This window comes from Ruminococcus sp. AF17-22AC (assembly GCF_003460065.1).
In the GTDB taxonomy this organism is placed as follows: domain Bacteria; phylum Bacillota; class Clostridia; order Lachnospirales; family Lachnospiraceae; genus Blautia_A.
Window position 1 is genome coordinate 1 of sequence record NZ_QRXT01000016.1, and the last position, 57,671, is coordinate 57,671.

Annotated in this window: 50 protein-coding genes and 1 riboswitch (1 of these 51 running past the window's edge); of the genes, 33 read left to right on the top strand and 17 right to left on the bottom strand. The window is 41.4% G+C overall.

Going from position 1 to position 57,671, the window contains the following annotated elements; genetic code table 11:
• Positions 1-617 precede the first annotated feature (617 nt).
• Together DWW86_RS15765 and DWW86_RS15770 are read right to left on the bottom strand one after the other, a co-directional pair.
• The gene (locus DWW86_RS15765) at positions 618-1,238 is read right to left on the bottom strand and encodes a response regulator (protein ID WP_117944000.1); all 621 of its coding nucleotides are present in this window, start codon (positions 1,236-1,238) and stop codon (positions 618-620) included.
• A 14-nt stretch (positions 1,239-1,252) separates the two neighbouring features.
• Positions 1,253-2,335: a sensor histidine kinase gene (locus DWW86_RS15770; RefSeq protein WP_117944001.1), complete on the bottom strand. Its 1,083-nt coding sequence runs from the start codon at positions 2,333-2,335 to the stop codon at positions 1,253-1,255.
• A 213-nt stretch (positions 2,336-2,548) separates the two neighbouring features.
• On the opposite strand from DWW86_RS15770, the gene DWW86_RS15775 reads away from it, so the two are divergent.
• From DWW86_RS15775 to DWW86_RS15785, 3 genes are all read left to right on the top strand, one after another.
• The gene (locus DWW86_RS15775) at positions 2,549-3,478 is read left to right on the top strand and encodes an ABC transporter ATP-binding protein (RefSeq protein ID WP_072522509.1); all 930 of its coding nucleotides are present in this window, start codon (positions 2,549-2,551) and stop codon (positions 3,476-3,478) included.
• Positions 3,479-3,563: 85 nt separating this feature from the next.
• Positions 3,564-4,688 (top strand): ABC transporter permease, encoded by a 1,125-nt coding sequence (locus tag DWW86_RS15780; RefSeq protein ID WP_117944003.1) that lies wholly within the window; start codon positions 3,564-3,566, stop codon positions 4,686-4,688.
• The gene (locus DWW86_RS15785; protein ID WP_117944005.1) at positions 4,675-5,823 is read left to right on the top strand and encodes an ABC transporter permease; all 1,149 of its coding nucleotides are present in this window, start codon (positions 4,675-4,677) and stop codon (positions 5,821-5,823) included. The genes DWW86_RS15780 and DWW86_RS15785 overlap by 14 nt, the downstream gene beginning before the upstream one ends.
• A 185-nt stretch (positions 5,824-6,008) precedes the next feature.
• Here the strand turns inward: DWW86_RS15785 and DWW86_RS15790 are convergent, their stop codons facing one another.
• From DWW86_RS15790 to rpmH, 14 genes are all read right to left on the bottom strand, one after another.
• Entirely contained in the window at positions 6,009-6,962 is a 954-nt protein-coding gene (locus DWW86_RS15790) for an alpha/beta fold hydrolase (protein ID WP_117944007.1), read from the bottom strand.
• Between the two features lie 64 nt (positions 6,963-7,026).
• Positions 7,027-8,052, bottom strand: coding sequence for a threonine aldolase family protein (locus tag DWW86_RS15795; protein ID WP_117944009.1), 1,026 nt, complete (start codon positions 8,050-8,052; stop codon positions 7,027-7,029).
• Positions 8,053-8,130: 78 nt separating this feature from the next.
• Positions 8,131-9,756, bottom strand: a complete 1,626-nt coding sequence (locus DWW86_RS15800; protein ID WP_117944011.1) for a DUF4340 domain-containing protein — start codon at positions 9,754-9,756, stop codon at positions 8,131-8,133.
• Positions 9,756-11,279, bottom strand: coding sequence for a Gldg family protein (locus DWW86_RS15805; RefSeq protein ID WP_117944013.1), 1,524 nt, complete (start codon positions 11,277-11,279; stop codon positions 9,756-9,758). The genes DWW86_RS15800 and DWW86_RS15805 overlap by 1 nt, the downstream gene beginning before the upstream one ends.
• A 14-nt stretch (positions 11,280-11,293) precedes the next feature.
• The gene (locus DWW86_RS15810; RefSeq protein WP_117944014.1) at positions 11,294-12,157 is read right to left on the bottom strand and encodes an ABC transporter permease; all 864 of its coding nucleotides are present in this window, start codon (positions 12,155-12,157) and stop codon (positions 11,294-11,296) included.
• Entirely contained in the window at positions 12,154-13,122 is a 969-nt protein-coding gene (locus tag DWW86_RS15815; RefSeq protein ID WP_117944016.1) for an ABC transporter ATP-binding protein, read from the bottom strand. The genes DWW86_RS15810 and DWW86_RS15815 overlap by 4 nt, the downstream gene beginning before the upstream one ends.
• Positions 13,123-13,345: 223 nt before the next feature.
• Complete coding sequence (gene rsmG / locus DWW86_RS15820) at positions 13,346-14,068, bottom strand: 16S rRNA (guanine(527)-N(7))-methyltransferase RsmG (protein ID WP_072522521.1); 723 nt, start codon at positions 14,066-14,068, stop codon at positions 13,346-13,348.
• A 19-nt stretch (positions 14,069-14,087) separates the two neighbouring features.
• Positions 14,088-15,977, bottom strand: coding sequence for a tRNA uridine-5-carboxymethylaminomethyl(34) synthesis enzyme MnmG (mnmG, locus tag DWW86_RS15825; RefSeq protein WP_072522522.1), 1,890 nt, complete (start codon positions 15,975-15,977; stop codon positions 14,088-14,090).
• A 15-nt stretch (positions 15,978-15,992) separates the two neighbouring features.
• On the bottom strand, positions 15,993-17,366 hold the full coding sequence (gene mnmE / locus DWW86_RS15830) for a tRNA uridine-5-carboxymethylaminomethyl(34) synthesis GTPase MnmE (RefSeq protein WP_072522523.1): 1,374 nt from the start codon (positions 17,364-17,366) through the stop codon (positions 15,993-15,995).
• A 103-nt stretch (positions 17,367-17,469) separates the two neighbouring features.
• On the bottom strand, positions 17,470-18,414 hold the full coding sequence (jag, locus tag DWW86_RS15835; protein ID WP_072522524.1) for an RNA-binding cell elongation regulator Jag/EloR: 945 nt from the start codon (positions 18,412-18,414) through the stop codon (positions 17,470-17,472).
• Positions 18,415-18,447: 33 nt separating this feature from the next.
• Positions 18,448-19,710 (bottom strand): YidC/Oxa1 family membrane protein insertase, encoded by a 1,263-nt coding sequence (locus DWW86_RS15840; protein ID WP_072523412.1) that lies wholly within the window; start codon positions 19,708-19,710, stop codon positions 18,448-18,450.
• A 59-nt stretch (positions 19,711-19,769) separates the two neighbouring features.
• On the bottom strand, positions 19,770-19,979 hold the full coding sequence (gene yidD, locus DWW86_RS15845; RefSeq protein ID WP_015541427.1) for a membrane protein insertion efficiency factor YidD: 210 nt from the start codon (positions 19,977-19,979) through the stop codon (positions 19,770-19,772).
• Positions 19,960-20,322, bottom strand: a complete 363-nt coding sequence (rnpA, locus tag DWW86_RS15850) for a ribonuclease P protein component (protein ID WP_015541428.1) — start codon at positions 20,320-20,322, stop codon at positions 19,960-19,962. The genes yidD and rnpA overlap by 20 nt, the downstream gene beginning before the upstream one ends.
• Before the next feature lie 56 nt (positions 20,323-20,378).
• The gene (gene rpmH, locus DWW86_RS15855; protein ID WP_005423866.1) at positions 20,379-20,513 is read right to left on the bottom strand and encodes a 50S ribosomal protein L34; all 135 of its coding nucleotides are present in this window, start codon (positions 20,511-20,513) and stop codon (positions 20,379-20,381) included.
• Between the two features lie 567 nt (positions 20,514-21,080).
• Between rpmH and dnaA the strand changes: the two genes are divergently transcribed.
• The 27 genes from dnaA to DWW86_RS15990 all read left to right on the top strand — a co-directional run bounded on the left by dnaA (position 21,081) and on the right by DWW86_RS15990 (position 52,206).
• Positions 21,081-22,460 (top strand): chromosomal replication initiator protein DnaA, encoded by a 1,380-nt coding sequence (dnaA, locus tag DWW86_RS15860; protein ID WP_072522525.1) that lies wholly within the window; start codon positions 21,081-21,083, stop codon positions 22,458-22,460.
• 192 nt (positions 22,461-22,652) lie between these two features.
• Entirely contained in the window at positions 22,653-23,768 is a 1,116-nt protein-coding gene (gene dnaN / locus DWW86_RS15865) for a DNA polymerase III subunit beta (protein ID WP_072522526.1), read from the top strand.
• A 41-nt stretch (positions 23,769-23,809) separates the two neighbouring features.
• Entirely contained in the window at positions 23,810-24,016 is a 207-nt protein-coding gene (locus tag DWW86_RS15870; protein ID WP_502696655.1) for an RNA-binding S4 domain-containing protein, read from the top strand.
• A 1-nt stretch (position 24,017) separates the two neighbouring features.
• Positions 24,018-25,109: a DNA replication/repair protein RecF gene (gene recF / locus DWW86_RS15875; protein WP_072522528.1), complete on the top strand. Its 1,092-nt coding sequence runs from the start codon at positions 24,018-24,020 to the stop codon at positions 25,107-25,109.
• A 57-nt stretch (positions 25,110-25,166) separates the two neighbouring features.
• Positions 25,167-27,548, top strand: a complete 2,382-nt coding sequence (locus tag DWW86_RS15880) for a hypothetical protein (protein ID WP_286187745.1) — start codon at positions 25,167-25,169, stop codon at positions 27,546-27,548.
• 24 nt (positions 27,549-27,572) lie between these two features.
• Positions 27,573-28,445 carry a 16S rRNA (adenine(1518)-N(6)/adenine(1519)-N(6))-dimethyltransferase RsmA gene (gene rsmA, locus DWW86_RS15885; RefSeq protein ID WP_072522529.1) on the top strand — a complete coding sequence of 291 codons (873 nt, stop codon included), beginning with the start codon at positions 27,573-27,575 and terminating at the stop codon, positions 28,443-28,445.
• 366 nt (positions 28,446-28,811) lie between these two features.
• Positions 28,812-29,270, top strand: coding sequence for a DUF1002 domain-containing protein (locus tag DWW86_RS15890; RefSeq protein ID WP_072522530.1), 459 nt, complete (start codon positions 28,812-28,814; stop codon positions 29,268-29,270).
• 351 nt (positions 29,271-29,621) lie between these two features.
• Complete coding sequence (locus tag DWW86_RS15895; protein WP_072522531.1) at positions 29,622-30,527, top strand: S1 RNA-binding domain-containing protein; 906 nt, start codon at positions 29,622-29,624, stop codon at positions 30,525-30,527.
• Between the two features lie 29 nt (positions 30,528-30,556).
• On the top strand, positions 30,557-32,227 hold the full coding sequence (locus DWW86_RS15900) for a putative manganese-dependent inorganic diphosphatase (RefSeq protein ID WP_072522532.1): 1,671 nt from the start codon (positions 30,557-30,559) through the stop codon (positions 32,225-32,227).
• Positions 32,228-32,245: 18 nt separating this feature from the next.
• On the top strand, positions 32,246-32,851 hold the full coding sequence (locus DWW86_RS15905) for a flavin reductase family protein (RefSeq protein ID WP_072522533.1): 606 nt from the start codon (positions 32,246-32,248) through the stop codon (positions 32,849-32,851).
• A gap of 79 nt (positions 32,852-32,930) precedes the next feature.
• On the top strand, positions 32,931-33,437 hold the full coding sequence (locus DWW86_RS15910; protein ID WP_015541438.1) for a shikimate kinase: 507 nt from the start codon (positions 32,931-32,933) through the stop codon (positions 33,435-33,437).
• A 174-nt stretch (positions 33,438-33,611) separates the two neighbouring features.
• Entirely contained in the window at positions 33,612-34,904 is a 1,293-nt protein-coding gene (gene murA / locus DWW86_RS15915; protein ID WP_072522534.1) for a UDP-N-acetylglucosamine 1-carboxyvinyltransferase, read from the top strand.
• Positions 34,905-34,994: 90 nt separating this feature from the next.
• A riboswitch (SAM riboswitch) is annotated at positions 34,995-35,095 on the top strand.
• Positions 35,096-35,351: 256 nt separating this feature from the next.
• Positions 35,352-36,536 carry a methionine adenosyltransferase gene (metK, locus tag DWW86_RS15920; RefSeq protein ID WP_072522535.1) on the top strand — a complete coding sequence of 395 codons (1,185 nt, stop codon included), beginning with the start codon at positions 35,352-35,354 and terminating at the stop codon, positions 36,534-36,536.
• Positions 36,537-36,729: 193 nt separating this feature from the next.
• Complete coding sequence (locus tag DWW86_RS15925) at positions 36,730-37,878, top strand: sensor histidine kinase (protein WP_072522536.1); 1,149 nt, start codon at positions 36,730-36,732, stop codon at positions 37,876-37,878.
• Positions 37,875-38,564, top strand: a complete 690-nt coding sequence (locus tag DWW86_RS15930; RefSeq protein WP_015541442.1) for a response regulator transcription factor — start codon at positions 37,875-37,877, stop codon at positions 38,562-38,564. The genes DWW86_RS15925 and DWW86_RS15930 overlap by 4 nt, the downstream gene beginning before the upstream one ends.
• Positions 38,565-38,569: 5 nt before the next feature.
• Entirely contained in the window at positions 38,570-40,051 is a 1,482-nt protein-coding gene (locus DWW86_RS15935) for an aminotransferase class I/II-fold pyridoxal phosphate-dependent enzyme (RefSeq protein ID WP_072522537.1), read from the top strand.
• Entirely contained in the window at positions 40,044-40,631 is a 588-nt protein-coding gene (locus tag DWW86_RS15940) for a nucleoside/nucleotide kinase family protein (protein ID WP_072522538.1), read from the top strand. The genes DWW86_RS15935 and DWW86_RS15940 overlap by 8 nt, the downstream gene beginning before the upstream one ends.
• A gap of 99 nt (positions 40,632-40,730) precedes the next feature.
• Positions 40,731-41,720 (top strand): DNA polymerase III subunit delta', encoded by a 990-nt coding sequence (gene holB, locus DWW86_RS15945; protein WP_072522539.1) that lies wholly within the window; start codon positions 40,731-40,733, stop codon positions 41,718-41,720.
• 1 nt (position 41,721) lies between these two features.
• Positions 41,722-42,636, top strand: coding sequence for a PSP1 domain-containing protein (locus DWW86_RS15950; protein ID WP_072522540.1), 915 nt, complete (start codon positions 41,722-41,724; stop codon positions 42,634-42,636).
• Positions 42,614-43,366, top strand: a complete 753-nt coding sequence (locus DWW86_RS15955; protein ID WP_072522541.1) for a tRNA1(Val) (adenine(37)-N6)-methyltransferase — start codon at positions 42,614-42,616, stop codon at positions 43,364-43,366. The genes DWW86_RS15950 and DWW86_RS15955 overlap by 23 nt, the downstream gene beginning before the upstream one ends.
• 38 nt (positions 43,367-43,404) lie before the next feature.
• Entirely contained in the window at positions 43,405-44,244 is an 840-nt protein-coding gene (rsmI, locus tag DWW86_RS15960) for a 16S rRNA (cytidine(1402)-2'-O)-methyltransferase (RefSeq protein WP_072522542.1), read from the top strand.
• A gap of 179 nt (positions 44,245-44,423) precedes the next feature.
• Entirely contained in the window at positions 44,424-44,735 is a 312-nt protein-coding gene (locus DWW86_RS15965; protein WP_072522543.1) for a winged helix-turn-helix domain-containing protein, read from the top strand.
• Positions 44,736-44,873: 138 nt separating this feature from the next.
• The gene (locus DWW86_RS15970; RefSeq protein ID WP_286187746.1) at positions 44,874-45,959 is read left to right on the top strand and encodes a hypothetical protein; all 1,086 of its coding nucleotides are present in this window, start codon (positions 44,874-44,876) and stop codon (positions 45,957-45,959) included.
• A gap of 251 nt (positions 45,960-46,210) precedes the next feature.
• Complete coding sequence (gene gyrB / locus DWW86_RS15975; RefSeq protein WP_072522545.1) at positions 46,211-48,136, top strand: DNA topoisomerase (ATP-hydrolyzing) subunit B; 1,926 nt, start codon at positions 46,211-46,213, stop codon at positions 48,134-48,136.
• 11 nt (positions 48,137-48,147) lie between these two features.
• Positions 48,148-50,703, top strand: coding sequence for a DNA gyrase subunit A (gene gyrA / locus DWW86_RS15980; RefSeq protein WP_072522546.1), 2,556 nt, complete (start codon positions 48,148-48,150; stop codon positions 50,701-50,703).
• An 18-nt stretch (positions 50,704-50,721) separates the two neighbouring features.
• Positions 50,722-51,456 (top strand): hypothetical protein, encoded by a 735-nt coding sequence (locus tag DWW86_RS15985; RefSeq protein WP_072522547.1) that lies wholly within the window; start codon positions 50,722-50,724, stop codon positions 51,454-51,456.
• A 27-nt stretch (positions 51,457-51,483) separates the two neighbouring features.
• Positions 51,484-52,206: a lysophospholipid acyltransferase family protein gene (locus DWW86_RS15990; RefSeq protein ID WP_015541454.1), complete on the top strand. Its 723-nt coding sequence runs from the start codon at positions 51,484-51,486 to the stop codon at positions 52,204-52,206.
• A gap of 116 nt (positions 52,207-52,322) precedes the next feature.
• Here the strand turns inward: DWW86_RS15990 and DWW86_RS15995 are convergent, their stop codons facing one another.
• Positions 52,323-52,514 (bottom strand): ubiquinone biosynthesis protein UbiE, encoded by a 192-nt coding sequence (locus tag DWW86_RS15995; protein WP_072522548.1) that lies wholly within the window; start codon positions 52,512-52,514, stop codon positions 52,323-52,325.
• A 241-nt stretch (positions 52,515-52,755) separates the two neighbouring features.
• Here DWW86_RS15995 and DWW86_RS16000 point away from each other — a divergent pair, with 241 nt between their 5' ends.
• The 3 genes from DWW86_RS16000 to DWW86_RS16010 all read left to right on the top strand — a co-directional run.
• Complete coding sequence (locus DWW86_RS16000) at positions 52,756-54,720, top strand: alpha-L-rhamnosidase-related protein (RefSeq protein ID WP_072522549.1); 1,965 nt, start codon at positions 52,756-52,758, stop codon at positions 54,718-54,720.
• Position 54,721: 1 nt separating this feature from the next.
• Entirely contained in the window at positions 54,722-57,115 is a 2,394-nt protein-coding gene (locus tag DWW86_RS16005) for a glycoside hydrolase family 2 TIM barrel-domain containing protein (RefSeq protein ID WP_072522550.1), read from the top strand.
• 236 nt (positions 57,116-57,351) lie between these two features.
• A protein-coding gene (locus tag DWW86_RS16010; RefSeq protein ID WP_072522551.1) for a glycoside hydrolase family 3 C-terminal domain-containing protein crosses the window boundary here: on the top strand, positions 57,352-57,671 show its beginning. 2,746 nt of this gene lie beyond the right edge of the window; the window shows 320 of its 3,066 coding nt (coding positions 1-320); its start codon is at positions 57,352-57,354; the stop codon falls past the right edge of the window.

Sequence of the window (57,671 nt, forward strand, 5' to 3'; positions counted from 1 at the left end):
TTTCATTATTGGCAAATATAAGGCAGCAACAAGACGTATACTTGTAGTTTGTCAGTTCACTTATGTTTCACCTGAAACATTGCTAAAATACAGCAGCCTCTATAACGGGACAGATGCAGGAACCTTGGTCAAATTTCGTTACGAGCTTTGCGCTAGCTGCCGTCACCGAGCGCTCTGTCTGAGCGTAGCGAGTTTGCGCGAATGGCGGCTTATCAGCGCGCGAAGTGAGTAGAAATTGGGGCTTGTTCCTGCATCCGTCCTGTGTATAGAGGCTGCGTGAGTTTGCATTATATTTCGGCGTGTATAAAGTTAGAATTATTATTTCAGCTCACACCAGATAGTCCCATCAACAAGCATTTCATGAATTATGTTAACTAATTTTATGTTTTCTCTGCCAGTCTGTGCATCACGAACATTTGTCTTTCTTCTCTCCCCATTTTATTGCATTTACCCCACCTTTCAGCACTCTTTTTCTTATTTTCCCATCTCCCTTGTTCACTCTGTTTCATCTATACGGATTCTTTCTACTTCTATGCATATCAATTAATAATTATTCATTCAATTTTTACTATTTTATGCATCTGCATTCATCAAATCATCCACTAAATCTGTATTTTCTACTTATGTTGATAATAGAAAATTGCCAGCTGCGTCCGATCTCTCAACTGCAATTTATCCAAAATCGAACTCAGATAATTTCTGATCGTTCCCTCACTCAAATATAACTCCGCCGCAATCTCCTTATTACTGTTTCCATCCGCAATCAATCGAATAATTTTCTTCTCCCGCTCATTGATTCCACGAGCCGCATAATCAAATTCATCCTCCTTTCTTATTAGATCCGGTATTTTTGACACAATTTCCGCCCCAAAAACCGTTTGTCCGGAGCAGACCGCCCGGAGTGCAGACAAAATACTTGCATAATCCTGTTTTAAAAGATATCCCTTCGCCCCTATGCGAAGTGCTTTTACAATATATTCATCATCCAGAAATGTTGTAAGAAGCAGTATATTTGCTTCAGGATATACGTGTAAAATCTCCGTTGCCGCCTCCAGTCCATCCATATTTTTCATACGAATATCCATCAGAAGTACATCTGGTTTGTGCTCTCCGTATAGCAGCACAGCATCCCTTCCATCCAGCCCCGTTGCCACTACATCAACATCCTCATTCACTTCCAGAATCGTCTTTAATGCCCCTGTAACCAGACAATCATCATCTACAATTACTATTTTCATTACAAACTCCTCATTTACTGCATTTCTTTCGGTATCACTACAAAAATCCGAAAACCTTTTTCACTCTCAATCCGTAGCGTTCCATTCAGTGTGGACACCCTTTCCTGCATATTTTTCAAACCAATTCCCGTCGTTTTATTCATATTATCTGCACATCCATGTCCATTATCTTCCACGCACAACTGGTATAATGCCGGGTGTTCTCTTACCGTTATTTTTACATAAGTCGCACCACTGTATTTCATTACATTTGAAAGTGCTTCTTTTACAATTCCAATAAGACAATATTTTACATTACTGGTCACTTTATTGGACATATCGTATTTCAATTCAACTTCGCAATATTTAAAGTCCCGAATAATTCCCTTTATACTTTCCTGCAGATTAACCGCTTCATCATGTAAATCATGCACACTTGAACGAATACTGTCCATTGCAGAATTAAGCGAATCGTCCAGTCCATCGAGTATAGGTTCCAGGTTCTGATCCTTATTTAAAGCCTTCGCAGCCCCTGTCAGAAGTATTGTACGCGAAAGTACATGTCCCACATTATCATGGATTTCCCTTGCAATTCTGTTTCTTTCACGGAGTGTCGCCGCATATATTTCATAATTTTGTTTTTCTATCAGAGCTCTGTTTTTTTCTGCCAGAAGAAGTGTTTTTTCTTCTCCATCATCAATTGTTTTCCGAAATTCTCTATCCAATTTATCGTACTTTTTCGTTTTTCTTTCCAAAAGTACTGCAAGTAGACAGCCAAAGGCAACATTCAGCAGCATCCCATTTTGCAAATATGTATTTTCTGTCAGTATCACACCACCTGTAATCATACTGGTCAATGCTGCTACCCGGCTTTTTTCTTTAAGCAAAGCATATCCCATCACTGGATAAAATACTACAAGTTCAGGGATAAGAATCGAAGTCCCGACAAACGCCACGCAACCCAGAATCTTTGTCATCCTGTGTTCCAGAACATATTCTCCGCACAAAAGGACAAGCGCATAAAGCAGTGCAAATATAAACTTTCTGTCTGCACTTATCCAGAATAATGCAGTCATACAATACAGCAGCAATACTCCCGTATCCTGAAAATATCCCATTTCTCTCCTCCCGTTGTTATAATAATATAACATATTCCATACCTCTCAAAGTGACAAATGTCATGTTTTTCTTGTGACATCTTACACTTGGTATTGAACGCATCTTATTTTATACTGTAGTTATCAGGTATAAAAGCCTTCATATTCTCATAAACGACGTTTATATTCCTGATATTACTATGTGAAAGTAACTATTTAACTGGAGGGATTCTTATGATCCATATAGAAAATCTGGTAAAAAGATACGGTGATCTGGTTGCACTCAACCACCTGAGCCTGGATATTCATGAAGGTGAGATCTTCGGGCTGCTCGGACCGAACGGCTCAGGGAAGACAACTGCTATCAACTGTCTTCTTTCCCTTTTGAAATATGATAAGGGAACCATTGAAATTTTTGGACAGCCTATGACACCTGACAATTATCAGGCAAAACAGCAGATTGGAATCGTACTGCAAAACGTTGCTGTTTTTGACGAACTGACCGTGTATGAAAACATCGATTATTTCTGTGGTCTGTATGTTTCCGATAAAAAGAAACGTAAAAAACTGGTTGATGATGCTGTCCAATTTGCAGGACTTGAAGATTATTGCAAAATGCGCCCGAAAAAGTTGTCCGGCGGTCTTCTTCGCAGGCTGAATATTGCCTGTGGAATTGCCCACAAACCACGTCTTATCATCATGGACGAACCAACTGTGGCCGTCGACCCGCAAAGCCGTAATAAAATCCTCGAAGGTATTCAAAAGCTGAATGCGCAGGGATCAACGATCATCTATACTTCACATTACATGGAAGAAATTGAACAGATCTGCACTCGCATCGCGATTATGGACCATGGTCGGGTCATTGCTTCCGGTACATCCGAAGAATTAAAGAAAATGATCAAGACCGGCGAAACTATCACCGTAGAAGCAATTCTTCTGGAGGAAAAACATCTGCGGGATATCCGCAGTCTTCCTCATGTATTTGATCTGCATTATGAAAATCAGATTCTTGTACTCCGTTGCACCGGTGCACAACATAATCTGATTCGTCTTCTGAATTATCTGCAAAGTCAGGATATCACCTTCGGAAGAGTATTTTCCGAGCTTCCGACGCTGAACGATGTTTTTCTGGAAATCACCGGAAAACAGCTTCGCGATTAATGGTTTTTCAGGCATATAAAGAGAAATACATGATGTATATTTATGCATTATTTTGTATAATTAATGATTACAGAAAGGATTTCTTATGCTGCATTTAATAAAATATAACATTCTGGTAAAACTCCGGAATTTTAATATGACTTTCTGGCCACTTGTTTTTCCTCTGATACTCGGCACTTTTTTCTTTTTTGCTTTCGGAAATCTCAATGATGCCGATTTTGAGACGGTACAGGTGGCTCTGGTAAGAGAAACAACCAGCAATCCATTATTTGATTTTTATCTTGAACAGGTGCAAAAAAGTGACTCAGATCTGATCAACATACATGAACTGACAGAGCAAAAGGCTCTTGCAGCCCTGAAAAACAAAGAAATCTCCGGAATTTATTATACCGGTATGACGCCTTCCCTGACGATCAACGCACACGGAATCCCGGAAAGCATTCTACAGTCCATTCTGGAAAGTTATAACAACAGTCTGCACACCATACGGACGATTTTGAAAACTCATCCATCCGGGCTTCTGAACGGACTTACACAGATGATAGACACTCGCAATCTGGTTCAGGAGGTTTCTCTGGGCGGAAAAACAATTGACGGGAATTCGCAGTTTTTTTACGCTCTGATTGCAATGGCATGTCTCTATGGATGTTTTATCGGCTTTGGCTCCGCAATCACATTACAGGCCAATTTAACGGCTCTGGCGGCAAGGCGCTGTGTCACTCCTACCCACAAGCTGAAATTGATCTTATCCGAGCAGATTGCATCTTTCCTGATCGGATATGCAGACGTCATTATCCTGCTTATTTATCTGCGAAACATTTTGAAACTTGACTTCCAGGGACAGATAGGAAAAATGCTTCTTATTTCTCTTTTCGGAAGCCTCATCGGTGTCTCCATAGGTCTGTTTGTAGGCAGCCTCAGCAAAATGAGTGAGGGCATCAAAGTATCTGTTATCCTCGCCATTTCCATGGTCTGCAGTTTTCTCTCAGGCCTGATGAACAGTTCGATGAAAGATTCGGTAGAAAAGCATTTTCCAATCATCAACCGCATCAATCCTGCTGCACTTATCTCGGATGCATTTTACTGCATTAATGTATACGATGATCCGACTCGCTACTATCGAAATGTACTGACACTGGCAGTCATGAGTGCTGCACTTGTTTTTGCCTCATTTTTACTGATCAGGAGGAATCGATATGACAGTATTTAAGTGTTATATGAAAATATTAAAAAATAATATTGGTCTGGTCAGCATCTATCTGGTGATTTTCTTTTCGATTGCCATGGCACTTCAGGCATCCGCCAAAAAGGATCATCTGGAAGATTTTGAAAAGACGCGGATCGACCTTGCCATCGCAGATCAGGATGACAGCACACTTTCTCACGCACTCACGGATTATCTTAAAACCATCCATAATGTATATGAGATTTCCGCAGAACCTACAGTGATGCAAGAGGAACTTTTTTACAGAAATGCAGAATATATCGTGCAGATTCCGAAAGATTTTTATGAAACCTGTATTGTAGACGAAAACCCGCTTTCTGTCACAAAAGTACCCGGATCCTATTCTTCTTTTTATGTCGACCAGCAGATAAATGTATGGCTGAATTCCATCCGCACTTATACTGCTGCCGGATTTTCACAGAAAGAAGCCGCCTCTGCTGCGCTTGAACAGTCTGCTTCGGAAGTTACCATGTATCAGGACGATGAAACAACAATCGAAACGCCGGGATATACGTATTATTTCCGTTATATTCCATATCTGTTTCTGGCCGTATTGTGCTACTCCATGGGCTATATCCTTCTGGCATTCCGAAAAGAGGATATACAAAAACGTATGCTGGCATCTGCCATCTCCACCCGCAGACAGAACCTCGAAGGTCTGCTTGCCATGTTTACAATCAGTTTGGTTCTCTGGCTGATAGTAGTCGCCGGTGCCGGTATTATGTATGGGAACGAACTCCTGACTTCCAAAGTTCTGGGGTATTACCTGTTAAATACCTTCCTTATGCTGACAATTGCACTTTCACTGGCATATCTGATTGGCCTTTTTATGAAAAACAACAACATGCTCAATGGAATCACAAACATCGTTTCCCTTGGCATGTGTTTCCTGTCAGGTGTCTTTGTTCCAATAAATATCATGGATAAAAAAGTCCTTAAGATTGCACAGTTTCTGCCTGTTTACTGGTATGAAAGCATCAACGAGACTCTTTCCCGGTATCATGTCGTCTCCGGTAAAATTGCTGTTGATATCTGGAAATCCATGGGAATCGAAATCATGTTTACTCTTGCTTTGCTCGCACTGATCCTTGCTGTTTCCAAATACAAACGGCAGGGATAATCGCTTCTAATAGATTTCTGGCATCGGTACACAGATTACCCCCATTGCCGATGCTTAATGATTATCATTAACCAAGTCTCAATGAATGACTCGCAATTCTGATATATTCTTAATTAGAACAAAGCCCACAGCATCTGCTGTGGGCTATCTATACTCTTGTCTTATGACATTTTACTGTATTGATTTCAGAAGAAAATTCCAACCTGCTCCAGGAACTGTTCCGGAACTTCTACATGTGGGAAATGCTTCGTTTCTTTAAGTGTCGCAACCTCTACAGACGGATTGACATTCTGGTAAGCTTCTACGATCGCTTCACCATTATTTTCCGCTTCACCTTCTACGATATAAAGGCTGTTGTCAATCTCTTTGAGGCCCCGGGTAATATCAATGTTCATATATTTTGAAGCTTTATTTGCATATACATTCTTTGCATAGCATCCGCCTCTGTGAGCAGCTTCATAATATGCATCCTGAAGTTCCCGATCCGGATGGAACGGATCAAATGCATAGTTCTCAATAAAGTCATCATTGACTGCACTTCTTGATACAACCATATGATAAACCAGTGTTCCGAATACCGGAATCTCCAGACATTTGCGCAGAAGCTTTTCTTTCCTGCCAGGCATCTGCTTCAGACTGGCAAGGCTGACCGGATTCACCATCATGATCTTATCAAACAATGTCTTTTCGTTATGGCATGCCATAACTACAAAGGAAGCGGAATATCCATTTACAATGACATCCGTTTTTTCTCCGATTACATTTTTAATAAAGTCACAGATTGCCTGAACATAAACAAAATTTGTATAAGTCATGCCCGGCTTCTCAGAACGTCCGCATCCCGGAAGATCCAGATTGTATACGGTATGCTCCAGCGAAAGTTCATCCTCGATTCTGGTCCATTCATATCCGGAACCACCCGGAAGCATATCATGAATCAGAAGAATCGGGCTTCCTTTACCTTTTTTTGTATAATAAATATCGCCAAAACGCCAATGATAATAGTTTCTGACATCTGTATCCAGCATTTCCTTAAGACAGGCGGATGCTGCAATTACTTTATTTATAATATGGATCGTGGCAGTTGTTGTTGTCGCCAGTGCTACAAGAGTAAGCAGTCGTTTACTGTGCTTGTTCATGTTCTACCTCCCTTTTTATCACCTGAGTAGCTTTATTATACGCTAAAAAAAGTTTTTTTACAATCTATAACAAAGAAAGAAGTTTTTGTACATCTTCCATTCTGGTTGCCCAGCTGGTTGCAAATCTGACCACTGTATGCGAATCGTCAGCTTTTTCCCAGAAACCAAACTGTACGTCTTTTTTTAACTCTTCCATTCTGCTGTTTTCAAGTACGACAAACTGCTGATTTGTAGGTGAATCAATAAAAAACTGATATCCTTTTTTCTTTAAGCCTTCTTTCAGGACTGCTGCCGTCTCGATGGCATTTTTGCCGATTGCCAGATAGAGGTCATCTGTAAAAAGTGCATCAAACTGCACGCCAAGGAGTCTGCCTTTTGCAAGAAGTGCGCCATGCTGTTTTACACGTGTGAGAAAATGTTTTGGCATACATTTTCCGGTAAAGACAACCGCTTCACCACAAAGCAGTCCGGCTTTTGTTCCGCCAATATAAAATACATCGCAAAGCCTGGCAATATCATGCAGTGTCACATCTGTCTCTTTACTGACAAGGCCATAAATCAGTCTTGCTCCGTCGAGAAAAAGCGGCAGCTTATATTTTCTGCACACAGAAGAAAGCTCTTCCAGCTCTTTTTTGCTGTATAAAGTTCCATATTCTGTCGGATATGAAATATAGACCATTCCCGGAAATACCATATGCTCATGGTTATCATCTCCATAAAATGTTTCTACCAGTTCTTTAAGGTCTGATGCACAGATCTTACCGTTTTTTTCCGGAAGCTCCAGTACTTTATGTCCGGTAAATTCGATTGCACCGGCTTCATGTGTGCTGACATGTCCCGTGTGAGCCGCTACAACGCCCTCATACGGTGCCAGCATGGTGTCAATGACAATCTGATTGGTCTGTGTGCCGCCTGTCAGCAAATAGACTTCTGCGTCCTCACAGCCGCATGCTTTCTTTATCTTTTCCTTAGCTGTTTCACAGTAATGGTCCGTGCCATAACCGGAAAGCTGTTTCATATTGGTGTCAATCAGGTGCTGAAGAACTTTTTCATGTGCACCTTCTGAATAGTCATTTACAAAATATAACATTTCTCGTTCCTCACTTGTAGTAAAATCAGATTCATTTTATCAAAAAAATCCCCCGCGGGCAACTCGCGGGGGAAGTATTCACCGATTTATCATATCCTGATAAGCGTCATTCAGTTCTTTTACGTTCATCTTATTTACCAGATAAACCTTATCTCCTACGACTGCTGCATAGAAGTTTGTATCATACTCATAATATTCTGCAGTAGTTTCATTTCCATCTGTATCTTTGAAGAGGAATGTATATGCTGCCTCACCATCCGGAGTATATTCCTCGGTAAGACGCTCCTGTGCAGTCATATTGATGAGTTTGTTGTAGAAGGTCGTAAATGCCGATTCATCGAGTTCTTCTCCGTCCAGCTCATATGAAGTCGTTGTAGTATCTGAAGTGGTTTCGTCAGAGGAATCTACATCAGCAGAACTCTCATCAGATGTCTCTGCACTGCTTTCATCTGTATTTTCTTCATCTGATGTATCTGTATCAGTATCGGACTCTTCTTCATCCTCAGCCTTAGCTGTCTCCCTTACAACGTCAACTGTGTGATCTCCGTCATCACTCTTTATTTCCAGTGAATCCAGATCATTCACGGATACATAATTTACGGTCAGGCTGTAAAAATCAGATATTGTACTGTCAAGGATATCTGTCAGGGAATCTTTGGTGATTGTGTATACTTCTTTGCTGTCATCTACTTTTACATAACGGTCATCACCGGTCTCATCTCCCACATAGATGGTAAGTGTCTTCTCAACCGTCCGGGTCTCCTGCTCATCCTCGGAAGAATCTTCTTCTGATGCATCAGCACTTTCTGCAGTATCAGAATCTGCATCTGTGTTTTCTTCTGAAGATTCTGTGCTCTCTTCGCTGTCAGCATCTTCTTCATCGCTTTCCACTGCTTCTTCTTCAGTGTATTTCACTGTAACTACAGCATACGGATCGTCAAATCCATATTTTGCATCATCCGTGCAGTTGTAATCTACGAATTTGTCATACGCAAGAGAACCAATTGCCGATGTCACATTTCCTGCTTTCGTTGTATCTGCCTTTTCTGTATCTTTTCCATCAGAGACATTCCAGAACAGATTATCTGCATCCTGCGTAAGTTCATATCCGTCTTCTTTGTCAACTTTTACATCTGTGATTGTTGCAGAAGTAACAGATGGGAATGTACCGCTCTCGGCAAAATCATATAATCCTCCCATAAAAGGCTCCAATGATGTACTTGATACCAGATAGACATTCTTATCATCGTCCTCCTTCTTCACGTAATACTGATTATTCGAAGATTCCATGCCAACCTGAAGTGTTGTATCTCCATCTGCTGTTGTCAGTGTGATCGTATTCTGCGGATCATCCAGCTCATACTGACTCAAATCCTCAACATCCGAAATCTCCTGATCTGCAGTAAGGGAAGCAACTCCCTTAACTGCATTATCCACAGTATCCTGATTTACCGGAAAATCTGCATCTGATTTTTCTGTCCAGCTATCATCTTTTTTATCAAATTCTACATCTGCGTCATCTGCTTTAAAAGAAACTGCTGTCACAGCATCTGCTTTAAGGCTTATGAAATCAACACTCTTATCCTCTTTCTCAGCCTCTTTTGCTTCCTGTGAAGAAACATAAGAATTCACACCGACATAAGCACCGCATGCCACACCAAGCACCACAACAGCAGAAACAAGTTTGACTGTTTTTTTCTTCATTATGCTTTTCTCCTTTTCAGCCATACCATAAATCCAATGACAAGGAAAATAACCGGGATGATTCCCATTACCATAATTTTCCAGAAGCTTACATCATAAGCAGTCAGTGTCAGATAGGAAATCTGCAGGTTCTTAGACGGGATGGAAATCGTCTCTGTTTCATCAGAGCTGCACATCCAGTTCAGAGAACTCATGATCATCTGTTCGTTGCCGCCGGATACCATCTGGTTGATCTGGCTGTCCATGAGATTGGAACTTGTGTAATAAACAATCTGAGTTTCTTTATCATCATCCAGAGTTTCGGTAATACTTACACCCAGGTCAAACGGACCATCAATATCATCATCGCTCTTGTCAATTGTGCCGCTGTTGACATCAACCTTGGAATATGCACTGTCAGAAGTAGTCAGAAGACTGTTGACTGTAACGGTGTCACGAAGATTGTCTGTCTGTTTGATTCCCTGTGCATATGGCATCAAAACATAATATCCTTTGGATGCAAAATCAGAGATTGCATCTGTGCTGTTGACCGTCGGTATCAGATAATAAGGCATCTGTGCATAATGCTGTGAATCGCCCTCTATCACGATACCATCTGTTCTTTCCACACCATAATTTGCAAGAACGGCATCAAAATTTTCCATAGATTCTTCTGTATAATCAGAGAAAATCATAGCCTTTCCGCCATTTTCCAGATAATCAATAATTGCATCTTTTTCAGATTCGGAAATATCAGAAGTAGGTGCATTGATCAGCAGACATGCCGTATCATCCGGAACTTTTTCTTCTGTGATCAGATTCAGGGACTTAATGTCAATATTCGCCTTCTGGATATCCTCCTGAAGTGTGGAATCCAGTTCTTTTTCACCATGTCCGTCCAGCGTATAAAGCACCGGAAGGTCTTCTGATGTCACATAGGAAATTGCACTGTCAATCTGGCCTTCTCCATCAAATCCTGTCGTTGTAGACTGATAAGTATTGTAATCTATAGAAGATTCATAAATACTGCTGTAATTTACCACTTTGCTTCTGTCACCACATACAACGATCAGGCTGTTTGCAGCAACATCGTCACTTGTATAGTCGGATGTAAATTTCGGGTTTACTACCGGATCTTTCTGTTCTACTTTAATGTGATCCGATTCTTCCTCATATTTTTCCAGAAGTTTCTTAATGGTCTCATCTTCGGAACCACTCTGAACTACCTGATAAATTGTGATATCTTTGTCCAGTTTTTTAAGGAATTTTTTTGTATCATCACTGATGCTGTACAGTTTTTCGCTGCTGACATCAACCTCCGTATATTTTGTTGGAAGTGAGCCGACGATCATATTGACTACAAGTACGATCACAACAAAAATGGCACTGATGACTACGCTGTAGGAGCCATTTTTGAGATACTTTTTGTTCATGGAATCCTTGATCTTCTGCTTCAGAGGTTTCTTTTCTTTCTTTGAAGCTTCGTTTACCGGATTTTCCTGATTTTCTGTCTTCTTTGCTTTAAATTTATCTGTAAATTTCATTGTCTCCCACCTCCTTAATTCCAGCGTCTCTTGGCAATCGACTGTACGGTCAGGAATAAGCATACTGCGATTACAGACACAAAATACAGAATTCCTTTTACATCGAAAATTGCATTTGCAAAGTTGTCAAAATGGCTGCTCAGGTTAAAAATATCCAGTACTTTCTGGATTCCGCCTGAGAAAAAGCTGGAATTCACGACATAAACGATCACAAGTGCAATTTCTCCTACCACGCAGACAACTGCGGAGATCAGGAAGTTTTTGATCATGGTGTAGATTATGATTGCTGCTGCAAGGATAAGAAGTCCAAATGTAATACATGTAGACATTGCGCCTTCGGAGAAGAAAGAAGAAATGCCATTCATCATATAAAAAGCAAACAGAATGACAAAGGTCAGCACTGCCGCAATGACCTGGCTTTCAGTAAGCGATGAAATAAACACACCGATTGCAAGGTTTGCACAGCCCAGAAGGAAAAATCCGAGGACTGCCGTATAAGCTGCACCCAGAGATACTGTGCCGAATTTTGTCATAAGTAATGGATAAAAGCACATGACCAGCATCGGAATTGCAAAGATTGTAACCAGGGCAAGATATTTGCCGAGAACGATTTTTTCTACCGATACCGGTGCGGTGAGGAGCAGCTGATCTGTCTTCTGTTTACGTTCTTCTGCAAGAACTCTCATAGTAAGGATCGGTACACTGATCAAGAATACAAAAGTCAGTGCACTCAATGTATATTCAAAACGTGGGTATGACGCTCCAAGCTGATATGCGGAAAAATAAATACCAGTCAGAAGCAGGATAAAAAATATGAACAGATAGCCAATCATAGATGTAAGGTAACTTCTCAGCTCTCTTTTATATACTGCGATCATTTATCTTCCCCCTCCTTTTTGTCTGTTTTTTTATCGTCTTCGGTCAGTTCAAGGAAGATTTCCTCCAGAGATACTTTCCTGGACTGCATCTCAAGGATCGGGCACTTCGCATCTGCCATTTTGAAGAATACCTCTTCACGAACATCTCTGTCCTCATTTGTGGAAACATTTACATTCCATGCATGTTCTTCTTTTGCGTCGGCTGCAGTGACATTCTTCACACCCTCAATCTGTCCGAGTGCCGTGCAGATCTTGTCTTTCTCACCTTTTACGATCAGATTCAGGGTATTAGATCCTTCTGCAAGTTTTCCGAGGTTCTCCGGTGTATCACTGGCAACAAGTTTACCATGGGAAATGATCAGTACATAATCACAGACGGCACTTACCTCTGAAAGAATATGGGAACTTAAAATTACCGTATGTTTTTCCTTAAGACTCTTAATCAGATCACGAATTTCAATGATCTGTTTCGGGTCAAGACCAACTGTAGGTTCATCGAGAATGATCACTTCCGGATATCCTAAAATTGCCTGTGCAAGACCAACCCTCTGTCTGTAACCTTTTGAAAGGTTTTTGATCAGACGGTTTTTCATGTCTGTGATTTTTACCATTTCCATGACCTCTGCAACCATGGATTTCTTTTTATCTTTTGGGATTTTTTTAAGATCAGCGACGAAATTCATATATTCCAGCACTGTCATATCGAAATAAAGAGGCGGCATTTCCGGCAGATAGCCGATACATTTTTTTGCCTGCTCCGGTTCATCCAGTATATCATGACCGTCAATGGTTACCGTTCCCTCCGTAGATGCTATATAACCGGTAATCATGTTCATCGTCGTAGATTTACCAGCTCCGTTTGGCCCCAGAAAGCCGTAGATTTTGCCCTTCTCTATTTTAAAAGAAAGGTGGTCAACTGCTGTATGATCTCCATAGCGTTTGACCAGATTGTTTACTTCAATCACAATTCTCTCCTCCTTTTCCATTGACATAATTGTTTTATTATTTCTGTCTCTATACAAAATGAAAGACACCTCCAGGTGAAACAGAGATAGGGGGTACCTGGAAGCATCTTCCATTTTAGAGCCAGATCTTATGTCTGCTCTTGGAATATTCTATGAGAAAGTTGTGATAAAAATAGGATAAATCTGTGATGATTTTGTGAAAATAAATATTGCTGATTTGACCCTACGCAAGAGGTTCTTTTAACGGTGTTCCTGCCTTGCGCGGATAGCGTCCCGGCGTCGTTTTTATCTTCTCGATCACGACGAGAGAACGCTGGATCTCAGAATCAGGAAGGTTAAAATAAACTACATCCTGAATTTTACCGCCGAGGATTTTTACTGCTTTTTCTGCCTGCTGCAGTTCTTCCTTTACCGTGCCGGATTTATAGGAAATAAAATGACCGCCGACCTTTACATATGGAAGACAATATTCTGACAGAGTTGCCAGATTGGATACGGCTCTGGATACGCACAGATCATACTGTTCACGGTACGATTTATTTTTTGCAAATTCTTCTGCACGTCCATGGATCGCCGTGATGTCTTCAAGCTTCAGAAGATCAAATGTCTCCTCCAGAAAATTTACACGTTTTTTCAGGGAGTCCAGAAGGCAGGCTTCCAGATGCGGAAATGCAATCTTAAGTGGAACACCTGGAAAACCGGCACCAGTTCCGATATCCATGATTTTGTTTATTTTGTTCATTTCCACAGCCTTCACACAGGCGAGGCTGTCCAGAAAGTGCTTTACCAGCACCTCCTGAAATTCTGTGATTCCGGTCAGGTTCATGACTTTGTTTTTTTCAACCAGATATTCATAAAATGTAATAAACTGCTGTTTCTGCACTTCATTCAGGGTAATGCCGAGTTCTTCACACCCTTTATCAAGTACTTTCAGATCATAAGCCAATATTCTTATCCTCTCTTTCTCAGGAATTTCTTCTGTACTGTTCGAGATATACCAGAAGTACGGAAATATCTGCCGGTGATACACCGGAAATACGAGATGCCTGTCCAATGGAGATCGGACGGTATAGTTCCAGTTTCTGTCTCGCTTCGATACGTAAACTTCCTACTTTTTCGTAATCAAGATCTTCCGGAATTTTCTTTGCTTCCAGTTTCTTAAACTGTTCTACCTGTTTGAGCTGACGTTTGATATATCCTTCATATTTCAGGTTAATCTCCACCTGCTGCTTCACATCCCACGGAAGCTCTGGTCTTTCCGGATCGATTGGTGCCAGATCTTCATAATTGAGTTCCGGTCTGCGGATCAGCTCGGCGATCGTTGTACCGGATTTCAGAAGTGTGCTGCCCTTTTCTTCCAGAAGTTTTTGTACCTGTGGTGTTCCGCCGATCGTTGCATGCTCGGTTCTGTCAATTTCTTTCTGAATGGCTTCTTCTTTTCGAAGAACTGCCTGATAAGTTTCTTCATCGATCAGCCCTGCCTGATACCCTTTCTTGCGAAGACGGAGATCGGCATTATCCTGTCTCAGAAGCAGTCGATATTCTGCACGGCTGGTCATCATTCGGTACGGCTCATGATTTTCTTTTGTCACAAGATCATCGATCAGCACGCCAATATAAGCCTCGGAACGATCCAGTACAAGCTGCTCCTGACCTTTGATTTCCATTGCTGCATTGATTCCGGCAATCAACCCCTGTGCAGCAGCTTCTTCATATCCGGAGCTTCCGTTAAACTGTCCGCCGCTGAACAGACCTTTGATCTTCTTAAATTCCAGTGTCGGATAGAGCTGACGCGGATTGATGCAGTCATATTCGATTGCATAAGCATTCTTTACGATTTTTGCATGTTCAAGCCCCGGAACAGAATGATACATGGCATCCTGAACATCCTCCGGAAGAGAACTGGACATTCCGCCGATATACATTTCATTCGTATAAAGTCCTTCTGGTTCGATAAATACCTGGTGGCGGTTTTTATCCGCAAAACGAACGACTTTATCCTCGATGGACGGGCAGTATCTCGGTCCGGTTCCTTCAATCATTCCGGAATATAACGGGGAACGGTCCAGATTGTTACGGATAATCTCATGTGTTTTTTCATTTGTATAAGTCAGCCAGCAGGATTTCTGCGGAATCTGTACCGACTCCGGATCCGTAGAAAAGGAAAACGGCACAACTTTTTCATCACCAAACTGTTCTTCCATCTTGGAATAGTCGATGGTATTTCCGGCAATTCGCGCTGGTGTTCCTGTCTTGAAACGAAACATTTCGATTCCGAGAGATTTCAGGGAATCCGTCAGATAATTGGCTGCCTGCAGACCATTTGGGCCTGTATAATTGCTGACATCTCCGTAGATGCATCTTGCTTTCAGATAAGTTCCTGTACAGAGTACAACTGCCTGACAGTGATAAATGGCTCCGGAATACAGTTTTACACCTGTGATCTTTCCGTCTTCGACAAGAAGTTCTGTTACTTCTCCCTGCTTGATGGTCAGATTTTCCTGATTTTCCAGAGTTTTTCGCATCTCTGTACTGTATGCCTGTTTATCTGCCTGTGCTCTTAAGGAATGCACAGCAGGACCTTTGGACTTGTTCAACATTTTTGACTGAATAAATGTCTTGTCAATATTTTTACCCATTTCTCCACCGAGAGCATCCAGCTCTTTTACCAGATGACCCTTTGAGCTTCCGCCTACATTCGGGTTACACGGCATCAGTGCAATACTGTCTACGCTTACCGTAAACATCACTGTATCAAGTCCCAGACGTGCACCGGCCAGTGCGGCTTCACATCCGGCATGTCCTGCACCTACTACTACGATATCACAGGTTTTTTCCAGTGTTTTATTCTCCATTATTATCTTCCCTTCTTACTTCCCTACACAGAATTTGCTGAATATTTCATTTACAAGATCTTCTCCTACTGACTCGCCTACGATGCGTCCGAGGCTTTCGTATGCACTCATCAGATCTATGGAGAAAAAGTCTTCTGCCATTCCCATGTTAATACTTTCTTTTACCAGCCTCAGACTTTCTTTCGCCTCTTCAAGTGCTGCTTTATGGCGGGCATTTGTAATATATACCTCATCATTAAAAGAAAGTTCTCCATGGAAAAACATACGCTTGATCTCATCTTCAAGCTGTCTGAGTCCTGTTTCTTCCACAACGGATACCGGAATGACAGGACTACCTGTTTTTTCTTTTAATTCTTCAATACTCACTGCGGCTTCCAGATCGGTTTTATTGTAGATCACGATACTCTTTCTTCCGGAAAGAAGTTCCATGATTTCTCTGTCATTATCATCAAGAGGAAGCGAAGAATCCACCACATAAAGGATCAGATCCGCATCCTCAGCCATCTGTTTTGCTTTACCGACGCCAATCTTTTCCACAATATCTTCTGTCTCACGGATACCTGCCGTATCAATCATTCGAAGTGTAATGCCATTCAGTGATATATATTCCTCAAGAATATCTCTTGTTGTTCCTGCGATTTCTGTAACGATTGCACGGTCTTCCCCTACCAGAAAATTAAGCAGCGATGATTTTCCCGCATTTGGTTTTCCGAGGATGACCGTCTTGATTCCTTCCTGAATCATTCTTCCGTCGTCGGCAGTTTTCAACAGGTCACTTATATTTTCACTCTCTTTTTCCACAATTTCAAGTAGTTCCTGTGGATACCCGGTAAGGTCAAAATGCTCCGGATCGTCAAGTGCTGTCTCAATATAAGCAATCTGATGTAGCAGCCTTGCACGGATCTCCCGGATTGCTTTCTGCACAGAACCCTTTAATTGCTCGACAGAGCTTTTCAGTGCCATTGAGTTTTTGGCCTGAATGACATCCATGACCGCCTCTGCCTGCGAAAGATCCAGTCTTCCGTTTAAAAACGCTCTTTTTGTAAATTCTCCCGGTTCTGCAATGATGGCACCGTTTTTCAGTACCGTCTCGAGAACTCTCTTCATGGCATATACGCCGCCATGACAATCTATTTCAACAGTGTCCTCACCTGTATATGTGTGAGGTCCTTTCATTATCATAACTAATACTTCATCTACGACTTCTTCTCCATCATATATAAAACCATAATGTATCGTATGGCTTCCTGCTTCACGGATATCTTTTTTGCCGTTTTTGGAACGGTAAATGTTCGCAATCACATCCATTGCTTTTTCTCCGCTGATGCGGACGATACCGATACCCGAAGCACTCATAGCTGTAGAAATTGCTGCAATTGTAGCGTCCATATTTCCTCCTGAAAAAGAAAGATGTTATTCAAGGTAAAAAGCACACGTCAAGCACGTGTTATTCACGCTTTCACCTAGAATAACATCTTTTAAAAATCACATATTAGTATCTTTTTAATTTTACAACTACGTGACGGTAAGGTTCTTCTCCCTCACTGACTGTCTCAACAAATTTGTTTCCCTGAAGTGCAGAGTGGATGATTCTTCTTTCATAAGGATTCATCGGCTCAAGTACTACCGGTTTTCTTGTCTTTTTGACTTTGTAGGCAATTCCTCTTGCCAGGTTTTCGAGAGTTTCTTTACGACGTCTTCTATAATCTTCGGTATCCAGTTTTACACGGATGTAATCGGATTTTCCTTTGTTTACTACAAGGCTTGTCAGATACTGGAGAGAATCCAGTGTCTGTCCTCTCTTACCGATGAGGATGCCCATGTCTTCGCCCTCGAAATCAACTTCCAGACAGCCGTCTGTTGTGTTGTATTTGGAAGTGATCGTTACTTCTCCGAGATCCATAGAACCAAATACATCTTTCAGGAATACAAGTGCTCTCTCTTCGATATCTTTGATTTCTTCCGGATCTGTAATAATCTCTATTGCCTTTGCAGCTCTGACCGGTTTTTCTTTTGCAGGTCTTTCCTTCTGTTCTCTGACTTGTTTCTCTCTGCAAACTTTTTCTTTGACCAGTTTTTCTTTAGCCGGTTTTGGCTGTCTTTCTTCTTTTGCCTTTTCTGCACCGGATTCTTTTTTGATTTCCGGTGTTTTAGAAACAGACTTCACTGCAGGTTTCTGTACTTCTTTCGCAGTTTCTTCTTTAAAAGCATCGATTTTAACAGAATCCACGATTTTTTCGATTTCTTTTTCTTCAGAACTTTCTTCTACTTTGCGAGCTTTGATGATCGCCGGTTTGCTTCCGATTCCGAAAAATCCGGAGCTGCCTTCACTCACTACCTGAATATCAAGCTGATCGCTGGATACACCCAGTTCAATACATGCTTTGGTAATTGCCTCATTTTTGGTTTTTGCTGAGAACTGCATATATTCGCCCATGATAAAACCCCGCCTTCCTTTCCTGTTTCTTACTTATTTCTTCTTATTACGTGCATCAAAATCTCTTACCATATTTGCCTTGGCTGTGATACTTCCGGCTTTTGCGTGTGAAGCCTTTTCGTAAGCATCTTCCACCTTCTTCGCACGGCTGTTTTCATCTGTACCACTCATGCCCTTGTCAATTTTATTGATGTTTTTAACACTCTGATGTGCCTGATTGGTAATCTTCTGAGGCGGAAGACCTTCTTTAGCTCTCTTGGCTTCCATCTTTCTCATATTTTCATTTACCAGATCATCAATGTTCATCTTGTCCAGATGACGGTTTATCAGAAGCTGCTGGATACTTCTTACTACTGAACTGGCAATCCAGTAAATACCAAGACCTACCGGGAATGTGAAACAGAAGAATGCTGACATCAGCGGCATAACTGTGTTCATAGTCTTCATGGAGCTTGCCATTGCGTTGTTGCCATCATTTCCGTTCTGTGTTGCTGCCTGTGGCATAAGTTTTAAGTTGAGCATCTGAGTTGCCCATGATAAAAGCGGAATTGCAAGTGCTGCAATGATAAGGATCAGAGATCCTGTTTTAATATAGCTCAGTGGCTGATCCGCAATGTTCAGTACACCAAAAGTCTGCATCTTCTGAATTTCAGAAGCAGTTTTGCTGATCTGATCAGAAAATCCGGAAAACTGACTGATCTTCTGTAAGGATTCCCACTGGGACGGAGACAGAGCATACAGGAAATCTACGATAGAATCTGCATTTTCCGTAACCTGTCTTACTCGTGTCATCTTGTTATCTGTGATAAAGTTATTAATGATATTTGTAAATCCGTCTACTGCAAGGATTTTTGTGCAGACGCCGTTAAATACATTGTAAACACTTCCAACATAAGCCGGAATGTTCTGGATTACCTGATACAGGGCAAACAGGATCGGCATCTGGATTGCCAGCTGAACGCAGCTTCCTGTCGCAGATACACCATATTTCTGGTATACTGCCTGTGTTTCTTCCTGCATCTTCATCATGGAATCCTGATCTTTTTTACCCTGATATTTCTTCTGTATCTTCTGGATCTCAGGCTGCATGATCGCACTCAGCTTAGAAAATTTCTGCTGTTTGATCTGCAGAGGAGTCATACAAAGGTAGATCAGTATACTGAAAATAATAATACAAAGACCGATATTCTGAATTCCAACTGCATCCAGAACCTTGTAGATTGCATTCATGATCCATCCCATCACTACTGCGATCTGACCAATGATCGGGGTACCACTCTTAGTAGCCAAAATCATACTTTCCAATTTTCTAGTTCCTCCTGGATAATCTGATGGAGCCACCTCCACCTATACATTTATGGTACAGGATCATATCCTCCATGAGAAAAAGGATTACATCTTAAAATTCGCCAAGCTGCCAGTAATCCTCCCTTTAATGCACCATATTTTTCGATTGCTTCCAAACCATATTGAGAACAGGTGGGAATATAAGGACACTTTGTTCTCTTCATCGGTGATATATATTTCTGATAGAGACGTATCAGTTTAATAAGAAGTTTCTTCATTTACATTATCTCCTGCAATTCCATGCTTCCTCGCCAGATCCATAAATGCCTTCTCTATCTCATGATAGTTTGTACCATTTGCAGAGTTTCTGGCTATCACGACAATATCAAGATTCTTTTTAAATAAAGATTCATTTAAACGATAGCTTTCCCTTACCAGTCTGGTGATTCTGTGGCGGACCACACTATTTCCTACTTTTTTGCTTACTGATATTCCCAGACGATTCTTCATGTGCTGATTTGGCAGCACGTACATCACCAGATACCGATTTGCTTTTGATGTTCCACGCTTGTAAACCTGTTGAAAATCTCTGTTTTTCTTTAAGGACTCTGAGTATTTCATCGAATCCCCCTTCTTTTATTATAGAAGAAAAGACCACATAACTGCGGTCTTATATCTTAGGCTGATAACTGTTTTCTTCCTTTTAATCTTCTGGCAGCTAATACTTTACGGCCACCCTTTGTGCTCATACGAGCTCTGAATCCATGAACTTTAGCTCTGGATCTTTTCTTTGGCTGAAATGTCATTTTCATAGGTAAAGCACCTCCTTTATCTATTATACCTTATTCATAATATTTTCATAGAACATCATTTCAATTATATTCATAACACCCCTGTTCGTCAAGCAAAAATCTTAAAAAATTCTACAAAATCAGGCTTTTTTTCAATTCTCAAAAGTACCCACATGCCAATGTGGAAAGATATGGTTAACGTAAAGTTATCCACCATCTTGTGGATAACTTGTGGATAACTTCATTTTTTACACTAAATCTATCCCCAAAAGACGACTTAATTTTACACATACCCCTAAAAAAAGTCTTTATTTTACAATATTTTTTATGTGGACACAGTTATACACAATCCCCATAGGATTTTTTCCACATCGTTCAGACTTATGTAAACCCATGAGCGTTTATCCACCATTTTCATGTTATACACATGTGGACAACGTGGAAAACTTCTCTTTTTTTCTTTAATTTTCCCCACGCAAACCCTCAAATAATCATTGCTAAACAAAAGAATTTATTATAATATATAAACGGATATTTATGTCTTTTGACCTATATTATAAACTTTCAAAGAAACCGGGAGATAGAAACATGGATAAAGTTATTGAAAACTGGGATAAAATTCTGCAGACAGTCAAAGCAGATTATGACGTGGGCGACGTTGCCTTTAATACTTGGTTAAAACCGCTGAAAGTCTACGATGTCCGGGATCATGTGATCACGATTCTGGTACCATCCGAGCAGGTTGTTTTAATAAATCTTCTTAATAAAAAGTATAAACTTCTTCTTCAGGTTACGATCTGTGAAATAACCGGAATGGAAGAGTGTGAAGTCAAATTTATATCTCCTGATGAGGCCCCTAAAAAAGAAGTTTCTTCTTATGATAATACATCTGCATCTACAGCGATATCTGACATTGACCGCCGCTGCGAAGAAGCTCATCTGAATCCCAAATATATTTTTGATACCTTTATCGTCGGTAACAACAATAAATTTGCCCAGGCGGCAGCCCTTGCTGTTGCAGAATCTCCGGGAGACACCTACAATCCGCTTTTTATTTATGGAGGCGCCGGACTTGGCAAGACCCATCTTATGCATTCCATCGCTCATTACATTATCGAGCACGATGAAAACAGCAAGGTTCTGTATGTTACCAGTGAGGAATTTACAAATGAGCTGATCGAGACAATCCGTAACGGAAATAATTCCGCTATGTCCAAATTCCGCGAAAAATACAGAAATATTGATGTACTTCTTGTCGATGATATTCAGTTTATTATAGGAAAGGAATCTACACAGGAAGAATTTTTCCATACTTTTAACAGCCTTCACAGTGCGAAAAAGCAGATCATCATTTCCTCTGATAAACCACCTAAAGATATGGAAATCCTGGAAGAACGTTTCCGTTCCAGATTTGAATGGGGTCTGATTGCAGACATCACACTGCCTGATTATGAGACCCGAATGGCAATTCTTCACAAAAAAGAAGAAATGGAAGGCTATAATATCAGCGAAGAAGTTATCAAATACATCGCTACCAATATAAAATCCAACATTCGTGAGCTGGAAGGAGCATTTAATAAAGTAATGGCAAGTTCCAAGCTCGAAAAGAAAGAAGTTACACTCGAACTGGCAGAACAGGCACTCAAAGACATCATTTCTCCTAATGAACAGAAAGTGATAACACCGGATTATATCATTTCCGTTGTTGCAGAGCACTATCACGTAACTGTCGCTGACCTCTGCGGAAACAAGAGAAGCTCCAAAATCGTTATGCCACGCCAGATTTCAATGTATCTGTGCCGTGATATTATCGACACTTCACTCAAAACAATCGGAAAAAATCTTGGTGACCGCGACCATACTACAGTTATGCACGGGATAGAAAAAATCGAGAATGAATTAAAGGTAAATGATAACCTCAAAAACTCGATCGAAACACTTAAGAAAAAAATTAATCCACAGGGTTAAATGACTTTTCCACATACATTTTCAAAGTTTGAAAGTACTTTTACACGAAGTTATACAGTGAAGAAATCCCCGTTTTTCAAGGTTTGAAAGACTTTTTCACATATTCACACCCCCCTAAGGCGGCTACGGCGGATTTCTTTATATATTTTTATTTATAAGGCCGATTCCGATACAGAAAGGAGTTACACACACATGAAAATCATCTGTTCCAAAAGTAATCTTTTAAAAAGCGTAAATATATCTTTGAAAGCTGTTCCTTCTAAGACAACAATGCCTATCCTGGAATGTATCCTTATGGATGCAACCACAAACCAGATTAAATTTACAACCAATGACATGGAACTTGGTATTGAAACAATCGTAGACGGACACATCGAAGAAAAAGGTATGGTTGCCCTTGATGCCAAAATCTTTTATGAAATCATACGAAGACTTCCGGATAATGATGTAACCATTACAACTGACAGCAATTATGTAGCAACAATTATCTGCGAAAAAGCAAAATTTACCATTCCCGGAAAAGCAGGTGAGGATTTTGCATACCTTCCGGTTATTGAAAAAGATGACTCTCTTACTTTATCTCAGTTTACTTTGAAAGAGATGATTCGCCAGACTATTTTCTCTATTGCAGTGAATGAAAACAACCGTCTGATGACTGGTGAATTGTTCGAAATCAAAGATAACTGTCTGAAAATTATTTCTCTTGACGGACACCGTATTTCTATCCGAAAGATGCCTCTTAAGAGAGAATATTCCGACCGTAAGATTGTCGTTCCTGGAAAGACACTCAGTGAGATCAGCAAGATCCTGTCTGGTGAGATCGATGATCAGGTAAGCATTTATTTTACAAAGAACCACATTTTATTCGAGTTTGACCAGACAATGGTCGTATCTAGGCTGATCGAAGGTGAATATTTCCGTATCGATCAAATGCTTTCCAGTGATTACGATACAAAAGTCAGTGTCAACAAAAAAGAATTTCTTGACTGTATCGATCGTGCAACTCTGCTTGTAAGAGAAGGTGACAAAAAGCCGATCGTTATCGAAATCACAGATGGCAGTATGGAACTTAAGATTGATTCTGCGATGGGATCCATGAATGAAGAGATCGATATTGAAAAATCCGGTAAAGATATCGTGATAGGATTCAACCCGAAATTCCTCATCGATGCTTTGAAAGTTATCGATGATGAAGTGATTAATATGTATCTGATGAATCCGAAGGCACCATGCTTTATCAGAGATGATGAAGAAAACTACACATATCTGATTCTTCCGGTTAATATCAGCCAGAATCAGAGCAGATAATGTAAGTGTTAATCAGTCAGGATAATAAGAGGTGAATGGATTTGGAAATCAAAATCAGAGATGAATTTATCAAACTTGGACAGGCTTTGAAACTTGCAGGAGTTGTGGAAGATGGTGTGGAAGCCAAATATGCGATTCAGGATGGTCTGGTTCAGGTAAATGGAGAAGTGGATGAGCGCAGAGGCCGCAAAGTTTATGTAGGCGATGTGATCACATATGAAAATCAGGAAATAAAAGTAATCAAATAATATGTATATCGAATCGTTAGAGCTTAAAAATTACAGGAATTATCAGAATCTGCAGCTTGACTTCGATAAAGGAACCAATATTTTTTACGGAGATAATGCACAGGGAAAAACTAATATTCTGGAGTCGGTGTATCTTTGTGGGACGACAAAATCTCACAGAGGAAGCAAGGACAAAGAGATCATCCGGTTCGGAGAAGAAGAATCTCACATTCGGATGATGATCCGGAAAGATGAGCTTTCTTACAAAATAGATATGCACCTACGTAAAAATAAGGCAAAAGGCGTTGCAATCAACGGACTGCCGATCAAAAAAGCCAGAGAATTATTCGGTATTGTAAACCTTGTGTTTTTTTCACCGGAAGACCTGAATATTATAAAAAATGGTCCAGGTGAGAGAAGAAGGTTTATGGATTTGGAATTATGTCAACTTGATCAGATCTATCTGACTGATCTTGCCGGGTATAATCACATAGTGAACCAGAGAAACCGCCTTCTGAAGGATCTTTATATGAATCCTTCTCTGAAGGAGACACTTGATATCTGGGATATGCAGATGCTGCAGTATGGCACAAAGATTATCAAAAAGCGCAAAGATTTTGTTCGTGATCTGAATCAGGTAATACAGGATATTCACCATAATCTGACCGGAGGAATTGAACATCTGGAAGTTGTTTATGAGCCGAGTACGGAAGCAGAAGATTTTGAAAATGTTTTAAAGAAAAACAGAGAACGAGATATCAGAATGAAGATGACATCCGCAGGACCGCATCGAGATGATCTGAGTTTTGTGGTAAATGGGATTGATATACGCAAATACGGATCCCAGGGACAGCAGCGTACGGCTGCTCTGTCTTTGAAACTTTCAGAAATCTATCTTGTGAAAGAAAAAATTAAAGATACGCCGATACTTTTGCTGGATGATGTACTTTCAGAGTTGGACAGCAACAGGCAGACGTACCTTCTGGATTGTATTCATGATATTCAGACACTGATCACCTGTACCGGCCTGGATGATTTTGTCAGTAACCAGTTTCATATCAACAAGGTTTTCAGAGTCATAAAGGGAGAAGTTTATAATCCGGTAAGCGGCTAAAGTATTTTGACAAGCAAGTATGCTTATGATACACTGGTTTTAACTATTGGAAAGTTGGTGAATACATTGGATAAAGAGGAATTTCGGATCAAACTTGAAGAAATAAATCGCCTTGTAGAAAAGAAAAATTACAAGGATGCCATGGAAGTTGTAGACAGTATTGACTGGCGTCGTGTGAAGAATGTCCGTACTTTATGTGTTGTAGGTGAGATTTACGCAGCAAATAAAAGATACGAGGACAGTAAGGAGATTTTTCTTCTCGCTTATCACAGAGCTCCTATTGGCAAAAACATTTTATACCGATTGATTGAAGTATCCCTCAAGATGAAGGATATTCAGGAAGCAGAGGAATTTTATGAAGAATTTCTGGAAATTGCCCCTAATGACAGTACCCGGTATATTCTGAATTATAAAATAAGCAAAGAAAAGCAGGTTCCGCTTGATCAGCAGATCAGGATTCTGGAAGAATACAAAGAAAAAGAATTTACAGAAAGATGGTCTTACGAACTGGCAAAACTGTATTATCAGAATGGTGATACAGAGAAATGTCTGGATCTCTGTAATGAGATGGTTCTCTGGTTCAGTGAAGGCAAATATGTCATGAAAGCACTGGATCTTAAGAATCGTATGGGTATGCTGACCGGAAAAGAAAAGGAAAAATATGACAAACAGTTTATTCCGAACCTTACAACGGTAGAAGAAGCAGCCGAATTAAATACTGACAAAGAAGGACAGAAAGTATCTGAAGTTGAAAAAGCAGAGGATGAGAGGCCGGTAATCGAGAGTGTTCGCATTGATGAACGTGATGTAAACGGAGCAGAAAGTCTTCAGGAAAAAATCTCCAAAGGCATCCGTGATATTTTCAGCGGCAAGCGAAAAGAGGAAAGCGAAGAGCTGACCGAGGAAGAATCTGAGACACCGGCAGAAGAAGTGCAGGAAGAAATGATCAAAGACATTTCTTCGGAGGAAGAGCCGACTAATGTTCCGGAGCTTGAACCAGAAGATGCGGTGATTCATGCACCGAAAAATCCAGGACAGTCTGTATTCAGTGATATAGAAGAACGAATCGAAGAATTTACAGAAGAAGAAATCAAGAATGATTCGGAGGAAGAAGCACAGGAAGTTCTAAAAGAGGAGAAGGCCTCGGTGACTGAGGACAAAGCCGAAGAAGCGAAAGCGGCTGCACCGGAAAATGAGACTGAATTTAAGATGCCGGAGCTTGAAATTCCGGAATCCATGAAGAATTTCAATGTGGATGCTCATCTCGAAACAGAAATCCCACAGGCACCGAATATCTGTCTTCCGGGAATGGATAAAGAAGATTCTGATGAAGAATTTGATTTTAATCTTGAAGATACAATTCTTGCGGCTGCAAGCGAACAGGGAATTGAGATTCCAAAAGATCCGATTCAGCCCAAAAAACCGGTTAAAGCACTGGAACCGGAAGAAGATCCGGATGACTTTATGACAGAAGAAGACCTTCAGAGTGCAGAAGATGAGTTTATGAACGGTCCTGTCGGAAGAAATACAGATGAGGATGATCTTGCAGAAACAGTTGAAATTCCGGTGAAAGAAGTAAAACATTCCAAAAAGGAAAAATCAGCGAAACCTCTGACACAGGAAGAAGAACTGGAACATTTCATTGATTCCATGCAGCCGGACAATAACGCAGATGACATTATTCCGCGGGAGAAAAAACTGACTGAGGATGAAGAAAAACTGTTTACTTATTTTGCAAAAGTTCCGGGACTGAGAGAACAGATTGTCGAAGCACTGTATGATGTACAGATCAATGCATCAGACAAGACCTCAAAAACCGGTAACGTGATCGTCATGGGTGCTCGTGAAACAGGAAAAACACGCCTGATTTCCGGACTGATTCCTGCAATCTGTAAAGAACTCAATCTGGAAGCATCCAAGGTTGCCTATGTGTTTGCTGATCAGATCAATGGCAAGAATATTGCAGAAATCGTGAAGAAGATGTCCGGTGGTTTCCTTGTTATCGAAAATGCGAATCAGCTCACAAAAGAAACAGTCGAGCAGTTAAATAAAGCAATGGAATTCCGCACAGACGGACTGATCGTAATCATTGAAGATGAAAAAATCGGTATGCGCAAGCTGATTGCGAGATTCCCGAAATTTACATCGAAGTTTACATCTATGATCAATATTCCGGTATTCACCAATGATGAACTTGTAAACTTTGCAAAAGTGTACACAAGAGAAAATGGATATACGATCGATCAGATGGGCATGCTTGCACTGTACAACCTTATCAGTACAAGTCAGAAAGAGGACCAGCCGATGAATATCGGTGCTGTCAAAGATATGATTGACAATGCAATCATGAAATCCAAAGGCGGTATCCGTAAACTTATATCCAAGAAAAAAGTAAATCAGGACGGATATAAAGTACTTTACGAAAAAGATTTTAATTAAAAAAACATGCATCAGGAGGAAATTATGACCAGACCTTATCTCGGAAATCCAAAATATACCATTGAAGTTCTTCAAAAGTATGGATTTGTGTTCCAGAAAAGGTTTGGTCAGAATTTTTTGATCGATACACATGTTCTGGACAGGATCATACAGGCTTCTGAAATCACAAAAGATGATTTTGTACTGGAAATCGGACCTGGAATCGGAACGATGACCCAGTATCTTGCGGATTCTGCAAGGGAAGTGACGGCAGTAGAAATAGATGATGCACTGATTCCTATTTTGAAAGATACTTTGAAAGAGTGGGATAATGTCAATGTGATCCACGGAGATATTTTAAAGACGGACATCCGTAAGATCGCAGATGAAAAAAATCAGGGACGTCCGATCAAAGTCGTGGCAAACCTGCCATATTATATTACGACACCGATCATTATGGGATTGTTTGAAAGTCATGTTCCGGTAGATTCGATAACGGTCATGGTACAGAAAGAAGTTGCAGACCGTATGCAGACAGGACCGGGTTCCAAAGATTACGGTGCTTTATCACTGGCAGTCCAGTATTATGCGAAGCCGGAAATCGTGGCAAATGTGCCACCGAACTGTTTTATGCCGAGACCGAAGGTTGGGAGTGCGGTGATCAGGCTGACACGTCATCAGAATCCGCCGGTTACGGCAAAGGATGAAAAGCTGATGTTCCGTATTATCCGTGCTTCTTTTAACCAGAGAAGAAAGACACTTGCAAATGGTCTTAAGAATTCTCAGGAGCTGAATTATACAAAAGAGCAGGTAGAATCAGCAATTACAGAGTGCGGACTTCCGTTAAATATTCGAGGAGAGGCACTGACACTGGAGCAGTTCGCAAAACTGTCCGATATTTTCCACGATATGAAATAAAAAATAATTAATAAGCAAATAAAATCAACTATAAAAGGCATCCGGTTATTGGTCGGATGCCCTTTATAGTTATTTTATTTAATTTAAAAGGAAGGAGAGTTAATTACCTTTTGGTAATCAACATATGAAAAAGAAAATTTATAAAAATAATGTTGGCTGTATTATTTTTATGGTCTTAGTATATCCGGAAAATATGATGGAATCGTGTTTAAGTTATGAAAAAATGGTGAACGATTGTCGAAGCTTTTATGAATGAGTATGGCAAAAAGTGGCGTAAAAATGAAAAAGAATTTTACAGAGATGATAAAAAGTGTGCTATAATGCAGAGCGTACCCAAAAAGGCAGTTGATTCAGGAGGTAATTAAAATGAAAATAAACAAATTAAGCGCAATTATTCTTGCAGGAGTTCTTACCTGCATGACACCGGCAATGGTTTATGCAGATACAACATCTGATGCAGTAGATCAGGCAGTAGCAGTTCTGGAGGACAGCGGAATTGATGATCTTCTTTCTGATCCGGATAAAGTAGTAGACATTATTGTTGCAGCACAAGATGCAATCGGACAGGTTGATGTATCCGATGAGGAAATCAGCAGTGCTATTGATGTGGCAGCAAGCGGACTTGGTGTATCACTTACCGATTCTGAGAAATCCACTCTGGTTCAGTTATACAACAAATTCAAAAATATGAACCTTGATGAAACAGAGCTGAGATCCCAGATCACAAAGGTGTATGATAAACTCGAAAGTCTTGGAATTACGAAAGATGATGTCAAGGGCATTATCGGAAAACTCATCGACATCGCAAAAAGTTTGTTGAACTAAGTAATAGAGAAAATTATATAAAATAAACAAATGAAAAAATCCATGTGAAAAAAGAATATGTAGTAATTTTATAAAAAAATACGAGATAAATATTGAAATTTGTGCAAATACACGAAAGATTCATTGCTTGTTCATAATGTGTTCATAATTAATTGATATGATAAGTGCAGTTCGAAAGAGCTACACAAAACAGACGTTGTAATGTTCTTCATTACACATAAATTTTTTCATAATAATCGCCCCGGTAAACCACTGCCGGGGCACTCCTCGTTTATAAAGCCCTATTTTGGGGCTTTTTTTATTTTTGGTGTTATAATATAATAAAAAAAAAGTAAAGGAGAACGAAATATCATGGCTGAATCAATGAAAGATTACGAAAAAGAACTGGAAGAATCTATGAAAAAAATAGAAGAAGGCGATATTCTTACAGGAACGGTAATCAGTGTAGATGAAAAAGAAGTAATCCTTGATCTGAAATATTATGCAGAAGGTGTGATTCCGGTAGAAGATTACAGCAGAGAGCCGGGATTTAATATCAAAGAAGAAGTACATGAAGGAGATGAGGTATCTGCAACAGTCGTACGCAAAGATGACGGTCATGGAAATATCCTTCTTTCCAGAGTGGAAGCTTCTGACATTCTTGCATGGGACAAACTGGAAGAATTAAAGACATCCGGAGAAGTTATTGATGTAGTAGTTAAGGGAATTACAAATGCTGGTGTAATCGCATATGTAGAAGGTGTACGTGGTTTTATTCCGGCATCAAAGCTTGCACTTGGATATGTAGAAGATACTGAAGAATATCTGAACAAACCGATTCAGGTTCAGGTCATTGATGTAGATAAGGACAGCAAGAAACTGATTCTTTCCGCAAAAGAAATTCTCAGAGCAAAAGCGGAAGAAGAAAGAAAAAATAAAGTTTCAAACCTTGAGATTGGACTGGTAACAGAAGGAACTGTAGAAAGTCTTCAGCCGTACGGTGCTTTTGTTGACCTTGGAAACGGACTTTCCGGACTGGTTCATATTTCCCAGATTTGTGAAAAACGAATCAAAAAACCATCCGAAGTGCTGGCAGTCGGCGACAAAGTAAAAGTTAAAGTAACTGCAATCAAAGATGGCAAGTTAAGTCTCAGCATCAAAGAAGCATCTGACATGATGGCAAAGGAAATCGAAGAAGAGGTATATGAAGTACCGGATGCCGGACAGCAGGCAACAACGTCACTTGGCTCTCTTTTTGCAAATATTAAATTAGATTAAGAAACATATATTCAGAGGTTTTTATTTTTATGAAAAAACAGGAAAAAATTTTTGTTATCGGACATAAGAATCCGGACACAGATTCTATCTGCTCAGCAATAGCTTACTGTGATATCAAAAACAGAACCACACAGGACAGCAAATATATTGCGAAGCGTGCAGGACAGATCAATGAAGAAACAGAATACGTACTGAACCGTTTTGGTGTGCAGCCGCCGGGATATTTAAGCAATATCGGTACACAGGTAAAGGATATGGATATTCGTTTAAGTCCTGAGGCAAACAAGAGCATGTCACTGAAAAATGCATGGGATCTGATGCAGGAAAACAGCATCGTTTCGCTCCCAATCAGAGAAAAAGACGGTACTCTGGAAGGTCTGATCACAATCGGTGATATTGCCAAAACTTACATGGATACGACCGACAGTTATCTTCTTTCCCGTGCGCGGACGCAGTATCAGAGAATTGCCGAGACTATCGGAGGAAAGGTGGTCGAAGGTAACGGACACGGTTATTTTGTTCAGGGAAAGATCATGGTAGCAACTGCCAACCCGGATAAAATGAAAGAATATGTCGAAGAAAATGACATGATCATCATGGGAAACCGTGAAGAAGACCATCTGCAGGCAATTGAGCAGAATGTTAGCTGTATCATCGTCGGACTTGGAATCGAAGTGACAGAAAAAGTCCTGAAGCTGGCACATGAGAAAGATATCATCATCATTTCATCACCATATGATACATTTACGATCTCACGTCTTATTAACCAGAGTATTCCGGTGAAATATATTATGAAAACCGAAAATCTCGTAACATTTAAAACCGAAGATTTTACAGATGATATTCAGGATGTGATGATCAAACACCGTCATCGTGCATTCCCGGTCATTGACAAAAAAGGAAAATGTATAGGTACGATCTCACGTCGTAATTTCCTTGACATGCACAGGAAAAAAGTGGTTCTCGTAGATCATAATGAAAAAGACCAGGCTGTAGATAATATAGATAAGGCTGAGATTATGGAAATCATCGATCACCACAAACTTGGAACACTGCAGACGATGCAGCCGATCAGTTTCCGCAACCAGCCGGTTGGCTGTACCGGCACGATCATGTACCAGATGTATGGCGAACAGAAGCTTGAGATTCCATCAAAAATCGCGGGACTTCTCTGCGCAGCAATCATTTCCGATACCCTGATGTTTCGTTCTCCAACCTGCACACTGCAGGATAAGATGGCGGCAGGAGCACTTGCACTGATCGCAGATATTTCCATCGAAGAATTTGCGCGTGAGATGTTTAAGGCAGGAAGCAATCTGAAAGATAAATCTCCTGAGGAAATTTTTTATCAGGATTACAAGAAATTTATCGCAGAGGGAGATGTCTGCTTCGGTGTGGGACAGATCAGTTCCATGGATGCAGATGAACTTAAAGAAATCAAAGAAAGACTGCTTCCGTTTATGGTCAGCGAATGTGGCAGACACGGAGTATCCAGAGTTTACTTTATGCTTACGAATATTATAGAACAGTCCACGGAACTTCTTTTCTATGGTGAGGGAAGTGAAGAGATGGCGGTAAATGCATTTAAAATGCAGCCGGAAAACGGCACGATTTATCTGAAAGGTGTGGTATCACGTAAGAAACAGCTGATCCCGCCACTGATGGAAGCCGCACAGATGAGCGGCGGCGATTACGTATAAACAGACGGAGGGCGAAAAATGACAAAGCAGACATGGAAACCGGGTAATATGCTGTATCCGCTTCCGGCCGTTATGGTGAGTGTTACAGACGGCAAAGGTGAAGATGATATTATAACGGTTGCATGGACAGGAACCATATGTACCAATCCTCCGATGGTTTATATTTCAGTAAGACCGGAGCGTCATTCTTATCACATGATAAAAGAGACCGGAGAGTTTGTCATTAATCTTACGACTGAGAAACTTGCTAAAGCAACAGATTTCTGTGGTGTCCGTTCAGGAAGAGATGTAGACAAATTCAAAGAGACAGGACTGACCCGCGAAAAAGCTGATATTGTAAGTGCACCGATGATTCAGGAGTCACCTGTATCCATCGAGTGCAGGGTAAAAGAAATCAAAGAGCTTGGTTCCCATCATATGTTTCTGGCAGATGTAGTAGCTGTTCATGCAGACGAACACTATATGGACGAAAATAATCGTTTTGATCTGAATCTTGCAAAACCACTTGTTTATTCCCATGGGGAATATATGGGGACTGGAAAGCAGTTGGGAACGTTTGGATACAGCGTCAAAAAGAAGAAAAAAACGTCGCAAAAAGCATCCCCAAAAGGCCGCAAAGCCTGATTTTAAAAGGGATTGCAGAATTACAGTGTTTATGATAAAATATAAGTTAAGCAATTTATAAAACGGGAGAAAACACTTTATGAATAATATAACATTGATTGGAATGCCGGGAGTTGGAAAAAGTACGATCGGTGTTGTGCTGGCAAAGGTGTTGGGGTATCAGTTCCTCGATTCAGATCTTCTCATTCAGAAACAGGAGAATCGACGCCTGTGGCAGATTATCGAAGAAGAAGGATATGAGGGATTTCAAAATGTAGAGAACCGTGTAAATGCTTCCATAGAAGCAGAAAATACTGTAATTGCAACAGGTGGAAGTGTCGTCTACTGTGAAGAAGCTATGAAGCATCTGAAGTCTGTTGGAACAGTTGTTTATTTGAAATTATCTTTGAATTCTCTGGCAAAGCGCCTTGGAAATCTGAAGGGGCGCGGCGTTTTGCTGCGAGAAGGGCAGACTCTTGAGAGTCTGTATGAAGAAAGAACTCCGCTGTATGAAAAATATGCAGATATTGTGGTAGATCAGGAGGGGAAAGATCTGGAAGCAAGTCTGGAGCTTCTTTTGGAAACACTAAAAGAGAAAGCAAAGTAACTATTGTACAAGCAGGGGAGCAGAACTGTACAGAAGAAATTTTTATTTACAAATGGCAAATATGTGCTATAATACGAAATTGAGCTTTTGGGACAAGTGACTGAAAGTGAGATAGAAATTTATTTCTGGCATTCGCTTCGGCTTACGGAGTGAAAATAATTATAGAGGTGTTTTATGGAACAGTATGTAATCAAAGGCGGCAATCCATTAGTGGGCGAAGTTGAAATAGGTGGCGCCAAAAATGCTGCACTTGCAATTCTTTCTGCAGCCATTATGACGGATGAAACGATCCTTATCGAAAATCTGCCGGACGTAAGAGACATAAATGTTTTGTTAGAAGCAATTGCCGGGATAGGGGCTCAGGTTGACAGAATCGACAGATCTACAGTCAAAATCAATGGATCTACAATTGCAGATATCAGTGTTGATTATGAATATATTAAAAAAATCCGTGCATCTTATTATCTGTTAGGTGCATTACTTGGTAAATACAAACATGCGGAAGTACCGCTTCCGGGCGGATGTAACATTGGAAGCCGTCCTATCGATCAGCATCTTAAGGGATTCCGTGCACTCGGTGCATCAGTAAAGATTCTTCATGGAGCAATCGTTGCAGAGACCGAAAACCTTCATGGAAGTCATATTTTCCTTGATGTTGTGTCCGTTGGAGCTACGATCAATATCATGATGGCAGCGGCAATGGCATCCGGACGTACGATTATTGAGAATGCAGCACGTGAGCCGCATGTCGTAGATGTCGCAAACTTCCTGAACAGTATGGGCGCCAATATTAAGGGGGCAGGTACTGATGTAATCCGCATCAAAGGTGTTGAGAAGCTTCACCGTACCGAATATTCTATTATTCCGGATCAGATCGAAGCAGGAACCTTTATGTTTGCAGCCGCTGCAACAGGCGGTGATGTAACCGTTAAGAATGTTATCCCGAAACATCTGGAAGCAACTACAGCAAAGCTTGAAGAAATCGGATGTGAGGTTGAGGAATTTGATGATGCAGTACGTGTTCGTGCAGGCAAGAGACTTCACCGCACACATGTAAAGACTCTTCCTTATCCGGGATATCCTACTGATATGCAGCCACAGATCGCTGTGACACTTACACTGGCCGAAGGTACAAGTATTGTTACAGAGAGTATTTTCGAAAACCGTTTCAAATACGCGGACGAGCTTTCCAGAATGGGAGCCAACATCAAGGTTGAAGGCAATTCCGCAATCATTGACGGCGTAAAGAAACTAACAGGAGCAAGAGTCAGTGCACCGGATCTTCGGGCCGGAGCAGCGCTTGTTATTGCCGGTCTTGCAGCAGACGGTATTACGGTTGTAGATGATATTGTATATATCCAGAGAGGATATGAGAATTTTGAGGAGAAACTGAGAAGCCTCGGTGCTGAGATCGAGAAGGTTTCCAGCGAGAAAGAAATCCAGAAATTCCGTCTTCGTGTTGGATGATAAAAATTGTCAAAAATTTAGCAGAGTTACTACTTGACATTTATATAAAATAAGTATATTGTAAGTTCTGCAATAACTTCATAAAGCGGCCTTTTATTCAGAGTGGTGGAGATACAAAGGATCTGAGAAGCCACGGCAACCCCTTTTTATGAGGAAGGTGCCAACCTGAGCGAGTCATCGAACAATAAGAGGATTGAAATTGAATTCAAGACAGTCCTATTGTTGGGGCTGTCTTTATTTTTGTTATACAGGCTGAAAAAGTCATAATGCCGTTCGTGCTTGCACGTATAGGCATTTGAATTTGGAAGCCGCCCAATCATGAGGAAGTAGCGATTTTTGAAAAAAATCTGCGGATTCCGAATGATTGCAGAATTACGAGAATTGCGAAGCAATGGAGTAATTCGTAGAACATAAATTTACTGATTATTTACAGAAAGAGGTTTAACAATGGAAAAAGAGAAAATTTTATTTACTTCTGAATCAGTAACAGAAGGCCATCCGGACAAAATGTGCGATGCTATTTCAGATGCTATTCTTGATGCAATTATGAAAGAAGATCCGATGGGACGTGTTGCATGCGAGACATCAACTACAACCGGTCTTGTACTTGTAATGGGTGAGATTACTACAAGTGCTTACGTTGATATCCAGAAAATCGTAAGAGATACTGTAAGAGAAATCGGTTATACCCGTGGCAAATATGGCTTTGATGCAGACACATGTGCAGTTATCACTGCAATTGATGAGCAGTCTGCAGATATCGCAATGGGTGTAGACAAAGCTCTGGAAGCTAAAATGGGTGAAGATGAGATTGATGCAATCGGTGCCGGAGATCAGGGTATGATGTTCGGATATGCTTCTAATGAGACAGAGGAGTATATGCCATATGCAATCAACATGGCACATAAACTTGCACGTCAGCTGACAAAAGTTCGTAAAGACGGAACTCTGCCATACTTAAGACCAGACGGAAAGACTCAGGTGACTGTAGAATACAGCGAAGAGGGCAAACCGATCCGTATAGATGCAGTTGTATGCTCTACACAGCATGATCCGGAAGTTACACAGGAACAGATTCATGAAGATATTAAGAAATATGTTTTTGATGCAATCATTCCGGCAGACATGGTAGATGATGATACAAAATACTTTATCAATCCGACAGGACGTTTTGTAATCGGTGGACCTCACGGTGACAGTGGACTGACAGGACGTAAGATCATCGTTGATACTTATGGTGGAGCAGGACGTCACGGTGGCGGTGCTTTCTCTGGTAAGGACTGCACAAAGGTTGACCGTTCCGCCGCATATGCAGCTCGTTATGTTGCAAAAAATATTGTAGCAGCAGGACTGGCTGATAAATGCGAAATTCAGCTTTCTTACGCAATCGGAGTTGCAAGACCGACTTCCATCAATGTAAATACATTTGGAACAGGTAAAGTTTCTGATGGAAAACTTGTTGAGATTATCCGTGAAAACTTTGATCTTCGTCCGGCTGGAATCATTCGTATGCTTGACCTGAGAAGACCGATTTACAAACAGACTGCAGCTTATGGTCACTTCGGACGTACAGATGTAGATCTTCCATGGGAAAAACTGGACAAAGTAGAAGACCTCAAAAAATATCTCTAAGAAACAGAACAGGGATAAAGAATAAACTCTTTTTACTGATTTAATAGAAAATTTAGAGATAAGAATATAGTGATATGATATAATGAACGCATATATCGAACAAATGGTTCGTAATATGCGTTCATTTTTTATTGCATATCGAGGAGACACCGGTGGCGCGTCCGCTGATTTTATCAAGAGGTGAATAGATACCATGAAATTAAAAAACAGAATCATTGTAGGCTTTATGATGATCATATTGATGCCGATGCTTTTGCTGGCGGCTACGCTGTTTGGAATCAGTGAGGCACAGCACCGCAATTCATCGGGCAGTGATACGGTGCAGGAAAGTGCATATGATATTACGATTGCGGATACCGGAAGCAGTCAGACCAGTATACAGATCATGACGAAGGATCTTTTTTTTACCGCGCTTGTGATATTGATTTTTACAAGTGTTTCCATCGGTCTCTGGATATACAGAAGTGTGGCAGCTCCGCTGGTTAAATTACGAAAAGCAACGCAAAATATAAAAGAAGGCAATCTGGACTTTGTGCTGGAAGTAGACGGGACAGATGAGTTTGCAGAATTGTGCCGGGACTTTGAAGAGATGAGGCGACGGCTGAAAGAATCAGCAGAAGAAAAAGTACTTCTCGATAAAGAAAATAAAGAACTCATCAGTAATATTTCCCATGACCTGAAGACCCCGATCACGGCCGTAAAGGGGTATGTAGAGGGAATCATGGACGGGGTTGCGGATACGCCGGAGAAGATGGACCGCTACGTTCGCACTATTTACAACAAAACAAACGAGATGGATCATCTGATCAATGAGCTTACTTTTTACTCAAAGATCGATACCAACCGCATCCCATATACATTCAGCAAATTAAATGTGGATGATTATTTTTCAGACTGTGCGGAGGAAGTGGGGCTGGAACTGGAGACGAGAGGCATTCAGCTTTATTATGCAAATTACGTCGAAAAGGATGTTCTTGTCATTGCAGACGGAGAGCAGATACGGCGTGTGATCCATAACATCATCAGCAATGCAATCAAGTATATGGATAAACCAAAAGGTGTGATACAGATCCGTGTGAAAGATGTAGGAGATTTTATACAGGTTGAAATAGAAGATAATGGTAAAGGCATTGCATCCAAGGACCTGACCTATATTTTTGACCGCTTTTACAGAACCGATGTTTCGCGAAATTCTTCCAAAGGAGGAAGCGGAATCGGTCTTTCCATCGTTCGTAAGATCCTTGAAGACCATGGCGGCAAGGTATGGGCAACCAGCCGTGAGGGAATCGGAACGATCATGTACTTTGTTTTAAGAAAATACCAGGAGGTACCTATGAAATGAGCAAAATTCTGATCATTGAAGATGAAGAAGCAATTGCAGATCTGGAGAAGGATTATCTGGAACTGTCAGGATTTGAAGTAGAAATAGCAAACAGAGGAGATGTGGGCCTTGAAAAAGCACTAAAAGAAGAATATGATTTGATTATTCTTGATCTGATGCTTCCGGAGGTAGATGGATTTGATATCTGCCGTCAGGTACGCCAGGAAAAAAATATTCCGATCATCATGGTCTCAGCAAAGAAAGACGACATTGATAAAATCCGTGGTCTGGGGCTTGGTGCAGATGACTACATGACGAAACCGTTCAGTCCGAGTGAACTGGTTGCACGTGTAAAGGCACATATGGAGAGATATAACAGACTGGTTGGCTCCGTGGCAGTAAAGAACGACATTATTGAAATCCGCGGAATCAAGATTGACAAGACGGCGAGACGAATCTGGGTAAACGGAGAAGAAAAGACTTTTACAACGAAGGAATTTGATCTTCTGACATTTCTTGCTGAGAATCCAAACCGTGTATTTACAAAAGCGGAGTTGTTCCGTCAGATCTGGGACATGGAATCCGTAGGGGATATTGCAACTGTCACGGTTCATATCAAGAAGATCCGTGAAAAAATCGAATTCAATACGGCGAAGCCGCAATATATAGAAACTATATGGGGTGTCGGTTATCGCTTCAAGGTATAAATCATATGGAAAAATTATATAAAAAACTCGAAAGCTACGGTCAGTCGGATTATTATCCGTTTCATATGCCGGGACATAAGCGCAATCCGGATTCAGTAAGAGGTGATTTCCCTTTCGAGAGAGACATTACCGAAATAGAAGGTTTTGATAATCTTCATCATCCGGAAGACATTCTTCTTGAGGCGCAGAAAAATGTCTCAAAGCTTTATGGAACAAAAGAAAGTTATTACAGTGTGAACGGAAGTACGGCAGCTTTGCTTGCGGCTGTTTCTGCAGCAGTTCCACGAAAGGGACAGATACTCGTGGCGAGAAACTGTCATAAAGCAGTCTATCATGCCATGTATCTGAGAGAGTTAAAACCAACTTACATTTATCCACAAATGGATATGAAGTGGTGGATAAACGGTGGGATTTTTCCGGACAAAGTGGAAAGATGCCTTGCAGAGAATCCAGAGATCAAAGCAGTATTGATTACTTCACCGACTTATGACGGAGTGGTTTCTGATGTTAAGGCAATTGCTGAGATTGCGCACAAATATGAAATCCCGCTGATCGTTGACGAGGCACATGGAGCACATTTTCAGTTCTCGAATTATTTTCCGACTTCAGCAGTGGAACTTGGAGCAGACCTTGTAATCCAGAGCTTTCACAAAACGCTTCCGGCTATGACGCAGACTGCAATTCTTCATAACTGCAGTGGCAGAGTGGATGGAAGACTTATTCGGAGATTTATGGGAATCTATCAGACGAGCAGCCCGTCTTATATTCTTATGGCAAGTATCGATGCATGTATGGATACGATGGCAGCAAAAGGTCATGAAATGTTCCGTGAATTTACAAAAATGCTGGAACAGGCACGAAAGAGGCTTTCGCAGTGCAGATATATCTGTCTGGCAGATCCGGAAAAGGATGTAAATGGTGTTTTTGATTATGACCGTTCGAAACTGATTTTTTCTACGGTGAATTCTACACTGACAGGAGCGCAGTTGTATGATATCCTTCTGGAGAGATACCATATACAGATGGAGATGGAAACTGAAACGTATGCTCTCGCACTTGCAGCAGTCGGAGACAGAGAAGAAGGATTTGAACGTCTTTGTCAGGCAATCAAGGAGATAGACCGGGAAGAAGAGCAAAAAGTGAAAAAGCTTGATCTGACAGGAATGGAAGAACGTAAAATGGATGCAAAGTCCATGTACTGTGTCCTGAATCAGGTACTTTCTGTTTCTGAGGCAATGGAAACGGAGAGCGAAAGCTGTATTCTGGAAGAATGTATCGGCAGGATATCGGCAGAGTTTGCTTATCTGTATCCGCCGGGAATACCACTTCTTACTCCGGGAGAGCAGATTACGGGAAAGTTTATCCGTAATATAAAAATATATACGGAAGAAGGCCTGTATCTGCAGGGGCTTGAAGACTATACGAACCAGTCCATCCGTGTGGTAAAACAGACAACAAAGGAGCAATACGAAGAAACTAATGGGTAAGATTTTTTATATCATGGGAAAAAGTGCGTCCGGAAAAGACAAAATCTATTCCAGACTTGCAGGAAATAAAGGACTGAATCTCAAGAAGCTGATTCTCTACACGACCAGACCGGTAAGAGACGGAGAAGAAAACGGCAAACAATATTATTTTACAGACGAAAAGAAACTTCAGAAATTTAAGGCAGAAGGAAAAGTCATCGAAGCAAGAGCTTATAATACAGTATACGGTGTGTGGACTTATTTCACGGCAGATGATGGACAGATAGATCTTAAGAAGGGACATTATCTGGGAATCGGCACACTGGAATCCTATCAGAAAATGCGAAATTATTACGGGGAGTCAAATGTAATTCCTGTTTATATCGAAGTGGAAGACGGTGAAAGACTGATCAGGGCTATCAAGAGGGAAAAAGAGCAGGAAACACCGAAATATGAGGAACTGTGCCGCAGATTTCTTGCAGATCAGGAAGATTTTTCCGAAGAAAAGATTCAGGAGGCCGGGATAAGCCGAAGATTCGAAAATGATGATCTTGATGTATGTGTCAGAAATATTACTGATTTTATAAATTCCATGTCATAAACAAAAATAGTTTTGATTGACTATTAAAGTATGATATAATGACAGTATAACGAACAAAGATTCGTATACAGAAACTACAGACAAGAGAGGTGATTCTGAATGGTCAGTTTCAATAACATTATAGGGCATAAGGATATTGTAAAACATTTACAAAATGCAATTAAAACAGAAAAGATATCCCATTCATACATTTTTACGGGCAGACCGGGATCCGGCAAGAAGCTTATTGCAACGACGTACGCAATGACGCTGCAGTGTGAAGCAGGCGGAACCGAGCCATGTCAGAAGTGTGATTCCTGTAAGAAGGCACTGGGCAAGAATCATCCGGATATTATAATGGTCAACCATGAGAAATCGGGCACCATTTCCATTGATGAGATCCGCGAGCAGGTGATTCACGATGTTGCAGTGAAGCCGTATTGCAGTCCGCATAAGATTTATATTATACCGGATGCGGAAATGATGACGGTACAGGCTCAGAATGCTCTGTTAAAAACAATCGAAGAACCGCCGGAATATGCAGTGATCATACTGCTGACCAGCAATATAGATGCACTTCTGCCTACGATTCAGTCAAGATGTATACGTCTTGACCTGAAAGTAGTCGATGACAGCCTTGTTAAGAAATACCTGATGGAGAGACTGCATGTGCCGGATTATCAGGCAGAGATCGATGCATCTTTTGCACAGGGAAGTATCGGCAGAGCCAAAGATGCGGCTACGTCAGAGGAGTTTTCTGCCATGACAGAAAATGCCTTAAAGATACTGAAATATGTTAATACAATGGAAGTATATGAGCTTGCGGACGAGATTAATTCTCTTTCGGGCGAAAAGCAGAATATAGGAGATTATCTGGATATTTTCCAGTTTTGGTTCAGAGATGTTCTGATGTTTAAGGCTACTCAGGAAGTTGACAACCTTGTATTTAAACAGGAAATTAATTATATAAAGGAACAGGCGAGCCAGCGCTCCTATGAAAATCTGGAAAAGATTCTGGAGGCACTCGAAAAGACAAAAGTCCGTCTTCGTGCAAATGTTAACTTCGAGCTTGCACTTGAATTACTGTTCCTGACGATCAGGGAGAGATAGAATGACAAAAATTGTTGGTATCAGATTTAGAAACGTGGGCAAGATTTATTATTTTGACCCGAAAAACTATAAAATGCAGATCGGCGATCATGTAATCGTTGAGACCGCGCGTGGAATCGAATTCGGACGAGTTGTTCTCGGACCGAAGGAAGTAGGAGAGAATGAAGTAGTACATCCGCTGAAAGAAGTACTCAGAGTTGCGACAGAAGCAGACGAAGAAAGAGAAAAACAGAATCGTCTGAAAGAGAAAGACGCATTCAAAATCTGCCAGAAGAAGATTCGTGAACATGGTCTGGAAATGAAACTGATTGATGCGGAGTATACTTTTGATAATAATAAAGTACTGTTTTATTTTACCGCCGACGGAAGAATCGATTTCCGCCAGCTGGTAAAGGATCTTGCATCTATTTTCAAGACTCGAATCGAACTTCGTCAGATCGGTGTACGTGATGAAACAAAAATTCTCGGTGGAATCGGTATTTGCGGAAGATGTCTCTGCTGTCATACGTACCTGTCAGAGTTTGCACCGGTATCGATCAAAATGGCGAAAGAGCAGAATCTTTCCCTGAATCAGACAAAGATTTCCGGTGTCTGTGGCAGACTGATGTGCTGTCTTAAGAACGAGCAGGAAACATACGAGGAACTCAATAAAAATCTTCCGGGAACAGGCGACATAGTCACACTTCCGGACGGACTGCAGGGAACCGTACACAGTGTTAACGTTCTCCGTCAGCGGGTAAAAGTTATCGTTGAGGTGAACGACGAAAAGGAAATTCAGGAATTTGCGGTAAATGAACTGAAATTCCGCCCACGGAAGAAAAAAGCAAAGGCTTTCGAAAAAGAAGGCAAAGAAACAAAAGAATCAGAACAAAAAGAAGGAGATTCCAAATCTCATGGCAAAAAATACCCAGAGTGATCTTGTACAGCCGAATGAACGGGTAGACGATCTTCAGAATGGTTTTTATGTGATTCAGAATCCTGAGAAATTCTGTTTTGGCATGGATGCGGTTCTTTTATCTGGTTTTGCAAACATAAGAAAAAATGAGACTGTACTTGATATGGGTACCGGTACAGGGATTATTCCGATTCTCCTGAAATCAAAGGGTAAAGGAGGTCATCTGACCGGACTTGAGATTCAGGAGGAATGTGCGGATATGGCCAGACGCAGTGTGAGATACAATAGTCTGGAATCCGATATTGATATTATATGCGGAGATATTAAAGAGGCTGCTGCGACTTTTGGAGCAGCTTCTTTTGATGTAGTGACCAGTAACCCGCCGTATATGATCGGACAGCATGGAATTCAGAATCCCTATATGGCGAAAGCAATCGCACGCCATGAAATCCTGTGTACGCTGGAAGATGTGGTGAGTCAGGCTGCGAATGTATTAAAAGACAGAGGAAGGTTTTTTATGGTACATCGTCCATTCCGTCTTGCCGAGATTTTTCAGGTGCTGATGAAATACAAATTGGAACCAAAAAGAATGCAGCTCGTTTATCCATATGTTAATAAAGAACCGAACATGGTTCTTATCGAGGCGCGAAAAGGCTGTAATTCCAGAATTTCCGTAGAACCACCGCTGATCGTTTATGAGAAACCAGGTACATATACACAAGAAATTCTTGAAATATATGAAATGATATAAAATTTACAGAAAGACATAAAAGAAAGGAGTTGCTTCGGATGAGAGGCAAACTTTATCTCTGTGCAACACCCATCGGAAATCTTGAGGACATTACGCTTCGGGTGCTCCGTACATTAAAGGAAGCAGACCTGATCGCAGCAGAAGATACCAGAAACAGTATCAAGCTTCTGAACCACTTCGAAATAAAAACACCTATGACCAGCTATCATGAGTACAACAAAATAGAAAAGGCATACACACTGATAGAAAAAATGCAGAATGGGATGAATGTTGCACTGATCACGGATGCGGGCACTCCGGGAATTTCTGATCCGGGAGAAGAACTGGCTGCGATGTGTTATGATGCAGGAATCGAAGTGACATCACTGCCGGGACCGGCAGCCTGTATTACGGCACTTACTTTATCAGGACTTCCAACCCGACGATTTGCATTCGAGGCATTTCTTCCGATGGAGAAGAAGGAGCGTCGGGAGATTCTGAGCGAACTGGTAAATGAGACAAGGACAATCATCATTTATGAAGCTCCGCACAAACTGGTACGTACACTGAAAGACCTGTACGAAACACTGGGTAACCGTCGGATGACACTTTGCCGGGAGCTGACAAAGAAGCATGAAACTGCTTTTCGTACAACAATAGCAGACCTCATTGCACATTATGAAAATGAGAAGCCACTTGGTGAATGCGTTCTTGTAATTGAGGGCAAAAGCCGTCAGGAGCTCAAAGAAGAGGCAGTTGCTTCATGGGAAGAAATATCAATAGAAGAACATATGGAGATTTATGAAAAACAGGGTATTTCCCGTAAGGATGCGATGAAACAGGTTGCAAAAGACCGTGGTGTATCAAAAAGAGATATCTATAGTTATTTGATGAAATAAGATGGGACTGCCCCAAAATATTATTTTTTTAGAAAAGAAAAAATTTTTTGGCATATACACTGGTTATAACATATAAATAATGTTATGATTATGCAAATGACGTATAACAGTATACTTAAAAAAATGTTTTACAACGATTATGACATCCATAAACATTGCTGATTATGGGAGAAATAATTATGGAAAGAAGAATATTAAAAATTCAAATGTTGGGATGCTTTTCTCTGGAATATGATGGCAAAGAACTGGTTCTGGATCGCAACAAAGTATCCAAGACCACGCAGTTGTTTCAGCTGATACTTCTTCACTCACAGGACGGGGGCATATCCAAAGTGGCTCTGATCGAGGCATTGTACGGGAGAAGCGACGTCGAAAACAAAAACGGCAGTCTTAACAACACGATATTTCGGCTTCGAAAGCAGCTCGCCGCGGCGGGGCTTCGAAAGCAGCTATATCCGTATAAATGGCGGAATGTGTACCTGGGATCCTGACATCAAGGTCGCAGTAGACGTATGCGAATTTAAGCAGACGAAAAGCTTGCCGAGGTTGCAGCCGCTTCTTCATTAAATCCGGTCGAGGCTGTTTCGGATGAGCAGGGCAAGGTTGTTTACAGCGATATGGAAGAGGGCATGTACCTGGTGATCGGTGCAGCAGAGAGCTCCGTTAAGGTAACACCGATGCTCTTAACAGTTCCTTTTGCAAGCACAGAGGAAGGATGGATCTACGACGTACAGGCTTATCCAAAGGCAGAGAAGAGCAACACAGCAGGTATTACAGTTGAGAAGAGACTTTATCGTATTAACCCGGATACGTTTGAACTGGATGAAATAACTGCTGACGATGCAACTTACAAGGTTGGTCTTTTTCTTGATAAGGATGGAACGATCCCATATGGTGATGACTACATCAGAACAATCCATATCCAGAATGCACAGTCAGGCAAAGCTTCCTACAGTAATGCCCTCAGAGGCACCTATTATGTATTCGAGCTTGATGAGAACAACAAGGCGATCAAGCTGAATACTGGAGTGGAGATTGATAAAGAAAACCGCTTCCAGTACAATGTTACGAATGCAGCAGGCAAGAAAGACAACAGTGTTGTAGTGGATGACAATACGGTTGCTACAGATATTGCAGCTTATGTAAATAACATTTTTATAACTCTTCCGGAAGGCTTCTTTGTAAATGGAAAGATCGAGATTACAAAGAACGTTGTAGTGGACGGTGTGAAGAAGAATGTAGACGACAAGTTCTATGCAACTGTATTTGATGATTCTGGTAAGGTGGTAAGCACCGTTGAACTGAAGCAGAATGATAAAGTAACTGTTACGGTTCCATTCTCAGAAGATATAAAAGATACTGTTACTTATGTAGTTAAGGAAACCGATAAGAATGGTAATGTGCTCGATAAAGATGCTTTCGCATATGTAGTAAGTGGTGAAGACAGTGTTAAGCTGAATGAGTCTGATCAGTATCATGGAAGCATCGAGATTACCAATACCAAGAAGGATGCTACTGTAACACCTAGCGGAAGCAATGGTGGTTCTGGTACATCTAACGGTGGAAGTGATGCATCCAGCCATGGCGGAAGTGCAACAAGTCCAGTTAAGACTGGTGACCCGATGAATCCGGCATTCTGGGGTCTGGTTCTTCTGGTATCTGTGATCGTGATCGCAGGTGGAGTAATTGTTTACAAAAAGAGAAAACAGAAATAAAGTGTAAGATGTTTGATGAGAGTCTGGTGTAAACCGGGCTCTCGTTATTTTTATTATGGAAAAAGCAGTTGTTTTGTGTTATAACCTGACTTTTGCAGTTAAATTCAAATAAAATAAATCCCTTTAAAACAGGGATTCCCGGTTGGAAAAAGAGCCATTTTGTGCTATAATAAATTAGTATTATTATGCCTATTTTTAAAATGACAGAGACATCTGTCTGCAGATAAATATAGAATGACAGGAGGAAGCACATGGGCGGAGAGAATACAGAATACGGCGCGGACCAGATACAGATTCTGGAAGGTCTGGAAGCCGTTCGTAAAAGACCGGGTATGTACATTGGAAGTACATCCAGCAGGGGCCTGCATCATCTTGTATATGAGATCGTGGATAATGCGGTAGACGAAGCGTTGGCAGGATTTTGTACAGAAATTCAGGTAACGATCAATCCCGATAATTCCATTACAGTAGTAGATAACGGACGAGGTATTCCGGTTGGTATTAACCACAAAGCAGGAATACCGGCAGTAGAAGTTGTATTTACGATTCTTCATGCCGGCGGTAAATTCGGCGGTGGGGGATACAAGGTATCCGGTGGTCTTCACGGCGTAGGCGCATCAGTTGTTAATGCACTGTCTGAATGGCTGGAAGTCAGCATTTATCACGAGGGAAAAGAATACAAACAGCGTTACGAGAGAGGACATACAATGTATCCTCTGAAGGTTGTAGGTGACTGTGAGGAAGGCAAGACCGGAACGACTGTAACATTCCTTCCGGATAAAGAAATCTTCGAAGAAACCGTTTATGATTACGATATTCTGAAACAGCGTCTCCGTGAGATGGCATTTCTTACCAAGGGGCTGCGCATCGTTCTCCGGGATGAGCGTGAAGACTCCAAGAAAGAAAAAACATTCCACTACGAGGGCGGTATCCGCGAATTTGTAACCTACCTGAACAGAAGCAAGGAATCCCTTTATCCTGAAGTTATTTACTGTGAGGGAGAAAAGGATGGTGTGGCAGTAGAGGTTGCCATGCAGCATAATGATTCTTATACAGAAAACAGCTACGGATTTGTAAACAATATCAATACACCGGAAGGCGGTACACATATTGTCGGATTCCGTAATGCATTAACTAAGACATTTAATGATTACGCAAGAAAAAATAAACTGCTCAAAGACAGTGAACCGAACTTAAGCGGTGACGATATTCGTGAGGGACTTACCGCCATCGTGAGTGTCAAGATCGAGGAGCCTCAGTTTGAAGGACAGACGAAGCAGAAACTCGGCAACAGTGAAGCGCGTGGTGCCGTTGACTTTGTAGTCAGCAGACAACTGGAGATTTTCCTTGAGCAGAATCCGACTGTGGCAAAAGCAACTGTAGAGAAATCTGTTCTTGCACAGAGAGCAAGAGAGGCCGCACGTAAGGCACGAGATCTTACCAGAAGAAAATCAGCTCTCGACGGAATGGCACTGCCGGGCAAACTTGCAGACTGTTCTGATAAAGACCCGAAAAACTGTGAGATTTACATCGTAGAGGGAGATTCTGCGGGCGGTTCTGCAAAGACTGCAAGAAACCGTGCGACACAGGCTATACTTCCACTTCGAGGAAAAATCCTCAACGTAGAAAAAGCCCGTCTTGACAGAATTTACAGCAATGCAGAGATCAAGGCTATGATCACTGCTTTTGGTACAGGTATACATGATGATTTTGATATCAGCAAACTCCGTTATCACAAGATCATTATCATGACTGATGCCGATGTTGACGGTGCACATATTGCAACCTTGCTTCTGACATTCCTGTACAGATTTATGCCGGAACTGATCAAACAGGGTTATGTATATCTGGCACAGCCGCCACTGTACAAAGTAGAAAAAAATAAAAAAGTCTGGTATGCATATGATGATGCGGAACTGAACAGCATCCTTGAACAGATCGGACGTGACAATAATAATAAAATCCAGCGATACAAAGGACTTGGAGAGATGGATGCAGAGCAGCTCTGGGAGACAACCATGGACCCGGAGAAACGTATCCTTCTGCGCGTGACTATGGATGAGTCCGCAACATCTGAAATCGACCTGACATTTACCACACTGATGGGTGACAAAGTTGAGCCGAGACGAGAGTTTATCGAAGAAAATGCCCGCTTTGTAGAGAATCTGGATATCTAGGAGAATAAAGAATGGAAGACAATATTTTTGATAAAATCCATGAGGTGGATCTGCAGAAGACCATGGAAAAATCTTATATAGATTATGCCATGAGTGTTATTGCCTCCCGTGCCCTTCCGGACGTCAGAGATGGTCTGAAACCGGTACAGAGAAGGGTACTGTATTCCATGATAGAGCTGAACAACGGTCCGGATAAGCCGCATCGTAAATGTGCCCGTATCGTTGGTGATACCATGGGTAAATATCACCCGCATGGAGACAGCTCTATCTATGGAGCTCTTGTAAATATGGCACAGGACTGGTCTACGAGATATCCACTGGTAGACGGTCATGGAAACTTTGGTTCTGTGGATGGTGACGGCGCGGCTGCGATGCGATATACAGAGGCACGTCTGAGCAAGATTTCCATGGAAATGCTTGCGGATATCAATAAAGATACCGTAGACTTCCAGCCGAACTTTGATGAGACTGAGCGTGAACCGGTAGTACTTCCGGCCCGTTATCCGAACCTTCTTGTAAACGGAACTTCCGGTATTGCGGTTGGTATGGCTACAAATATTCCACCTCACAATCTGAGAGAGGTTATCGGTGCAGTTGTCAAGATTATTGACAACATTATTGAAGAGGACAGAGACACTACGATCGAAGAGCTCCTTGAGATCGTAAAAGGACCTGACTTCCCGACAGGTGCGACGATTCTCGGTACAAGAGGCATCGAAGAAGCTTATCGTACCGGCCGTGGCAAGATCCGTGTTCGTGCGGTAACAAATATCGAAACTCTGCCAAACGGCAAATCACGTATCATTGTCACAGAACTTCCTTATCTGGTTAATAAAGCCCGCCTGATTGAAAAGATTGCCGAGCTGGTACGTGAAAAGAAAATCGACGGAATTACCGACCTTAACGACCATTCCAGCCGTGAAGGTATGCGTATCTGTATCGATCTCCGCAAAGATGCCAATGCAAATGTAGTTCTGAATCAGCTGTACAAGCATACACAGCTTCAGGATACTTTTGGCGTAATTATGCTTTGCCTGGTAGCCGTAAACGGAAGTCTTCAGCCGAAAGTCCTGACACTTCCGGAGATGCTGAAATACTATCTTGCTCATCAGGAAGATGTCGTTACAAGACGTACCAAATATGATCTGAATAAGGCACAGGAACGTGCGCATATATTAGAGGGTCTGCTGAAAGCACTGGATAATATTGATGAAGTGATTCGTATTATCCGTGGTTCCAGAAGTGTACAGGTTGCCAAACAAGAATTGATGGACAGATTTGAACTGACTGATGTTCAGGCACAGGCAATCGTAGACATGCGTCTTCGTGCTCTTACCGGTTTGGAAAGAGAGAAACTGGAAGCAGAATATGCAGAATTAATGGAAAAAATCCGTAAATTAAAAGCAATTCTGGCAGACAGAAACACACTTCTTCGCGTGATCCGTGAAGAAATCCTTGCAATTTCCGAAAAATACGGTGACGACAGAAGAACAGCAATCGGATTTGACGCATATGACATTTCTATGGAAGACATGATTCCGAGAGAAAATACAGTCATCACAATGACAAAACTCGGTTACATCAAGCGAATGACTGTAGATAACTTCCGCAGCCAGAACCGTGGTGGCAGAGGAATCAAGGGCATGCAGACACTTGATGATGACTATATTGAAGAACTGATGATGACAACTACGCATCATTATGTCATGTTCTTTACAAATACCGGCCGTGTATATCGACTGAAAGCATATGAGATTCCGGAAGCCGGAAGAACAGCCAGAGGTACGGCAATCATCAACCTGCTCCAGCTTATGCCGGGTGAACGAATCACTGCAGTTATCCCGATCAGCAAGTTTGAAGAGGGCCACTATCTGATGATGGCGACCAGAAAAGGTCTTGTAAAGAAAACTCCGATTCAGGATTATGCCAATGTCCGCAAAATCGGTCTGGCAGCAATATCACTTCGCGATGATGATGAACTGATCGAAGTAAAGGCTACAGATGACAAGAAAGATATCATTCTGGTAACGAAATACGGTCAGTGCATCCGCTTCAAAGAAAACGATGTCAGAAGTACCGGCCGTGTGTCTATGGGTGTACGCGGTATTAACCTGCTGGATGGCGATGAAGTTGTGGCAATGCAGCTTAACACACAGGGATATTATCTGCTCGTTGTATCCGAAAACGGTATGGGCAAGAGAACATCCATCAGTGAATTTACCTGTCAGAACCGTGGCGGTAAGGGTGTGAAGTGCTACAAGATCACCGAAAAGACAGGTAATGTTATCGGCGCCAAAGCAGTAAATGAAGAAAACGAAATTATGATGATTACTACAGAGGGTATTATTATCCGTCTGCAGTGTTCGGATATCTCAATCCTCGGAAGAATCACATCAGGAGTAAAACTGATCAATCTTTCTGACGGAGTGACTGTTGCAAGTTTTGCAAAAGTACGTGAAAAAGACGAAGACAAAGCAGAAAAAGAAAGTTCTGAAGATACCGAAAATACAGAAGAAATTTCCGAAGATGCTACCATAAAAGAAAATCAGGACAGCACAGAGAAATAAAGGGGAAAGTAAATCATCATGGACAGGGAAAAAGCTGCAACAAATGTAAGAAAACGCTCCGGTGCTTCCGGGGCACATGCAAAAGCCGCAGCAGCCAAAAAAAGACAGCAGGCAAGACATAAAAATACCGCAAAAGGACGGTCTTCACGAAGAACATCAGGAAGGTCGGATATAGCAGCAGTGATTGCCAGACTTCCAAAGAAAGTTCTGGCAGCTGCGGCTGTACTGATCGTGCTGATCATTGTGATCGTATTTGCGGCAAGAGGATGCGGTGTCAGTCATAAGACACCGGAGAAAGTGGTCAGAACGCTTGTAGAGGCTTATACGTCAGGAAGCGAAAGCAAGGCAAAGAAATGCTACGGAGTTTCCAAAGCTGATGATAATCTGCAGCAGGAAATGGATGCTACCGTAAATTACTACAAAGCTTTCGCTGCAGACAAGACAGAAATTACGCAGTGTGGTCAGATTTACCAGAATGGCAAGATTACATATATGTATGTGATTTATGATCTGGTACTTAAGAATGGCCAGAGTTATCCGTGTATCAGTACTTATATGGTGCAGAAAAAGGATGATGGCAAATATTATGTAATGACACCTTCGGAAATCACTGATGATATAGGTAAACAGGCTGCAACAAAATATGCAGAGTTTATGAATACGCAGGTTTATAAGGATTATACAACCGCTTATGATAAATTCATTAAGAAAAATCCGGGATATGAAGAACAGATTGCGGCAAAACTGAAATAGAATCCTTTGAAGAGGCGGTGCGCGTAAATGAAAAGAATTATAATGATGGTGTTAAGAAACATCCTGTTTGTGCCGTGGGGCTGGTTTATGCTAAATAAATATGCGGCAAATGTGGATCGCTATACAGAAGGCGAGAGATATGCACTCCTGAAAAAAATCGACCATAAGGCAAATGTGGGTGGAAATATTACCGTGAAGTCTTATGGAGTTGAAAACATTCCCAACGAAAATGGTTTTATGTTTTATCCTAATCATCAGGGATTATATGATGTGCTGGCCATTCTGGAAGCCTGCCCGACACCTTTTTCTGTAGTTGCAAAGAAAGAAGTGGGAAACGTACCGTTCTTACGACAGGTATTTGCCTGTATGAAGGCATATATTATGGATCGAGAAGATATCCGGCAGTCCATGCAGATAATCCTCAATGTCACAAAAGAAGTCAAAAACGGACGTAATTACCTGATCTTTGCAGAGGGAACCAGAAGCAAACACGGAAACCATCCGCAGGAATTTAAGGGTGGAAGTTTTAAGGCAGCAATGAAGGCAAAATGTCCGATCGTGCCGGTGGCACTGATTGACACCTATAAAGCATTTGATACGGGATCTGCAGAACCATTGACTGTACAGGTGCATTTCCTGAAGCCAATGCATTATGAAGAGTATAAAGATATGAAATCCACAGAAATCGCAGCCGAAGTCAGAAAAAGAGTAGAAGCAACGATTCAGGAATATGGTGGATGGGACGAATAAAATTAAGATAGCAGGACAGCCGGGAGTAAAGCTCCCGGCTGTTTTCTGTGTAATAGGAAATTACTCCGTAATGTTCCTATTACACAAAAACGCTCCGCATAAGGATGAGCCGCAGTTCAGGCATTTTCCTTATCGAGGGCCTGCTTCATGAGTGTGCAATCTTTACTGAACTTACAGTCTCCGTACTCGCAGCTTGAATCCAGAAGATGAAGGCCGTTCGGAAGTTGTTCAAATTCGCATATGACTGTCTGAGTCATGTCAAAATTTCTACAGTATCCGGTAAAAAACTCTTCTATAATCTCTGCCATAAAAATCCCTTCTTTCGCTTTATCAGCAATCTGTTTTATTTTAAAAATCAGTCTAACACAGAAATTTCGAAAATCCAACAAAAACGCGGCCATAACAGTCTTGCGTGAATAGCTGTTTTTTTAACGTCAACTGTGTTTGACTTTATAATAAGTCTGCCCGTATAGTTAAAGTAGAGATTATAGAAGTAAAAAGTCCGGGCGACTGGCAGCAGATAAAAGAGAAGATTTGGAGGAAACAGGAATGGGCAAAAGTTATTGGATATGGTATCCGGGAGATTTTGAATTATATCATGGGATGAAACAGAATTTCAGCCGTGTGGAGAGAGGCTTTGGCTGGCCGGCTTTCTGGAAAAGTGAAGGTTTCCGCAACAGAGTGGCTTTCCGTCGTACTTATCAGCTGGAAAAAGAAACTTCTTTTACCGTATATTCAAATGCCATCGGCCACGTACTGGTTGGCGATAAGAAATATTCGTTTGGAAAGAAAATTGTCTGTGGTCCGGGAGAAGTTGCGGTTGGAGTTCACACAGGCTGCATTGAAGCTTTTCCATGTATTTATGTGGAGGGAGAAGTAATCTGCTCAGATAAGGGATGGATTGTAGAAGATTATGATAAAGAACCACTGCCGGCCGGCAAAAGCAAATACTTTACAGAACCGAATCAGAATCCGACAGTCTGGGAATACAGCGAAAAAGTATATGAACCAGTCAGTGTAACAGAATATAATGGCGGAACACTGTATGAGTTTGAAACAGAACTGAATGCGGTTCTGGAAGCAGAGTTCAAAAACGGATACCAGCCGGTGCTGATCTGCTGTGGAGAGTCAAGGGAAGAAGCAATTGATCCGGTCCACTGCTATTATAGCTGGCAGCCGGACAAGGAGACAGGCAAGTGTCCGTGCTGTGCAGTAAGATTTGCATATATTCCTGACTGCAAGCCGGGTGAAGTTATCCTCAGGGCAAACCATCAGTATGTGGATATTCCGGTAAAAGCATCTTTTCATTGTGGAGAAGATCGATTAAATCAGATCTGGTCTGTAGCAGAGCATACATTCCGGCTTTGCAGCGGCATTTTCTTTATTGACGGAGTAAAACGTGATAAATGGATCTGGTCGGGTGATGCTTATCAGAGCTTTTTTGTAAACCGTTACCTGATGGCGGATGCGGATATTGACCAGAGAACAATTCTGGCACTCCGCGGTAACGACCCGATGACAAAACATATCAATACAATTGTAGATTATTCACTGCTGTGGTTACTCGGTGTAGATTATCATAATGAAGGATATGGTGACAGGGACTTTCTGGAACTTGTTTATCCGAAGATGGTTTCTCTTATGGGATTCTGCAATGGCAGACGCGATGAGCATGGTTTCCTGATCGGGAAAGAAAAAGACTGGGTATATATTGACTGGGCGGATATGGATAAAGACGGCCCGCTCTGTGCAGAGCAGATGCTTTACGCTGCCTGTTTTCGCGCAATGGAGGAAATCAGCGAACAGATTGGTAAAGATGGAAGCGTTTACAGAGCAGAATATGAAAAACTGACTGCTGTCATCGAAAAATTCTTCTGGGATGAGGAAAAAGGTGCTTATATCGATTCCTTCACGTCCGGCAGACGAAATGTGACAAGACATGCAAACATTTTTGCAATTTTATTCTCAGTTGCTGACGAAAAGAAGCAGGAAAAAATCCTTAAAAATGTATTAGAAAATGATGAAATTCCGGCGATCACAACACCATATTTCAATTTCTTTGAACTGGATGTACTTTGCCGGATGGGAAAACTTACGGAAGTTCTGGACAAAATCCGCTCCTACTGGGGAGGTATGCTGGACCTTGGCGCAGTTACATTCTGGGAAGAATATGATCCGTCTGTACCGAAGGAAGAACAGTATGATATGTATGGTGATCACTTCGGAAAGAGCCTCTGCCATGCATGGGCGGCAAGCCCGATCTATTTCCTGGCAAAATATTTTGCCGGGCTGGATCTTGTAAACAAAGATGGTGTTACTTATATATTAAAACCGCAGATGCAGTATTTTACAGAGCTTGACTGCACACTTCCGGTGGGAAGCAATGGAGTTGTGCGTCTGGTCTGGGATGGAGAAATTTTGGAAATCACACCGAATGCAGATGGCGGAATTCTGGAACTAGGTGAACAGAAACTTTCTCTGGTAAGAGGAGAGACAAGAAGGGTGAAGATTTGAAATGAAAAAAATAGATTTTAATAAAAACTGGACATGTAAATGTCTTACCAGAGATGAAGAACCATACTCTGTGACTCTTCCGCATGACGCCATGCGGAGTGAGCCGCGAACAGAAGAAAGTTTGAGCGAAGGAAATTCCGGCTGGTATCTGTGCGGCGACTATGAATATACAAAACATGTTTTTGTACCGTCAGAGTACAGTGGCAAAAAGGTTCTCATCGAGTTTGAAAGTGTTTATCATAATGCAGAAGTTTATATTAATGGAAAGAAAGCTGCATACAGACCGTACGGATACACGAATTTTTATGTAGATACTGAAGGGCTTTTGAAATATGAAGCACAGAATGAAATCCGTGTGATCGCACGAAATTCCGATCAGCCAAACAGCCGCTGGTATTCAGGAACAGGAATCTACCGTCCGGTATACCTCTGGACAGGAGATAAAAAATATATCCCGGTAAACGGAATTAAAATTCACACAGTCAGTTATATGCCGGCTGTGATCGAGGTGGAGATTAAAACTTCCTGTCCGGGTATGTTAAATGTTGGAATTTTAGATAAAGAACATACTGTGCTTACAGAAAAAATCGAAAATACAGGAAAACCGTCCGTATTTCGTATGGAAATTCCGGATGCAAAGCTCTGGGACTGTGATCATCCGAATCTTTACACCCTGCGTGCGACATTTGGAGAAGATGTTGTCGAGGAAACATTTGGAATCCGACTTCTTGAATGGAGCCCGGAAAATGGTCTTACGATCAACGGCAAAAGAGAAATTCTCCGTGGAGCCTGCGTGCATCATGATAACGGTGTACTTGGGGCATGTACCTATCCGGAGGCTGAGGAGAGAAGAGTTCGCATCCTCAAAGAAAACGGTTATAATGCAATCCGTTCTTCACATTATCCATGTTCTAAGGACTTGTTGGATGCCTGCGACCACCAGGGAATGCTGGTAATGGATGAGTATGTCGATGTCTGGTACATCCACAAGACAAAATATGATTATGTGGATTATCTTCAGGAATGGTGGCAGCAGGATCTTAAAGATATGGTAGAAAAAGACTATAACCACCCGTCTGTGATCATGTACTCTACTGGAAATGAAGTAGCAGAGACCGCACAGAAAAAAGGAATCGAGCTTACCGGAAAAATGACAGATTATCTTCACAAACTTGATCCATACAGACCGGTAACCTGCGGAATCAATATTTTCTTTAACTTCTTAAGTTCCATGGGAATGGGCGTTTACAGCGACGATAAAGCAGAAAAAAGTGCACAGTCGGCAAAACAGGAAGTTGAGAAAAAAGAAAAGAAGAAACCGGTAGGAAGTGAATTTTATAATACTCTTGCATGTCTGGTTGGAGATTATTTCATGAAGATTGGAGCAACACTTCCGCCATGTGACTGGAAAACAAAAGATGCTTTTGTAAACATGGACATTGCAGGATATAACTACGGACTTTTCCGCTACAGGCACGACCTGAAGAAATATCCACAGCGTCTGATCTTAGGTACAGAGACTTTCTGCAAAGACGCATACAGCTTCTGGGAGATTGCAAAAAAGAATAAACGAATCCTTGGGGATTTTGTCTGGTCAGGATGGGAATATATCGGAGAGACCGGAGACGGTGCCGCAGAATATGAGGATTACAAAGGCAAAATGCCACACACCAGAATGACCGGAAATAACGGACGAATCGATCTTCTCGGAAAACCTCGTGCGGAAGCAGCCTATACAAGAGTTGCTTTTGAACGCGAAACAGGTCCGTTTATTGCTGTAAAACCTGTTTATCAGAAAGAAAAGCTGAATCTGACAGGATGGGCACTTACAAAGGCTCTGGAGAGCTGGTCATGGAGAGGGTGTGCCGGAGAAAAAGCGGAGGTTGAAGTTTTTGCAAGGGCAGCAGAAGTGGAACTTCTGGTCAATGGAAAGAAAGCAGCCCGTGGAAAAGTAAAGAAATGCAGGTCAAAATTCCACATTCCATATGAAGATGGTGAGATTATTGCAATTTCCTATGATAAAAACGGCCACGAGATCAACCGTCAGACTCTTGTAACAGCGAATGAACAGACAATTCTTCATATCAAACCGGAGCAGGAAACAGTGCAACCGGGTAAATTGCTGTTTGTTCCAATGCAGTACGGAGACTTTATAGGGAACTGGAAACCGATGGAAAAACATCATCTCAAGGTTTCTGTTGAGAATGGAACACTTGAAGGTCTGGGAAGTGCCTGCTCCTATGTGGAAGGAAACTATGCACAGGATACCGTTGATACTTATTATGGTGAAGCGATGGCCGTGGTACGCGCCGGAGAAACTGATTTGGTAAAAATCACTGTCTGTGATGAAGAAAAGACATATACCCGTGAGATTCCGATTGTAGCATTAAAATAGAAAACTATAGGCAATATAAACAAAAACAAATATCACAATTTGTGCAAGATTTCCTGAAAAATTTTGCTTGTGAAAATTCAATAAAAAAATGCTCCCATTTACGGCTGAAAAAGTGCAGTCTGCGAAAAAAATGGGAGCGTTTTTTTAATTTATGTTAAATTTAGAACATAGAAATTGAGGAAGCACTTGAGCGATGAGGCTTACCCATATTTCAGGGAAAGAAAGGAGCTACAAACATGAGCAGAAAAAGAAATATCTGGCGTGGTCTGACTACTCTTACAGCGTCTCTTCTGACCGTTTCTGTTGCGGCAGGACCTGTAGTAGACAGTTATCGTACAGACATCGACAAATTTCTTGGTACAAAGAGCAGTGCGATGGTAACAGACAGTACAGATGAGGATCTGTATACATATAAGTCTGATTATTCCAGCACTACCGAACTTCTTGATTCCATCGAGGATCTCGGAGAACGTATGAGTGAGGAAGGAACTGTTCTGTTAAAAAACGAGAACAATGCACTTCCGCTGACAAAGGATGAGACACAAAAACTGTCTCT

Bases quoted from the DNA above. Each gene is read 5' to 3' on its own strand.
- DWW86_RS15765 (WP_117944000.1), bottom strand. From the start codon at position 1,238: ATGAAAATAGTAATTGTAGATGATGATTGTCTGGTTACAGGGGCATTA.
- DWW86_RS15770 (WP_117944001.1), bottom strand. From the start codon at position 2,335: ATGGGATATTTTCAGGATACGGGAGTATTGCTGCTGTATTGTATGACT.
- DWW86_RS15775 (WP_072522509.1), top strand. From the start codon at position 2,549: ATGATCCATATAGAAAATCTGGTAAAAAGATACGGTGATCTGGTTGCA.
- DWW86_RS15780 (WP_117944003.1), top strand. From the start codon at position 3,564: ATGCTGCATTTAATAAAATATAACATTCTGGTAAAACTCCGGAATTTT.
- DWW86_RS15785 (WP_117944005.1), top strand. From the start codon at position 4,675: ATGACAGTATTTAAGTGTTATATGAAAATATTAAAAAATAATATTGGT.
- DWW86_RS15790 (WP_117944007.1), bottom strand. From the start codon at position 6,962: ATGAACAAGCACAGTAAACGACTGCTTACTCTTGTAGCACTGGCGACA.
- DWW86_RS15795 (WP_117944009.1), bottom strand. From the start codon at position 8,052: ATGTTATATTTTGTAAATGACTATTCAGAAGGTGCACATGAAAAAGTT.
- DWW86_RS15800 (WP_117944011.1), bottom strand. From the start codon at position 9,756: ATGAAGAAAAAAACAGTCAAACTTGTTTCTGCTGTTGTGGTGCTTGGT.
- DWW86_RS15805 (WP_117944013.1), bottom strand. From the start codon at position 11,279: ATGAAATTTACAGATAAATTTAAAGCAAAGAAGACAGAAAATCAGGAA.
- DWW86_RS15810 (WP_117944014.1), bottom strand. From the start codon at position 12,157: ATGATCGCAGTATATAAAAGAGAGCTGAGAAGTTACCTTACATCTATG.
- mnmG (WP_072522522.1), bottom strand. From the start codon at position 15,977: ATGGAGAATAAAACACTGGAAAAAACCTGTGATATCGTAGTAGTAGGT.
- mnmE (WP_072522523.1), bottom strand. From the start codon at position 17,366: ATGGACGCTACAATTGCAGCAATTTCTACAGCTATGAGTGCTTCGGGT.
- jag (WP_072522524.1), bottom strand. From the start codon at position 18,414: ATGGGCGAATATATGCAGTTCTCAGCAAAAACCAAAAATGAGGCAATT.
- DWW86_RS15840 (WP_072523412.1), bottom strand. From the start codon at position 19,710: ATGATTTTGGCTACTAAGAGTGGTACCCCGATCATTGGTCAGATCGCA.
- yidD (WP_015541427.1), bottom strand. From the start codon at position 19,979: ATGAAGAAACTTCTTATTAAACTGATACGTCTCTATCAGAAATATATA.
- rnpA (WP_015541428.1), bottom strand. From the start codon at position 20,322: ATGAAATACTCAGAGTCCTTAAAGAAAAACAGAGATTTTCAACAGGTT.
- rpmH (WP_005423866.1), bottom strand. From the start codon at position 20,513: ATGAAAATGACATTTCAGCCAAAGAAAAGATCCAGAGCTAAAGTTCAT.
- dnaA (WP_072522525.1), top strand. From the start codon at position 21,081: ATGGATAAAGTTATTGAAAACTGGGATAAAATTCTGCAGACAGTCAAA.
- dnaN (WP_072522526.1), top strand. From the start codon at position 22,653: ATGAAAATCATCTGTTCCAAAAGTAATCTTTTAAAAAGCGTAAATATA.
- recF (WP_072522528.1), top strand. From the start codon at position 24,018: ATGTATATCGAATCGTTAGAGCTTAAAAATTACAGGAATTATCAGAAT.
- rsmA (WP_072522529.1), top strand. From the start codon at position 27,573: ATGACCAGACCTTATCTCGGAAATCCAAAATATACCATTGAAGTTCTT.
- DWW86_RS15890 (WP_072522530.1), top strand. From the start codon at position 28,812: ATGAAAATAAACAAATTAAGCGCAATTATTCTTGCAGGAGTTCTTACC.
- DWW86_RS15895 (WP_072522531.1), top strand. From the start codon at position 29,622: ATGGCTGAATCAATGAAAGATTACGAAAAAGAACTGGAAGAATCTATG.
- DWW86_RS15900 (WP_072522532.1), top strand. From the start codon at position 30,557: ATGAAAAAACAGGAAAAAATTTTTGTTATCGGACATAAGAATCCGGAC.
- DWW86_RS15905 (WP_072522533.1), top strand. From the start codon at position 32,246: ATGACAAAGCAGACATGGAAACCGGGTAATATGCTGTATCCGCTTCCG.
- DWW86_RS15910 (WP_015541438.1), top strand. From the start codon at position 32,931: ATGAATAATATAACATTGATTGGAATGCCGGGAGTTGGAAAAAGTACG.
- murA (WP_072522534.1), top strand. From the start codon at position 33,612: ATGGAACAGTATGTAATCAAAGGCGGCAATCCATTAGTGGGCGAAGTT.
- metK (WP_072522535.1), top strand. From the start codon at position 35,352: ATGGAAAAAGAGAAAATTTTATTTACTTCTGAATCAGTAACAGAAGGC.
- DWW86_RS15925 (WP_072522536.1), top strand. From the start codon at position 36,730: ATGAAATTAAAAAACAGAATCATTGTAGGCTTTATGATGATCATATTG.
- DWW86_RS15930 (WP_015541442.1), top strand. From the start codon at position 37,875: ATGAGCAAAATTCTGATCATTGAAGATGAAGAAGCAATTGCAGATCTG.
- DWW86_RS15935 (WP_072522537.1), top strand. From the start codon at position 38,570: ATGGAAAAATTATATAAAAAACTCGAAAGCTACGGTCAGTCGGATTAT.
- DWW86_RS15940 (WP_072522538.1), top strand. From the start codon at position 40,044: ATGGGTAAGATTTTTTATATCATGGGAAAAAGTGCGTCCGGAAAAGAC.
- holB (WP_072522539.1), top strand. From the start codon at position 40,731: ATGGTCAGTTTCAATAACATTATAGGGCATAAGGATATTGTAAAACAT.
- DWW86_RS15950 (WP_072522540.1), top strand. From the start codon at position 41,722: ATGACAAAAATTGTTGGTATCAGATTTAGAAACGTGGGCAAGATTTAT.
- DWW86_RS15955 (WP_072522541.1), top strand. From the start codon at position 42,614: ATGGCAAAAAATACCCAGAGTGATCTTGTACAGCCGAATGAACGGGTA.
- rsmI (WP_072522542.1), top strand. From the start codon at position 43,405: ATGAGAGGCAAACTTTATCTCTGTGCAACACCCATCGGAAATCTTGAG.
- DWW86_RS15965 (WP_072522543.1), top strand. From the start codon at position 44,424: ATGGAAAGAAGAATATTAAAAATTCAAATGTTGGGATGCTTTTCTCTG.
- DWW86_RS15970 (WP_286187746.1), top strand. From the start codon at position 44,874: ATGTACCTGGTGATCGGTGCAGCAGAGAGCTCCGTTAAGGTAACACCG.
- gyrB (WP_072522545.1), top strand. From the start codon at position 46,211: ATGGGCGGAGAGAATACAGAATACGGCGCGGACCAGATACAGATTCTG.
- gyrA (WP_072522546.1), top strand. From the start codon at position 48,148: ATGGAAGACAATATTTTTGATAAAATCCATGAGGTGGATCTGCAGAAG.
- DWW86_RS15985 (WP_072522547.1), top strand. From the start codon at position 50,722: ATGGACAGGGAAAAAGCTGCAACAAATGTAAGAAAACGCTCCGGTGCT.
- DWW86_RS15990 (WP_015541454.1), top strand. From the start codon at position 51,484: ATGAAAAGAATTATAATGATGGTGTTAAGAAACATCCTGTTTGTGCCG.
- DWW86_RS15995 (WP_072522548.1), bottom strand. From the start codon at position 52,514: ATGGCAGAGATTATAGAAGAGTTTTTTACCGGATACTGTAGAAATTTT.
- DWW86_RS16000 (WP_072522549.1), top strand. From the start codon at position 52,756: ATGGGCAAAAGTTATTGGATATGGTATCCGGGAGATTTTGAATTATAT.
- DWW86_RS16005 (WP_072522550.1), top strand. From the start codon at position 54,722: ATGAAAAAAATAGATTTTAATAAAAACTGGACATGTAAATGTCTTACC.